Source organism: Paenibacillus sp. FSL F4-0097, from assembly GCF_038593125.1.
GTDB lineage: Bacteria > Bacillota > Bacilli > Paenibacillales > Paenibacillaceae > Paenibacillus_AQ > Paenibacillus_AQ odorifer.
Genome location: NZ_CP151965.1, coordinates 230,687 through 288,357 on the forward strand (window position 1 = coordinate 230,687; position 57,671 = coordinate 288,357).

Below are 57,671 nucleotides of genomic sequence, written 5' to 3' on the forward strand. Positions count from 1 at the left end.
CAAACAATTCTCTTTCCCAGGTGGAGTTGCTTCCCATGCTGCCCCTGAAACACCTGGATCGATCCACGAAGGTGGCGAATTAGGTTATTCTCTATCCCACGGTGTAGGTGCAATTCTGGATAATCCAGATTTAATCTCCGCTGTTGTTATTGGCGATGGAGAGGCTGAAACTGGCCCATTAGCGGCTTCATGGTTCTCCAACCGGTTCATCAATCCAGTTACTGATGGTGCAGTTCTGCCGATCTTGCACTTAAATGGTTTCAAAATCAGTAACCCGACGATTCTGTCTCGTCAATCCAAAGAAGAAATTACTGCATACTTTAAAGGTATGGGTTGGGAACCGTTCTTCGTTGAAGGCGAAAATCCTGATCTAATGCATCCAGAAATGGCTAAGGTGCTTGATACCATCGTAGAAAGAATTGAAGCGATTCAAAAGAATGCACGTGACAACAATGACCTTACGCGTCCGGTTTGGCCAATGTTGGTCTTCCGTTCTCCTAAGGGCTGGACGGGTCCAAAGCAATGGGATGGTGTTCCGAATGAGAACTCGTTCCGTGCCCATCAGGTGCCGATTCCAGTGGATCAAAAGAATATGAAACATGCTCCAGCGTTATTGGAGTGGATGAACAGCTATAGACCAGAAGAATTATTTGATGACAATGGTCGTCTGAACGCTGAACTTGCTGAGATTCTGCCAACTGGCGACAGACGTATGGGAATGAACCCAGTTACTAATGCTGGCAACCAGATTAAAGATCTAAACTTACCCAATTTCCGTAAGTTCGCACTTGATAATTCCAAACCAGGTGAAGTAATAGCACAAGACATGGCCGTTCTGGGTAAATACATGAAAGATGTTATCTCTCTGAACGAAGAGAACCGCAATTTCAGAATTTTCGGACCGGATGAAACAATGTCCAACCGTCTGGGACCTGTCTTTGAAGTGACGAAACGTCAATGGTTGGATCAAGTGATTGAGCCGAATGATGAATTCCTAGCTTCTTATGGCCGTGTTATCGATTCCCAATTGTCTGAACATCAGGCAGAAGGTTTGCTTGAAGGTTACGTATTGACAGGTCGCCATGGTTTCTTTGCAAGCTATGAAGCTTTCTTGCGTGTCGTGGATTCGATGATTACTCAGCATTTCAAATGGCTGCGTAAAGCAACAGATCAAAGCTGGCGTGCGGATATTCCATCATTGAATGTGGTAGCAACTTCAACTGTATTCCAACAAGACCACAATGGTTACACTCACCAAGATCCAGGTTTGCTAGGTCACTTGGCTGATAAAAAACCAGAATTTATCCGTGAGTATTTGCCGGCTGATGCGAACTCCTTGCTGGCTGTCTTTGACACCGTCTTAAATGACCGTCAAAAAATTAACTTGATCGTTTCTTCCAAACATCCTCGTCCACAATGGTTCAGTGCGGATGAAGCACAAGAGCTGGTGGATAAAGGACTGAAGATTATTGACTGGGCAAGCACCGATCAAGGTGGAGAGCCTGATGTTGTCTTTGCTTCTGCAGGTACAGAACCAACTATCGAAAGCTTGGCTGCAATCTCTATCCTGCATGAAAAACTGCCGAACCTTAAGATTAGATATATCAACGTGGTAGACTTGTTGAAACTGAGAAGTCAAAAATTAGATACGCGTGGCTTATCTGACGAAGAGTTTGATCAATTTTTCACAAAAGATAAACCAGTTATCTTCGCTTTCCACGGATATGAAGGTCTGATTAAAGACTTGTTCTTTGATCGCCATAACCATAACCTGCACGTACACGGATACCGCGAGAATGGCGATATCACAACACCATTCGATATGCGCGTATTGAATCAAATGGACCGCTTTGACTTGGCGAAGGAAGCTGTTCTGAGCTTGCCTAATGCTAACGACTATAAAGCGATCGCAGATGAAATGGATGCTATCGTTAAGAAACATCACCAATTCATTCGTGAAGAGGGTATTGATTTGCCAGAAGTAGAGAACTGGGTATGGAAAGCTTTGAAATAAGCGTATAGCCAGTACCATAGGAAGTAATACAAAAAGACACCTTTAGAGGTGTCTTTTTATTTGTGTGCGCCCAGCATGGGCGCTATCTATAGGGTTGAAGTCCCGAATGGCGAAGGCAGTAGTAGCCATTAGCTTAAGGCAAGGGTGTCCACCGCGAGGTGGAATCTGAAGGAAGCCAGCGGCAAATCTCCGGTCTGAGGAATACGAACTTCATACAAGGCTAACGTAGGCTGGATGAGGTTGCACAACAAACCAAAGTCCATACTGCCAAAGGCGTACGAGAGTAAATGAAGCAGATAGATGGAGGGGAAGATAGCGTTCTTACCTGGGGAGATCTGTGTGATAGGCGAGTATACTTCGTAACCCTACTTGTGAGAGTAGGCTGAGTGCACAGAAGTCAGCAGACGCCATAGTACGCAAGCTGTTGCAACAGCTGCGGAAGGGCTGAACATGGAATAGGATTTATACATCCAGGCGTTCAAGATGAGCGATGAATGCAGAAAAAAAAATCCGAAAGGACCTGACTGAAGAAGGAAACGGTGAATCCCGTGGGGGACTTCAGCAGGGCGGAGTTCATCTTTGGCACAAATGGAAGGTATAAATCACGTAAAGAGAGGTTAAAAAAAAAATGTTGGAGCAACTGCTATCACGGGAAAATCTTCTGCAAGCCTTAAAGCGTGTTGAAGCGAATAAAGGAAGTCATGGCGTAGATGGGATGTCCGTAAAATCCTTACGAGAACACATCGTACAAAACTGGCAGACCTTGCGGCATGCCATAGAAGAAGGAACCTATGAACCGAGCCCCGTGCGCCGAGTCGAAATCCCGAAACCCGGTGGCGGAGGTGTTAGGTTACTAGGAATACCTACCGTGACAGATCGAATGATCCAACAAGCAATCGCGCAGGTGTTAACTCCATTGTTTGATCCAGAGTTTTCCGACCATAGCTATGGATTCCGTCCGAAAAGACGAGGGCATGATGCGGTGAGGAAAGCTCGAACCTTTATGAAAGAAGGCTATCGATTCGTAGTCGACCTAGACTTGGAGAAATTCTTTGATCGCGTCAACCATGACCGACTGATGATGAAGATTTCGGAGAAAGTGGAGGACAAGAAAGTTCTCCTGCTTATCCGCAAATATCTTCAGTCAGGTGTGATGGAGAACGGGTTAGTAACCCCGACAACGGAAGGTGCCCCGCAAGGCGGTCCACTGAGTCCGTTATTATCTAACATTGTCCTAGATGAGCTCGACAAAGAACTCGAGAAACGTGGGCACCGCTTCGTTCGTTATGCGGATGATTGCAATATTTACGTGAAAACGCTAAGAGCAGGAGAGAGAGTCAAGACAACGGTCACCCGATTCATCGAGACGAGGCTAAAGCTGAAGGTGAACCAAGTAAAGAGCGCGGTAGACCGTCCCTGGAAACGAAAGTTTCTAGGATTTAGTTTTAGTGTGGACAAAGAACCAAAGGTGAGAATTGCGAAGCAATCCTTACAGAGAGTCAAGGTTCGAATACAGGAGATATCCTCTCGAAAGAGATCGATGAAGATGGAAGAGCGAATCAAGGAACTAAACCACTACCTCATGGGATGGTGCGGTTATTTCTCGCTGGCGGATACCCCAAGTACCTTTCGAGATATGGATAAATGGATACGAAGAAGGCTACGAATGTGCCTCTGGAAGCAGTGGAAGACCCCTAGAACCAAAGTCAAAAGACTTATATCCTTAGGGGTACCTAAGGATAAAGCCTATGAGTGGGGAAATACCCGAAAAGGGTATTGGCGAATTGCAGGGAGTCCAATTCTACAACATGTATTGAATAACCAATATTGGGAAGCCAATGGATTAAAGAGTGTATTGGACAGATACAACTCCTTACGGAATATTTCATGAACCGCCGTATATCGAACGGTACGTACGGTGGTGTGAGAGGTCGGGGGCTAGCCGCCCCCTCCTACTCGATTCAAGTAACCATACAAAACAATTATAATCATTTTTTCATCTTTACCACTGTAAATATATGTGAGTAAATAGGTGGGTAAAGAAAGGGGAGAAATGTATGACATCTATTGATAAACTTCCCAAGTCTATAGAAATACAGCTTACAGAACAACCTTTATTTCACTCTGTATCTGATTTAATGAAAGATGGGCAATTCGGTGAGCAGTGGCTTGTATTGACTGAGAAGGAGGTTTCCGTTTGGGGGACGGACGGGAAACTGGTCTCAAAGCTTCTAGTCTCGAATATTACCGATGCCCGGGTAGTAGGCGGGGTAGGCGGCGGTTCGTTGCTTGTGGATACCCAAGCGGGGCCTATTATACTTATACGTTATACAGCATCACTTACCTCTATATTTGGTTTTGCTGCTAAATTAATTGGCGCTGTAGCTAAAGGCGAGGAACGGCCAACCGCTTCTGAAAAAGAGTTTCCAAGAAATTGTCCAAAATGCCGCAATCCGCTGCCGGAAGATTCACAAGCTTGTCCGGTGTGCAAGAGTAACGGCAAGGTTCTATTTCGGATGTTGAGTTACGCTAAGCCTTATAAGATCCAAATGATCGCTGCGGCGATTATGTTGATTTTTACTACATTGGTAGAGCTTGTTCCACCATTTTTGACGAAGATGATCGTTGATAATGTGTTGACAGAAAAGGATATGGGCTCGACGCTTCTATGGATTGTGATCGGGCTAGCAGCCACGTCCTTAGTAATAACTTTAATGCAGACTGTACGTGGACTTATAGGGGTATGGATTGGTTCCAAAATCATGGGTGATCTTCGTCATGATGTGTATCATTCCTTGATGAAATTATCTTTATCTTTTTTCGACCGAAGACAATCTTCGCAATTTATTGGACGGGTGAATAATGATTCAGAGGCGATGCGGCAATTTATGACTGACGGTGTAATCTGGGTCTCGGGTGAATCGCTGCGGGTAATCGCTATTTTCACTATTATGTTCAGTATGGATTGGAAGCTAACGCTGCTTGCTATGCTGCCTATGCCGCTTATGGTGGTGCTGTCGACCGTGTTATGGCCGATGATTGGCAGACGTTGGTACCAGCAGTGGAGATCTATTTTTAGATTAAACGCTTTGGTTGGCGATTCTTTGCAGGGGATTCGTGTAGTCAAAGCATTCGGCCAGGAAACAACAGAGATGTCACGTTATACGGTCGCCAATAAGGAGTTGGTGCGGCATAATATTCGGATCGAAGGCTTATGGCAGGGGATGTTTCCTGCTTTTGCGTTGGTTGCTGGTGTGGGTACGTTATTAATTTGGTTTTATGGCGGAAAAACGGTGCTGGAGGGTCAATTATCCATCGGTACGCTAATTGCTTTGGTGACCTACCTTGGGATGCTTCTCGGACCTTTGCAGTGGGTGAGCCAAATGATCAACTGGGCCAGCCATGCGATTTCAGCAGCAGATCGGGTCTTTGAGATTATGGATACTCCGTCAGATGTGCCTGATACAGTAAATCCAGCAGCCATCGGCCGCGTAAATGGTGAGGTTGAGTTTAAGCGGGTTACTTATGGATACGAAAAACATCATCCTGTGCTCAAGAACGTGGATTTAAAAGTGGGTGCGGGCGAGATGATTGGTCTGGTCGGACATTCAGGTGCCGGTAAGTCGACGTTCATTAATATGATCTGTCGCTTCTATGACACAGATGAGGGAACCATTACCATCGATGATGTGGACATCCGAAATATCAGCCAGTCAGATCTGCGTAGTCAGATCGGTGTAGTGCTGCAGGAGACGTTTCTATTCGACGGAACGATTGCTGAGAATATTGCCTATTCTAAACCGGACGCTACGGAATTAGAAATCATGCGCGCTGCAAAAATCGCCAACGCCCATGATTTTATCGTTCAATTGCCGGATGGCTATGATACAAGAGTTGGGGAACGTGGACATAAATTGTCTGGTGGAGAGAAGCAGCGAGTGTCTATTGCCCGAGCAATAATTCACGATCCACGAATTCTAATCCTAGATGAAGCAACAGCTTCTGTAGATACAGTGACCGAGCGGCAAATTCAAGAAGCGATCTCGCGACTGGTAAAAGGCAGAACGACATTCGCGATTGCCCATCGATTATCCACGCTAAGAAATGCGAACCGGCTTGTAGTGCTTGAACGCGGTAAGATCATTGAAGTGGGTACACATGAGGAATTGCTTGCAGCAGAAGGTGCTTACTTCAAGCTAGTTGAGGCACAGAAGGAAATGTCGCAGATTAAGGGGGTTGAGATGCATGAGTGATCCGAATCTTGTTAACGGGGAATTGAATCCTAAAGATCCCTATGAGATTAACATTCTTGAACCGGGTGCAATCTCTTTTAGCCGCAGTCAAGGTGGCGTGTTTCAAGGAGTAGTGGAGGGTCAGGTCTATGAGGAATTAATTCTTTTTCGTATATTTCCATTCCAATATACCACGGAGTATATTTCAGTTCGTAACTCCAAGAGTGAGGAGATCGGAGTCATTCGTGACATTGATCAGCTCGATGAAGAAAGTCGCGTGGAAGTGGACACAGAGCTCCGGCTGCGGTATTTTCTTCCGGTTGTAACCCGCATTGATTCTATTAAGCAAAAAGCGGATATGTGGATTTGGGAGCTGCAAACGAATCTGGGCCAGACCCGGATCGTTATGCGGAACCTGCACGAGCATATGCAATATCCAAGTCATAAGCGAATCATTCTTACAGATATCAATGGGAAAAGATGCGAAATCCGTGATTATCTAGCCCTGGATGTTCAGAGCCGGAGCAAGCTGAAGGATGTTTTATAGTCTAGTTGTGAAAAAGCTCCGCAGCCATTTGTTGATGGTCTGCGGAGCCTCTTTTTTTTATCCGTAGATTCTACGAAGGAAAAATTGATGGCGTTCTCTCATTGGTATGGTAATATATCACAACCGGATCTTTTGCATATGGGAGGTATGTGAGTGAAGCGTAAATGGATCAATTCGCCGTACACCTTTGCTTTAGGGATGTTTGCGATGATGGTTCCAAGTCAGGCATTTAGTTCATTTTACAGTTACTTTTATGTAGAAAAATTAGGATTGGGCATTGGACTAGCTACATTAGCCAGAACAATCTTTCTGATCTGGGATGCGGTAAACAATCCGTTATTTGGTTATTGGTCAGATCGCACAGAGACTCGTTTAGGTCGACGCAGACCATGGGTATTTGGCTCAATTCCGTTATTTATGCTGGCATTTGTACTGGTTTTCTCCCCTCCCGGCGGATTATCTGAGAATGGATTGTTCACTTGGTTTTTAGTCACACTTATTTTCTATGAGGCAGTCGCTACTGTGTTGTGGGTGAACTATGGAGCGTTACTCCCGGAGCTCTTCCGAGGAGACCGTATTCGGGCAAAAGCTTCCGCGATTCAGCAAGGCTATCAGGTCGTTGCTTTGTTAATCGGTACTGCCTTAACGCCAATTATTTTTGCAGCTATTAATTTCTCTAATATGGCTATAGTGTATGCCTGTCTCTTTGGAGTATTTATGTTTTTATGTATGATGAATGTCCAAGAAAAGAAGGAGCCCACAGAGCAGGAACCCTTGAAGTTGATTCCAGCTTTTCGGGAGACCATTCGGAATAAAAAGTTTTGGGTGTTTAATATTTCGAACTCTTTTGCTCAAACGGTGAATGGACTTGTAAGCTCGATGATTCCTTTTTATGCAAAATATGTACTTCATATCTCAGAGGCTCAGGTATCGATTTTACTCGCAGCTGTGTTTGTTTCGGTCATTCCATTAGTATTCGTGTGGTACTGGATGATTCGTAAGATGGACGGGGTCAAGGCGTGGCGGTTATCACTGATTTTATATGCGTTATCGGTAATTCCGTTATGGTTTGGTTATGATCTCTTAAGTGGTGTGGCTGCTGGCGTAGTTGTCGGTTTCGGATTAGCCGGATTTCTAGTGACCCCAGCAATAGTAGGTGGCAAGATTATTGATGAGGATGCGGAAAAAACAGGTCTGAGAAGAGAAGGAATCTACACGGCTGTAAGCGGATTCATTACTCGTTCAAGCGGGTTAATCTCTGCGTTAGCTTTTTTCATTGTAGGTATGATCTTTGGCTATCAAGGCGGTGATGACCCAGGGTCCAATCCTGAAGCGACATTTAGGTATTTAATAAGTGTGGTGCCATTATGTCTGTTGGCCATAGCTGTTGTCATATCCTTCACAATGAAATTTACATTTATGGACTCTTTGAGAGGTGAGGCTGACTATGAACAAAAAATTAATCATCAATTGTGATGATTTTGGACAAAGTCCCCCCATGAATCAGGCGATTAAACATCTGCTGGAAGAGGAAAAAGTATCCTCCGCAACGATTATGGCGGTGGCCCCTGGGTTTGAGGAGGCATCTGCATGGTGTAGTCGCAGGCAACAACGAAATGTGGGACTTCACTTGACGATGACTAGTGAATTTGAGGCTTTGCGCTGGGCGAGCCTGACGGGAGAGACTTCTCTTCACGACGAGAGCGGACATCAATATAGGACGGTAAAAGAGTTCGAACAGGGAGCGCAGACAAAAGCCGTACTAAAGGAGATAGATGCGCAGTACGAGCGAGTAAAACAGTCGGGAATAGTGATTAGCCATGTAGACAACCACATGGGTAGTTTATACGGAATGGAAACAGGACGCAGCTTGCTACCGCAGACGTTGTGGAAAATTTCGCGCTGGGGATTGCCCTCACGATTCTTCAGATACATCCATGCTGAGGATCCGCTTTTGGCATCGCTGAAAAATATTAAACGACCAGTTGCCCTTGGAGCAGGGCTGGCGGATACGTTTGGGGTGCCGATTCCCGACTATTTGCTATCGCATCCTTTTGGTGTAGAGGAAGGCGAGACGTATGAAAGTTTTAAAAGATCTATTATTGCTAAGCTGTATTCGTTGCCGGATGGCGTTAGTGAGACCTATATTCATCCCGGGATAGACGATCCATGGATGCAAGCAAATATTCCGCACTGGAGTAAGCGCGTTTGGGAGTATAAGTTACCCTTTGATGATGATTTTACCTATGCCCTCTGTGATGCTAAGGTTGAAATGACGAATTATCGTTATGTACAGGAGCAACTAAAGCGTCCACGGTTAAGATCTGCAGGCAGATTGTTAAAGAAACTGATAAGCTCATGAGCAAAAATAAAAGACACCTTGAGGGGTGTCTTTTGATTATCCCATTAATCCTTTTAGCCCATTAAGGAAGGGGGAAATAGATTTAATCATATTGTAGCCCATCTTCATAACCGGCATAGTTTTTTGTACCATTCCAATAAAGTTGCCGATTCCTCCGAACCCCCCGAATCCGCCAAATCCACCGCCTCCGGAACTGGCAGCCCCTGCTCCTGCGGAGCCTAGAGCGCCTCCACCCATTCCGAAAAGTGAGCCGAATAAGGGCATTAATCCTGATACGTTTGCTTTCCGAGAGCGGGAAGAAGAGTGTTTTTTTGATTTTTTGTGTTTATTTTTACGCGGTTTGGAAAGGGTCAGTCCATTCTTATCGAGGCCGGTTATCCATCCTACATACGTACGTCCATCATGTAGCGTAATGCATACGGGTCTACCTTTCAGCTGTTCAGCACGTTTGCGAATCTTCGTTGTATTTGCCATTTGCGGATCACCTCATTGGTCTATTTACTTCTATATTACTCAGATATTTTTGTGTTGCTTGTGCTGGTTCATCATAAAAAAATATTTGGGAGCAGTGATTCTTTATGTACTGCTGTCTCTGGGACTGCCTTATGGGGAATTTGCAATGGGAGGAAGGCATAGAATTATGCCTCCACAAATGAGAGTCGCGTGTGGAGTTTCAGTAGTGATACAGCTAATTGCCATCCTGTACTTATTGCAGGCAGGTAATGTGATCTCTATTGGATTACCTTTTGATAGAAGGGTATGTTATTTTTTTGCCGTCTATTTAATTCTTAATACTATAATGAACTTATTGTCGAGGAGCATGAAAGAAAAACTTGTGATGACACCCTTATCTCTAATAACTGCAATCTGTTTTGGGATTACTGCTATGAATGGGTAAAAAGTAGTGCCGGATATAGATTCGACTTTTCTAGACTTTATATAGGATTGTTTTTAGGACACATCTGGTGAAGATGTGTTCTTTTTGCATCTATTGACTCTTGACCTATAAAAACGGATTCATAAGTCTAGGTCTTTCTTCTTATGTTATTATATTTAACATAGTTTTATATTATTTTTACAATTATATGATAATTGGTTATGTTTGTGTGATATAATATCACAGAAATTATGTGAAAATGATAGGGAGGACTAATATTATTATGGGATGGAAGACACGATGGAATAAGCCGATTGCTTCTGTATTAGCAACTGCAGTGCTTTCTTTGCAGGTGTTTGGAGGTATTGGTTTGGGTGCAGCTTGGGGTACAGATAAAGCTGAAGCAGCATCCGCAGCCACAGCCAAACTCCGGCTGATGAGCACGACGGACGTGCACACCAATGTCTACGGCTGGGACTATTTTAAGAATGCGGCTTCTACAACTGTAGGACTTGATCGGACAGCTACGTTGGTTACTTATGCTAGGAGCGAATATCCTGATAATAATCTTCTGCTCGACAATGGGGACTTGATTCAAGGTACGCCATTGGGTACTTACATCGCGAATGAAAGTAATTTAGTAGAATCAGAGACTAAGCTACACCCTATGATTGCGGCTATGAATATTATGGAATATGATGTTGCGACTTTTGGTAATCATGAATTCAATTATGGGCTGGAATTCTTAAATCGGACTATTAAGGGCAGTGCTAATAACCCATTGAGTGGTGCGGACTTCCCCTATGTAAATGCCAATATATATATTGATGATAAAGATGGTAATCCAGATAATGACGTAAATGCTTTTGAACCTTATGTCATTCTTGATAAAAAAATAGTGGATAGCGATAACCAGCTCCGGGATATTAAAGTCGGTGTGCTTGGTCTTGTGACCCCGCAGATTATGGAATGGGACAAGGTTAATCTGGAAGGCAAAGTCATTGCTAAGGACATTGCTGAAACAGCAGCAAAATATGTTCCTATCATGAAGAGTGAGGGTGTCGATGTAATCGTAGCAATGGCACATACCGGCTTCGATGCAACCGCAGTTGCGGGTACTGGTGCAGAGAATGCTATCAATCTTTTAAGTAAGGTTGACGGTATTGATGCGATTACCTTCTCACACACTCACAAAGTGTTCCCAACAGTTGATGATAAATCCCTTGACGCTTCTTTCAAGGATCCCCTAACAGGGCAGGCGTATAATAACGCTCAATCTGTTGTTGATAATGTTTATGGCCACATTAATGGGACTCCAGCCGTGCAAGCGGGTTATGGTGGGGGTTACTTGGGTCTGATTGATCTCAAATTGGTGGAAGTAGGCGGCAAATGGGAAGTGGACAAAGATAAATCCATCGCCTCAACCCGCTCCATAGCCAATGCTATACCGGATGCTGCTGTTGATGCTGCTGTTGCAGCAGATCACCAAGCTACTATTGACTATACAGGTCAAGAGCTAGGTGTTACTACCGCTCCGATGAACAGCTATTTTGCAATGGTTCAGGACGACCCTACCGTGCAGATTGTTACCAATGCCCAGAAGTGGTATGTGGAGAAGTATATTGATACCAATCTTCCACAGTATAAAAATCTTCCAATTCTCAGCGTAGGTGCTCCTTTCAAGGCTGGACGTAACGGTCCTTCAGAGTACACGAGTATTGAGAAAGGTCCACTGACTATTCGTAGTGCAAGTGACTTGTATTTGTATGACAACACGCTGAAAGCCATTAAAGTTAAAGGCTCTGTTGTTAAGGAATGGGTTGAAATGAGTGCGGGTGCGTTTAATACTATCAAAGTAGACAGCACAGCTCCACAAAGTTTGCTGAATGGGGAGTTTGCTGTTTATAACTTCGATGTTATTGATGGCATTAAGTACACAATCGATGTAACCAAACCTGCAAAATATACTCCTACCGGTGTTATAAACGATGCTTCATCGAGTCGTGTGAAGCAAATTACGTATAAAGGAAAAACATTGGATCCTAACCAAGACTTCATTGTTGTGACTAACAACTACCGTGCGAGTGGCGGAGGGAATTTCCCAGGTGTGAAGGGTTCGGAGATTCTAGTCGATTCCCAGGATGAGAATCGCCAGATCCTTATGGACTACATCAAAGAAGTAGGTACAATAGATCCTTCTGCGGATGGCAACTGGTCTTTGGCTCCACTTTCGGATAACGTAAATCTCACGTTTACTTCGTCACCAGAAGCGGCGAAAGTTATGCCGGCCAACATTAAGGACACTGGTGAAAAAGATGTTAAGGGATTTAGTATTTATAAATTGGCTCTACCAGCTAAGGACGTAGAAGTTCACCTTCTTGGAATTAATGATTTCCACGGTCAACTGGATACGGTGTCTGTCGTCAACAATAAGAATGTGGGGACAGCTGCTATTCTTGCGACTTATCTGAAAGAAACACAGGCTAAATACGATAATTCTCTACTCTTCCATAACGGAGATTCCGTAGGTGCATCTGCTCCAGTATCTTCGCTTGAGCGCGATGAGCCGACGATTGAGTGGATGAACTTGATGAGATTTGATGTGGGCTCCCTAGGAAACCATGAATTTGACCAAGGTGTCGATGCATTGATGACACAGCTTTATGGCGGCGTGGACCCTAAGGACAGCAATGTTACCCACAAGGGTACCAATTTTGATTATGTTAATGCGAATGCGGTAGATGCCAAAACTGGCGAGCCGATTATTAAACCTTATGTAATCAAAGAAGTAGGCGGTGTGAAGATTGGCTTTATTGGTCTTGTAACAAAATCCACACCAAGCAAGGTAGCGCCTTCCGGTACGGCCGGCGTGCATTTCCTCACGCCTGATGAGGAAGTGGCGGCTGTGGAGAAATACGCTAAGGAGCTTCAATCTAAAGGTGTTGAGACGATTATCGTGCTTGCACATGATCCTGCAACAACCAAAGATGGTGTGACTACAGGTGAAGCGGCTGATCTAGCCAATGCGCTTCCTGCGGAATCCCCTGTTGATGTTATCGTTGCTGGTGATAACCATGCACTTGCAAATGGAACAGTAAACGGCAAGCTGATTGTACAAGCTTATTCTTACGGTACAGCATTTGAGGATATCAAGTTGATCATTGATCCTAAAACAGGTGATGTGAAGGACAAGTCTGCTGTGGTAACTTCCACCTTCCATGAGGGTGTAACACCAGATCCGGAAAGTGTGGCACTGGTTAATGCTTACCTTGAGAAGCATCCTGAGCTTACCCAACCAGTAGGTACAACGGACGGAACTATCACTCGTACCGATGCTTACAATAATGAGGCTGCACTTGGGAATCTGATTGCTGACTCTATGCGTAATGCTGACTTCGGCGATGGTGCAAAAGCTGCCGATTTCGCCTTTATGAATCCAGGCGGTATCCGTGCGGACCTTCCAAAAGGTCCTGTAACCTTCGGCGATCTGGCTAAAATTCAGCCATTCGGCAACACGCTTGTGAAGCTGACACTAACTGGAGCGCAAATCAAAACATTGCTGCAACAGCAATGGAATGTAAAAGCTGATGGAACACCAGATATCAAAACGCTGCAAATTTCCGGACTGAAATATACAGCGAATATGTATCTGCCAGTAGCCGATCGTATTGCGAGCCTCACACTAACTGATGGAACACCAATTAATCCTACGCAGAAATATACAGCAGTAGTAAATAACTTTATGGCTGCGGGTGGAGATAACTACAAGGTTCTGACTCAAGCTAGTGATTCATTGGCTGGACCTATTGATTTGGACGTATTCTACGACTACATTGTAAAAACGTTTAATGGCAAAGAGATTAAAGCGGCCATTGAAGGACGTATTATTAATAAATTAAAGGCTGATTCGGGATCGGGCAATGGCAGTGGAGGCGGTTCTACCGGTGTAACTCCAACGCCTACTCCAACCGCGAAACCAACAGCAACACCAGCACCATCAACAGCACCAACGGTAACACCTGCACCAACTACTGCGCCAGCAGCAAACTTCAAGGATCTGGGTAAGGTAGCTTGGGCGCAAGAAGCTATTGAAGCATTGGCTGCTAAGGGCATTCTGAAAGGTCTGGATGCAAATACTTTTGCGCCAACCAAAACAGTGACTAGAGCAGAGTTCGTTACGATGCTGGTACGCGCACTGAATCTTACGGGTTCAGCAACAACCAGTTCGTTCAACGATGTTAAACAAGGAGTTTGGTACACGGATTCTATCGCCCTTGCGGTGAAGGCTGGACTTGTACAAGGCTCTGGAAATGGCAAATTTGAACCGGGTCGTGAAGTGACTCGTGAAGAAATGGCCATTATGGTTGCTAACGCACTGAAAGACAAACTACAGCCGATTGATAAAAATGCAGCATTGGGTAAGTTTGCAGACAAATCCAGTATTGCTCCTTATGCACAAGAGGCTATCGCACAGCTAACTCAATTGGGAATCGTCAACGGTGTTGATGGTGGGAAATTTGCACCTAAGGGTATAGCTAATCGCGCTCAAGCAGCGGTTATCATCTATCGCATGCTTGGACAAGTATCATAATTCTATTGTTCTAACTAAAAGTGTATCGATGATCCTCGTGAGGGCATCGATACACTTTTTTTAAATATAAGAAAGTATAAGTGGCACCAATACTCTTATAGTCTTCCCTTAAACGCTTACTGTCCTTACAAGGACGCCGATGGCGCTTTTACTTGTTAAATTTGTTGTTGCTCTTTCTGTGAAATCATGTTAACTTATATTCTGCACTGTATTTTTTAATATTTTGTGCGGTCGTGGCGGAATTGGCAGACGCGCACGGTTCAGGTCCGTGTGGGCTAACCCCCGTGGAGGTTCGAGTCCTCTCGACCGCATACCTAAGTGCATATAAACAGGCAATACTTTTGAATCGCTCTTCAACCTGAAGAGCCTTTTTCTATTTATACGCATAATTCAATTTGACAAACTCTATGTAAAAGAAGTGAAGCAAAGATGGAGCCTAATGTAGGTGTAAATACGAAGCAAAGTGTGCGGTTTCTGGAAAAGTATTTCTCTGGTGAATCGATAGATTATCGTCAGATGATTGCTTTATTCATCCCTATCCTAGTGGATCAGGCCTTTGTGGTGGGTCTTAATCTAGTGAATACAGCTATGATAAGCTCGTCTGGTGTGGCAGCTATCAGTGCGGTCAATATGATAGATTCTCTTAATATTTTTCTCATTAGTGTGTTTATTGCCGTCTCAACAGGTGGGACGGTTGTTGTTGCGCAGTATAAAGGGAGCGGCAATGACCTCATGGTGTCAAAAGCTACGGCAGGTGCTACGTCATCTGTTTCGCTGATGGCATTTGCTATTGGGATGTTCGGAATTCTTTTTCACAATCCGCTGTTAAATTTACTATTTGGAGCGGCCTCACCAGAGGTTATTGAGAACGCCCGAATATATTTGATTGGGAGCTGTATCTCTTATCTTGGTATAGCTGTTGTGGAGGCGGTATGTGGTGCTCTTCGTGGAATTGGTAGAACGAGGGCCTCGCTTGTGCTTTCGCTAATTATGAATTTAACTTATGTCTTATTGAATCTCGTCTTTATTAACCTGTTGCATATGGGTGTTCTGGGGATGACCATTTCTATAAATATAGCTAGATACCTGGGGGCGTTTTGCGCACTTTATTATCTATTCCGATTGGACAACGATCTGCATATCCGTATTCGCGATCTTGTAGTGGTTAAGCTGTCTATGCTGAAAAAAATAATGTTCATCGGGATGCCGTTTGCGGCGGAGCAGATGTTCTTTAATGGTGGTAAAATTCTGACTCAGATCTTTATCGTTAGTCTGGGTACGTATGCACTTGCGACTAATGCGATTGCCTCCTCCTTTGCAGGGATTATGCAAATCCCCGGGAATGCGTTGTCCTTAACGATTATTACAGTGGTGGGACAATGTATGGGAAGCAATAATGTTAAGGATGCTCGAAAATTTATTAAATCATTCCTTGTCACCTCTTCTCTTTCCCTGGTGGTAATGGGGTTGCTGATTATGCCTTTTTTCAATCCGTTAGTGTCGATGTTCCATCCTCCTGCTGAGATTGTGGGAGATATCTTCCTGATTGTGCTCATCAATACGATTGCGCAAATTCCGTTATGGTCCATAAGCTTTATTACACCTTCGGCGCTTAGAGCGGCAGGGGATTCCAAGTTTACCTCCATGGTTTCGATGCTTACGATGTGGCTGTTCCGTGTAGTGCTCGGATACATCTTAGGTATTGTTCTGAACTTTGGTATACTCGGCGTTTGGCTGGCGATGAACTGTGAGTGGGGGATCAGAGGTTTGATTTTCCTGCGGCGATTTATGGGCAAGAAATGGGTTCAGCATCGTGTTATATAATAGATATAAAAAATCAAAGGACACCCTGAGGGGTGTCTTTTTTGCATGCTCTGATGAGTGCCTCTGGAGAATGCAGCTTGAGTATTTCTTGGGTAGCGGGGTAATAATATGTAGGAATTGCGTCTTTATGCTTACTAAAACACACAACAAGGAGTCTTGCACAATGTCACATTTCGTTAGATCCGTTACTTCACCAAAGAAATTTATCTCCGGCCATAACTTACTTTCAGATCTGAATGAGTATATTAAGGCGTTTGGCGATCATGCCTATGTGATCTGTGATGAGTTCATTTTGGAACGTGCTAAAAAAGAGGCGGGAAGTTCCATCGAAGGTGCGGGCAATAAGGCTACTTTTGAAAAATTCAATTTTGAATGTACTCAGGAAGAGATTAATCGTAATCGGGAACTTGCCCGTAAAGCTGGGGCGAATATCATCGTGGGTATCGGCGGAGGTAAAACACTGGACACCGCCAAAGCTACTGCTTATTATGAGAAGCTGCCTGTAGTTATTTTTCCGACGATCGCATCTACTGATGCACCATGTACAGCGCTGGCTGTCATTTATAATAAAGATGGTTCATTTGATCAATACTTATTCCTCCCAAGTAATCCGGATGTAGTCTTGGCTGATACAGCGATTTTAGCTTCAGCGCCTTCCCGTTTTTTCGCAGCTGGAATTGGCGATGCACTGGCTACTTATTTTGAAGCCCGTGCTTGTTATGCCTCTAATGGTGACAATCTCGTACTCATGAAACCTTCTACAACGGGTCTAGGTATATCAAGACTTTGTTATGAAGCTCTACTTAAGAATGCGGTAAAAGCTAAACGTGCGGTCGATCAGAAACTCTATACACGCGCGGTGGAGGAAACCATTGAAGCGACAATTTATCTAAGTGGTGTGGGTGCTGAATCTGGTGGTCTGGCTGCCGCACATGCTATCCATAATGGGATGACAGCCGTTCCTTCACTACACAAAGCTCAGCATGGTGAAAAGGTTACGTTTGGTCTTTTAGCCCAGCTAGTACTGGAAAATGCCTCAAATGAGGAGCTGGAAACTGTCATTAAGCTTATCAAGGATGTAGATCTTCCGCTAACCCTCGCCGATCTGGGGTGTACGGAATTTATCGAATCCGAATGGCGCCAAGTTGCTGAAGCTGCTTGTGCAGAAGGAGACACAATGGGCAATATGCCGTTCCCGGTTACTCCGGAAGATGTGTACAATGCGATAGTGGTAGCGAACTCGCTGGCAGAGTCTTATAAATAACTAGCACAACTAATATGCAGTGATAATGAAGGCACCCTTGGGGGTGCCTTTTGTTTTTATATAGGGTAAGCTTTTGAAGTACTGTAGTGGTAAAATTTTGCATATAGCTATTGGCTTCGGCACTTAATCGCGGGATAGGGTGCCTACAGAAACGAGATTATTGCTAATCGCCCCGCGCTGTGCCAATTGTACTCTATGTAATAAGGAGGAAGGAAAGATGAGAAAAAACCAATTGGGTTATCTAATCCTTATTATCATAATTATTGGAGCGGTAATAATAGCGGTAATTCACGGAAATTCGGAGCGTCAGAACAAGCGGGCAGCAGGAAGTCCTGGGATGGATTATGTGCGCAAAGAGTACACGGAAAGTGCGTCGCTGAGAGTTGCAACGGTTTGCAAACCCTTATTTGGAGGGTCGGGTTATCAGGTAGTGCTGGAGGATTCACGTGGGCAATCGTATTATGTCATTATCGTTCTCGGAACTACACGTAATCTTGTCACTATGGACGATCTGACGAAAGAGGTGCGGGAAGGTACATCTGTATTTCCATGCCACCAATAAAAAAATGATAAATGAATTGGATTTCATCTATATGATCATTGGGAGGCACTCCTATGGGGTGTCTATTTTTGTTATATTAGATTGAATTTTGTTATTTATTTTCGAAATAACTAACATATATGCTAACGTAAAATATAAAATAATTATAACAAGAGGCAATATTTTGATTGTTTTATGCCAATGTAACCGCTATAATCTTGCATATACCGGAATATGTAACGAAATAAGAAGTTTTTGTTAGCGTTTGTTATCAATAACAAAGTTGGAGATGTGGAGGTGAATAGTTAGCGAGTAGGTCTGTAATTGTCTTCTATAAGGACAGATAGTTATTGGGTTCATAACAGCTGGTTGGCTATTCTTATTATCAAATCCATTTATTTTCGAAGGAGAATTAGGAATGAAAAAAGCGAAAAAGTGGCTGGGGAGTATACTTGCCTGTGCAATGATAATGTCTCCTATCCCTTCTGTAATTTCTGCAGCAGCAGCACCATCCACTGTTGGATTCGGTGATACACAGGGTCACTGGGCACAACAAAATATTGCGAAGTGGGTAGAAAATGGCGTTTTAAACGGGTATCAGGATGGTTCTTTTCATCCCAATGAAGGAATTACAAGAGCTGAGTTTGCTACGATCTTGAATAAGGTATTCGGTTTCTATATGAAGTCAGATCAATCTTTTTCCGATGTAAAAGCGGCCGATTGGTATGCAGATCAGCTTTCGTTGGCACGATATGCTGGGTATTATGAAGGATACTCAGAGAATAAAGCACAAGCTACTGATTATATAACGCGTCAGGATGCGGTGACGATGTTGGCTCGGATATTTACTCTTCAAGCTACTGAAAGCGCTTCATCATTGAGTGGATTTAATGATTCCTCTCAGATTCAAGCTTATGCTAAGGATGCAGTTGATGCGCTCTCAGGATTGATCACAGGGTATGAGGATGGAACCTTTAAGCCGCTTGGAAGGATCACCCGTGCCGAAGTTATAACGTTAATTAATAAAATAGTGAAGAGTTATTACTCGCAATCTGGGAGCTTTGAAGGAGGAATAGTTTCTGGAAATGTAGTCGTTAATCAGGATGGTGTTGTGTTAAAAAATGCAACGATAAACGGAAACCTGTATCTAACCGCTGGGATCGGTAACGGCGAAGTGACCCTTGAGGGCATTAAGGTTACGGGCACCACATTTATTGCAGGTGGCGGGGTAAACTCCATTCTTATTAAGAATAGCTCATTAGGCAAAGTAAATATAAATCGTAAAGAGGGTGAGGTTCGTGTCCTCACGAGTGGTACAACCCAAATCTCTCAGCTAACGGTAGATAGTCTAGCAAGGCTGGAGTTTGGAATTGGGACGATGATCACCACGGGAATTCTAAATAGAACTGTGGGACTGATCCTAGGTGAAGGCGCATCGATTGCAAATCTAAACGTTGCTGATAAAGCGACTGGAACCACCATTTCTGGTCAGGGCGACATTGCAAAAGCGGACGTTAAAGCAACAGGAGTAACGTTGAACGGTAAGCCCATTGCTCCTGGCACAATTGTCATTATCAAAGGCAGCAATCAAGGTCCTGTAGCAACGGCTACCCCAGCGCCTACCTCGGCATCAGGCTCATCAACAACGCCGGCAGGTCCGACTAATCCAACCACGGCACCTACAGCGACAGCAACACCAACAGCAACGGAAACACCGACACCAACGGCAACACCAACAGCAACAGCAACACCGACACCGACCGAACCGACGGGTCCTGTGGGACGTATCGAGAATTTAGCGGATGTTGATGCAAGTAGTGAGACTAAATCACTATTCGCCTACTTACAGGATATCCGCGGCAGTGAGATCTTGTTTGGACATCAGCATGCTACTACAGAAGGACTTTCTATTACTGAAAAGGACGGAACGCAGTCTGAGGTCGAGAATGCAGTAGGCGACCTTCCGGGGCTGTTCGGCTGGGATACACTTAGTCTTGAAGGTTTTGAGAAACCGGGAGATTTAGGCGCAACCAAGCTGGAGAATCGTGATAAATTAATCGGCGTGATGAAGTCTGCTTATGAAAAAGGCGGCGTGCTTACATTAAGCTCGCATATGCCGAACTTCGTCACAGGAAAGGACTTTTATGACACCAAAGGAAATGTGCTTACGCATATATTACCCGGCGGTGACAAGCATGCAGAATTTAATGCATTCCTGGATATGATTGCGGACTTTGCGAATAACTTAAAAGATGATGATGGTAAAGCTATTCCAGTCATTTTCCGTCCATTCCACGAGCAAAATGGTGGCTGGTTCTGGTGGGGTGCGCCTTACCGTACGAAGGAGCAGTATGCTGAAATCTATCGTTATACCGTTGAATACTTAAGGGACAAAAAAGATGTGCATAACTTCTTATATGCATTCTCACCGGGAAGTCCATTTAACGGCACAGATGCGACCTTCCTTGAGACGTATCCGGGAGATGACTATGTTGATATCCTGGGCTTCGATAATTATTATGACGGAACCACTGAGGGTTGGTTTGATTCAGTTGTGAAGGATGCTAAGCTGATTTCGAAGCTGGCGGATGATAAGGGAAAAATTGCAGCATTTACTGAGTTCGGTTATTCGGGTGTGAAGCCAACTGGAACGAAGTTCTTTACCAAGCTAATCGCTGCGCTGCAGTCTGATCCGGATGCTAAACGGATGGCGTACATGCAGACTTGGGCGAATTTCAATACAGATTCTATCTTTGTCCCTTATAGAAATGCTCCAAACGGACTAGGGGATCATGAACTGCTCCCTGATTTTGTGGACTATTATAATGATCCGTATACAAGCTTCAGCCATGAGGTGGCTGTTGCGGATGCTTATTCGAAACAGGTAACTACAGAAGCCGAGCAACCTTTTTTACACATTGCCTCACCAACGGCAAACCAAACAGTGCCCACGACAAAAGCATCGACCCTTCGTGTTCGTGTGTTAAATCAAGACGTGGATAAAGTAACCTACCTGATTGGGGATGACACAACAGAGTACAGCATGGCAGCTGACGCAGAAGGTTTCTATTACTTGGCAGATTGGACGCCAGGTGTAGCCTTCGACGAATCTGGCGTGATGCTTACTGTTAAGTCCTATGCAAAGGATGGTTCTGTACTTTCACAAACGATCCAAATCTTTGTAAGTGACGTGCAGGGCAATGGGGATCCATTGGTTGTAGATACTTTTGAGAATTACAAAGGGAATGATGAATTACTTCGTGCGGCATTAAGTCCTGCGGGCGATCTAAATACGATCTCACTTGATGCGGACCATAAAAATGATGGCAAGTATGGCCTGAGGTTCGATTATAATGTGGATGGTCAAGGTTATACAGGTCGTACCAAAAACATGAATAATGCCGACTGGTCGGACGCCAACAAATTGAAGCTCTGGATTGCACCTGATGGCAGTGACCACAAGCTTGTTATTCAGGTCAATGCAAGCGGCATCTCTTTTGAAGCTTATCCTTCACTGGCAGGTACGACACCTGGCATGGTGGAAATTCCATTCAGCCAGTTCGCTCCAGCGCCATGGGATACAGGAAATGCTGGTAAAGTAATCACTAAAGAGAACCTTAAGGACATTCGGGCAGTGTCTATCTACGTAAATAAAAAGGACACAGTAGCAAGTACGTCTGGTACGCTGTACTTTGACGATATTACAGCGTTTAATGATGGAACGGGTGGCGTCCCTAACGGGGGCGAAGGTCCTGGCAGCACGCCAGAACAGGCGAAGCTGTTGTATGGCTTCGAAAAAGATACTCAGGACTGGACAGTAGAGCAAAATAATGCCAGTGCAAGCGCGGCAGTGATCTCGACTGATGAGGCTGCTGAAGGAACTCATTCGTTAAGCTCCTTGTTCTCACTCGATTCAGGTGGAGCTTTTGAGCTCAGCAAAAATGGCAGTCTGGATCTGAGCGCGGTAGATAAATTAAGCGCACAAATTAAACTGTCGAACGGAACAGCGGATGCACGTTTGTATATTAAGACGGGATCAACCTGGGCTTGGGCTGACAGTGGAGCTGTGAAAGTAGATTCGAGTGGATTTACTACGGTTTCGCTCAACTTGGCAGGTATTGCTGATCTTAATAGTGTAAAAGCCATAGGTATCAAGCTCGAGGGATTCAGCGGTACGGGAACTTCTACGCTGTATCTGGATGATGTTCGGACCCTGAAGAATGGTACCGCACCTGAAGCTGTCGTCTATGGCTTCGAGGACAATACACTGCAAGGCTTCAGCATCAATGTGGATGAAAATAATAAATATAATACAGCACTGGCTCAGAATCTATCTGTGAGCAATGCTGTGTATGCTGAGGGAACTCATTCGATGCAAGCGGACTTAACATTAAATGGAGGGCAGTTCCAGCTGCGTCGTATGGTGGTTACCAATTTAGCGAATGCATCAACAATTACGCTTAAAATCAAGGTTGTACCTATTGATGCAAGCGATGTTAGCGGTGTAATGGCTCAGCTGTTCACCCAAAGTGGCTCAAGCTGGGGAACATGGACTGCTTCTACGGCTGCACCAGTAGATACCAATGGATTTACTACAATAACATTGGATATCAGCAAGGTAGCGGATCGTAATTTGACCCAAGCGATTGGCGTTCAAGTCATGACCACAGCAACCGATCCGGTGGGTAGTGCTACCGTATATGTGGACGAAATCACGATTAAATAGAAAGTAGTAAAGCCGGAAGCGAACATTTTACGATGTTCACTTCCGGCTTATTTATTTAGCATCAAATTTATTCATTTTAAGGTCTACGAGAATCTGCTTGAAATTAACGAAGCTTAATAGATCCGCCATCTACCATGATAGTCTGGCCCGTAATATAATCGGAATCTTCACTCGCTAGGAATACCGCAACACGCCCGATATCACTTTCCAGTTCACCCAATCTTCTCAAAGGAATTTTTGAAATCATGTTTTGGTAATACTCAGGGTTTGCTTCTGCCCATTCAATCATGCCAGGGGAATTAGCAATTGGAGCAATGATGTTTACGTTGATTCCAAATGGACCAAATTCATTAGCGGCTACCCGGGTAATTCCACGGATGGCTTCTTTTGCAGCAGCATATGTTCCTTGATTGGTGTCACCGTTGAGACCGGCGCCCGATGCAAAGTTAATAATTTTACCTTGAGTTTCTTTTAAATAGGGTAGTGCTGCTTGCATGAAATAGAAGGTTGGATAGAAGCCTGTATCAAAAGATAAATCGAAATCAGCCTGTGTAGTTTCTTCGATAGATTTCATTCTGGATGCGTGGGCATTGTTTACTAAAATATCTATTTTTCCGAATTTATCAGCTACTTGTTTAACAAGGTGAGCTATTTTATCGTGTTCCTTGAGGTTCGCTTGAATAAAGATAGATTCAGGTTGATATTCTTGTAATTCTTTAATTGTTTCTTTGCCGGTTTCTTCATTGAGGTCAATAATAGCTACCTTAGCGCCTTCTTTAACAAAAGCCAGGGCCATCCCTTTACCAATGCCGCCTGCTCCACCAGTAATAATAGCTACTTTTCCTGCAAGTCTGCTCATGTTGTGATCTCCTTTTTGTGAAAAAATGTAGTATCTAACTCTTATTCGAGGTAAGGTGTAATTGTTACTTCGACTATATATTACCCAAAATAGTAGCTATATTTACCATGAAGTAGAAACGGCATCATTTCCCAAGATGAATATAGAGGGGGATGATGAATGTTTCAGCAGCTGATGAGGCCTATTCCGGCTCTTATGTAGATGTTGAGCGATTGAATTAAGCGGCGCACCAAGTGATGAGCAATTGATGATTCATGTGTCGCACCAAGTGATGCTGCAAGTGATGCAATAAGTGAAATATTTATAGAGTAATTAGGGAATTTCTCCCTGAAATTCAGAGATTTCTGTTCATCAGACTTATAATTAGTTATGATGAACGAAAGGCAGCCCCTGTTTCGCACACCGTAGGTTAAAATGGAAGTTAAAAGGACAACCATTACAGAGCTACATGCGAAAGGAGCTGTTACTATGAAGAATACCATAAAATACGTCGGTTTGGATGTGTCTAAAGAAAAAATTGCGGTGGCGATTGCAGATGAGGGTCGGGAACCCGCACGATATTATGGAGCCATCCCCCATACCCCAGATGCAGTGGCTCGAATGATTCGGAAACTCAAAGGTTCAGGGATTACACTGGAGGTCTGCTATGAAGCCGGGCCTACGGGGTACGACTTATACCGCTGGTTGACGAAGATGGGAATTTCCTGTGTGGTAATTGCACCTTCGCGTATGCCACAGCGTCCCGGAGATGCCATAAAAACCGACCGACGGGATGCAGAAAAACTGGCTCAGTTACACCGGGCTGGAGAATTGACTGCGATCTATGTGCCAACGCCAGAACTCGAAGCTTTACGAGATCTCATTCGTGCACGAGAAGATGCTAGGCAAGACCTACATCGGGCTCGGCAACGGCTCATTCATTTTCTATTGCGCCACCAAATTCACAAGCCAGAGGGTATGAAAAAACGCTGGACCAAAAGGTACCGGGAATGGCTCTCTATGCTGAAGTTTAATAATGTAGCTCAAGAACGGGTATTTACCGAATCCCTGCAACAGCTCCGGGAAGTGGAGGAGCGAATCAAGCGACTTGAAGCCGCAATGCGAGAAGAAGCACAGATCTGCCCTTACGCACCTGTCATTCAAGCGTTGCAAGGCCTGAGGGGAATCGCCCTGCTGACAGCTATGACTTTAGTTGTCGAGATTGGAAATTTCGAACGTTTTCGTTCACCGGCTCAGCTCATGAGTTACCTGGGACTCGTGCCACGGGAATATTCCTCGGGAGCAAGTACCAAAAGAGGGAGTCTTACAAAAGTCGGAAATTCCGGAGTGCGGCGCGCACTGGTGGAGTCCGCATGGAGTTACCGTCACCGCCCTGCCGTCAAGGGAGATTTAGCAGTGCGTCTTGAGGGCCAGAGTATTCATGTCCATGAAACGTCGTGGAAAGCCCAAGAACGGTTACACAGCAAGTATTTAAAATTAGTCAGACGCGGGAAACACCGAAATTTAACCATGGCAGCAGTGGGTCGTGAGTTAATTGGATTTATCTGGTCGATTGCGGTAGAGGCAGAACGAAAAATGGCGTAGGTGAAACGAAAAAAAATAAAAACATACCCAAAAGATTTGAATCCTTGGGGCATGGAGACAAAGAGAAAGGTTCGAGGAGAATCCGTGAATTCCCTGTGCACAGGATCCCTGATCTAACGTGCGAAATTAGTTTACGGAAGCTCCTTCGACGTAGGCATAATATGTGGTAACCAACCCACGGATAGCAGATTGCCAGCCGACGACTCGCATTTTGTCTCTGTGCCCAAGGGATTGAAAACCCTCTAGTTTAAAGGGGAAAACAGGGGAATTGACTAATTCGTTCATAGCAGGGAAAACTTACCTGATTTTCGGCCGATTTAGTAACTAATTAAGAAATCCCCCTAATTATTAGGGAGGAATTCCCTGATTTCGTTCATTTAGAGCGAATACCGGCTATTTTCAGGGAGTTTTTCCCTAATTAGTTTAAACCCTACCGCAAGCCGTACGAAAATCACACCTAGCAAGTCGCCCACCGGCCACTGCCTACGCCCACCGGCCACTGCCTACGCCCACCGGCCACTGCCTACGCCCACCGGCCACTGCCTACGCCCACCGCCTACACCCACCGCCTACACCCACGCCTACGCCCACCGCCTACGCTCACCGCCGCTCACCGCCCCACCGCCTATCGCCCACCGCCCAACCGCCCAACCCAATATCATAGAACACTACGCGTGGTGTCATATGGCACAGTAAAATCCATTACTTTTCTTTTCAATTCCATTCCATAAAAAAGAAGCTGCCCCCAAGTAGAGTTCACTACTTTTGAGACAGCCTCTTACGAATAATTATAAGGGAAACCCCATCGAGATGACCGCACCGCCATTTCTTCGGTTGCCTGCGCTGATCTGACCTCCACAACGCTCGATGATTGCGCGGGAAATAGCCAGTCCAAGTCCGGATTCTCCGTCTTTTCCTTTTACGAACCGATGGAAGAGATAGGGAAGCAGATCGTCAGAAATTCCAGGGCCATCGTCACTAACGGATAACAGGGCCCGGCCCTCCTTGACCGAAACATGGATATAGATATGTTGGTTAGCGTAACGTGTTGCATTGGATACTACATTAAGAAGCGCCTGTAGCAGCTTATCCCTATCCGCGAGGATCGTAAGAGAATCTTGATGATCGTGGGAGATATGGAGGGTTAATTCTTTTTTCATTAATAGAGGGTTCATTCTTTCGATGGTTTCTGTCAGTAGATCTTTTAAACAAATTTCCGTAGGCTTGAATATATCTTCCTCGCTGTCCAGCTTCGCAAGTAAAGTCATTTCGGACACGAGCTTCTTCAAGCGGCTGCTTTCGCTCATGATAATGTCTAGCCCTTTTACTACATTCTCACCTTCAAAAACACCATCCTTAATCCCTTCAGCGTAGCCGGAAATGGACATTAAGGGGGTTTTTAATTCATGAGACGCATTCTGGAAAAATTGTTTCTGCACATGGTTGAAACGATTTAATTCATCTGCCATGTCATATACCGATTGAGCGACGGATCCAAGCTCTCCACCAGCTTTAATTAATTTAACATCTGAGAAGCGGCGTTCTTTGACTTTGCGGAGTTCTTGTTGCAGCCTCATTAGAGGTTGAATCAGCTTCTTGGTGATAAATAGGCCAAATAGGAACATAAATGCTCCCGCTGCACTGAAAACGATCAGCAGTCTTTTGAGCAAAGCTTGTTCAATAGCAGTGACTGCGCTCATAGGGGTTAGTAAAGTTAGCGTGCCTATAGGTGTAGCCTTCACTTCAGTAATATACCGTGTATCTGTTCCATTCCAAATGTTCTGGAGCTCAGTGGCTTGGCCTGTGACACTCTTGGCATCGTAGTTTATTGCAATTGAACTCATCTCTGATGATGTGGACAAGACTTTTCCTGTTTCATCGCTAAGAATGGCTTCGACGCCTGCAGTGCTTAGAGAAGGTATGGTCACGGGCAGAGCTTCCAGCTGAGTGCCAATCTCCCCGATGTATTTACTTTCTTCAGTCAATGTAGCTGACATCGCCGCACCAATGGTTCTTAAATCCTCTTTTTGTGTTCCGACAAAATGGTTGAGCAGTACAAAATGGATCACGACAGCAGTAATAGATAGTAGCAATACCAATGCAATACTAAAGGCTAAATTAATCTGATGTGCTAGTTTCATTCGTATGCTCACCCCCATCTGTTCTCATGCGGTATCCGTGTCCCCATACTGCCTCAATGGGCAAATGCTCCAGTTTTTTGCGCATCCGTTTAATTAGATGATCCACGGCGCGATCACTTCCAAAATAGTCGTCTCCCCACACATAGCTCAGCAGCTCATCTCTTGTAAATGCCCGGTTAGGGGCATCCGCGAATACTTTTAGCATGGTGAATTCCTTGCTGGTCAAGTCCACCTCTTCACCACACCAGAATACACGTCTTTCTTCCGGCAATAGTAGAAGCTGGTCAATTTCAAGACGGGTGGAAGTGGCCTGACTGTTCAATTTTTCGGCCTGATTACTCATTTTGTACCAGCGTTGAAGCTGACGTTTGATCCGGGCGACTAACTCACGAGGACTGAACGGCTTGACTAGATAATCGTCACTGCCAAGCTCCAATCCTAATATTTTATCCACTTCATTATCTCTTGCGGAGATCATAATGATCGGTACTTCGGCTTCGTTACGAATCCTTTTACAGAACTCATAACCATCCATGCCGGGGAGCATAACATCGAGTACCCACATATCCGGGGGGCTTGTCTGCCACAAGGTCCATGCTTCCTCAGCGCTGCCAAGGCCGATGGTGTGGTAATTTTCTTTTTGTAAATAAGCTTCAACAAGATTGCGTATATGTTCATCATCGTCGACTACGGCAATGAGGTATGGATTATTCATTTCAGGTTACCTCCAAATTATTCTCCTACAAGTATATCAATCCAGAGGTGGGTAGGGGCGGCTGCCATCGTTTTTCCACAAATTAACCAATGTTCTGCCACACCCCTTTTGTAAGCTTGGTCTTGTAAGATCATTCGAATCGACGAGGAGTGTTGTATTTATGAATCAACAGATGTTATTTAAAAAGTTAGCGCTGTCCGCCCTGCTAGTGTCCGCCGTTGCTGCACCGTCTGCAACGAACGCAGCAAGTGGAGCACAAGACGGAAACACGAAAACAACGGCCGCAGCCGTGGTTACTGCTGCCTCTAAAGGAACAATTGCCACTAAAGTAACCACTATTGATTGGGTAGATCCCCTGGAGTTGGCTAAGACCTACGCACCTAATACCCAAGAAGACTGGAAGAACACCTTGGATCAGTATTATAAGGTTGCTGGATTTAGTGTAACCGCACTTGCCGAGCTTGTGCCTGCGGAACTGGTGGAGGGAGTTCAATTATCAAAAGAAATACTATCCACCGAAGCTCTACCTGCGGGATATATTGAAGCTGGTCGTAACCTTGAAGTAGTACCTGTAGTCAATGATATGAAGGTAAATAGCAATATCACTACCTCAATTAAAGCAGTAGACGCGACTTCAATTGCTATTTCCATTCCAGATCTTAGCGACACGGATAAAGCTTTTTTCAAAGCCCAAGATGATCTGAATAGTGCCGCTAAATCCAAAGATGCGACTGTGATCAAGGAAGCTTTAGCTAATCTGTTGGACCAATATAAAGAGAAGATCAAGGAGCTTGAAACAGCCAAATAACGGCGATTAGCGAGGCTTGATACAGAATAGAGATACTGAAAAGGGTAAAGATAAAAGACACCTCGCGGGGTGTCTTTTTTGTATGCATATCAATCTTCACGCTTTGCCTTTGGCCCTTACTTGCTTCCGCCAGTTCACACCGATCACCCCGGCGATGATCATCACTGTACCAGTCCAATGGTACCATTCCAGTTGCTCATTCAGCAGAAGTACACCACCGAGAATAGAGACAACTGTTGAAAGACTGCCGAAAATGCTCACGCGTGAAGCTTCCATCCGTGATAAAGCATAGTTGGAGAGGAAGGAGGTCACGAGGGAGGAGAGTACGCCGAGATAGAGCATGGAGAATATGAATTTTGGCTCTTGAAAAGGTGTGAAATACTGATCCAATGTTCCTGCCGAACCATGCTTAATGATCGACAGTCCATTAAAAAATATAAATCCGAATAAAGTAATCATATAGGTAAGTTCTTTGGGACTCCAGGTACGTGTCAGCTTTCGAGCCGCAACATTATAACCGGCAAGGGATAAAGCTGAGATTAGGATGAGCAAGACGCCCCAAAGACTAGAAGAAGAGATACTCAAACCTGGAATGGCAAAGATAAGAATAATGCCTGCAACTGAGATTAATGTAGAGATCTTTTGGAGGCTGCTCGTGGTTTCCTTCAAGAACATCGCCGCCAAAAGGATGGTGAAGATGGGCATTGTCGCCTGAATAATACCCGCTACAGCGGAGGTTGTATACAGAAGCCCATACGCTTGAAGGGTGAAATACAACGCTGGATACATTAAAGCCAGTGGGATGATCACTGCGGCCTTGGATATTCCAAACTTCACCCGCCCCCACCCTGGAAAAGTAAATAAAGAAGCGGCAAGGAAAGATAACGTGAAGCGATGAGCTAGCGTATCAAAAGGATCCGAGACGGTTAGGGCCATTTTTACAAATATAAAGGAAAAACCGACAATAATAGCATTCAAGACAGCTGCTGCTATCGCTTTTTGAGTAGAAGATGTATTCATTAGTAAAGACCTCCAAAGTGTTGCGCGCATTTAGGTACCGGTCCTGTTCTGCTCTTTATTCTAAGGCTAGAGTAGCTGTGCTACAATGTAATTATTATTCATCTGTACCGGTACAGAATAAGCTTGGAGGAAGGTGAAAGGGATGTATAAGTATTCGGAGTTAATCAACGAGCTGGAATTGCAAATTGCCGAGGATACGTATCGTGAGGGAGATAAATTACCGTCTATCCGGGAGTTGTCCTTACGTTATGGATGTAGTAAAAGTACGGTTATTCGCGCGTTGCAGGATCTTCAGGACAAACATTTAATCTATGCCGCCTCAAAAAGTGGTTATTATGTCATGAAACGAAGCGGACAGCGAAAAGACGAAGGTGCACATTGGATCGATTTTACGGTGTCTGCACCCGACCCGGATATTTTTCCGTATCTGGATTTCCAACATTGTATTAATAAAGCGATTGATATGTACCGCAATGACTTGTTCATCTATGGAACGCCGCAGGGGCTTCCTTCTCTTATTCGTGAAATGCAGCGCCATCTGGCTTCTTATCAGGTATTTGCCAATCCGGATCAGATTTTTATTACCTCAGGTGTGCAGCAGGCGCTTGGCGTATTGACCCGAATTCCTTTTCCGAATGGCAGGCAGCGAGTGCTGATTGAGCAGCCGGGTTACCCGTTGTTTATGGAATATCTGAAGACGTATGGCATTGAGACAGAGGGGATAAAGCGTTCGGATGCTGGGGTGGACTTGAATGAATTAGAGCGGTTATTTAAGACAGGCCAGTTCAAGTTCTTTTATACCGTCCCGCGATTTCATAATCCGCTTGGCGTCTCCTATACCCGTCCCCAGAAGAAGGCGATTGCTCAGCTAGCAGCTAAATACGATGTATACATCGTTGAGGATGACTACATGGCGGACTTGGAGCAGGATGCAAAAGAGGATCCGATCTACGCTTATGACGATGCTTCCCATGTGATCTATTTGAAAAGCTTTTCCAAAATTATATTTCCGGGCCTGCGTGTCGGTGTCGCTGTACTGCCAGAGGTCCTGTGTGACTCTTTTAACCGATTCAAAAGACTGATGGATATAGATAGCTCTATGCTGTCTCAGGCTGCCCTGGAGTTGTATCTGAAAAGCGGAATGTTCGAGCGCCACCGAAAAAAGATGCGTTCCTGCTACGAAAAAAGATCCGCGCTGCTCCATGAATCGATTATGAGAGAGTTAGATACAGCGACAGCACAGCATTATTCCTACCATCCAACCGGTCAGCTTGGTGTGCATACGTATCTGAAGCTTAGTGACAGCGTAAAGACAGAACAGATGATCAAACGTCTGCAAAAAAAGTTCATTCGCATCGAAATGGCGGACAGCGGGTATCTGCCCTCTTTTAATAAAGAGAAGATTCTAAAGCTCAATGTATCCAGTGTAAAAGAGCCGGATATTCGCTCTGGCATTGAACAGGTAATGCAAGAAATACGCTGAGAGCGCAGCAATAAATGAGTGGATAATAATGGTCGAAATGCTGGGAGTCCATTGGAGTAGAAATAAAAAAGCGTTCCTCCAGTAACAGGGATCGTTTTTTGGCGTTGTGGGTCGTTGGCAAATCTGGCAGCAGTGAACTGATGGACAGCAGATCTCATTATCGGTACAACTCGCAGTAATCTCTGGTTCTTCTATAAATATCCGAACACATTTTCTGTGCAATCTTCGGCCGAGTCATGCGGACCCAGATGACGTTATTTGCTATTTTTTAGCCTTTGGAGCAGAGTTTCGGACCCCAGCGCCGCTATTCAAGTAGAAAGTGGTCATATTGAGTGGTGTTCACGCTAACAACGGCTATGGGGTCCGATAGCACTCTAAAAGTGGGAAAAAGCCGCTTTTAAGGTCAGCTGTGTCCGATATCGAATTGGCTAAGTGCAAATTACCAAGATGCTTTATCCATCTTTGCTTGGGTAGCGAGTATCAGCAACAAGCAAATTGAAAGCTGTCGTTCCTTTCGGTACAATCCATTCCAACATCGTATGATTCCATCAAAAAGGGTGATCACTTGCGTAAAGATACCAAAACCATCGGCGAGGTGGCTAAGCTGCTGGGCACAACTATTAAAACCGTTCGTTATTATGACGATATCGATCTATTGAAACCATCCAGCCACAGCGAAGGCGGACACCGTTTATATACTCCTGAAGATATTTCCCGCCTGCGGCTGATCACAACGTTACGTTATTTGGATTTCGGCATTGACGAGATTCGCCAAGTTATCGCTGGAGAAATCCAGCTCACTACAGCACTCAACTGGCAGATTGAAGCTTTGGAGACCCAGGTCAGTACGCTGACCAATATGATTTCGATTCTGCGCCAAGCCCAAGAGCATGTCTCAACAGGTGATTCCATGGATTACATGAATGAGCTGGTGGACTCTTTGTCCATGAATGCTGATAAGCGAACCCGGTTCATCTCCAGTAAAATAGAAGAAATACAGCCGCTCGGTCAATTGCCGTCCGAATGGCGGGATACCTTTTTATATTTGTTCAATAAATATATTATGAATGAAGTCAAAGTGACAGCCGGACAAACCGTAGCTTGGAACGAACTGCAAGCACTTATGAACGATACACAGTACATGGAGGAGCTTGTCCGATTTGAGCTGCCTTTTTTCAATATGGTTAGACATCCCCGCGTTCCCGCTGCGGTTTGGATTCGAACGCTGGAGAATATCCGAATTCGGGTGGAAGCAGCCTTGCAACAAAAACTATCAGCAGACAGCGCTGTTGTACAGGCAATTGTTGAAGATTTTGTGATGATGTATGCAGGTCCAGAGCAGTTCCGCGATAAAGCCGCCTTTTTCCGCCAATATGCTCATTTGATGCAAACTGCTCCTACCGAACGGATAGAACGCTTTAATAAACTATGCTTGCTCCTCAATCCCAAATGGGATGTTATTGTGAGAGGCAACGCCTTGCTGATGGAAGGGCTAGAATGGAAGCTTGCGCAGGAGAATTCTCATTCCGCACCTTGTTGAAGTGTATACTTCGGATGGTCTCCCAGGTTGTTATTCAAATATTGCAAGGGCTGTCCTTTTAAATAATGGTCAAAAAAATCCAGCGTATACTCATTAATCAGCTCATGTGTTCCGCGCACATCTACATCTTCCATCCATTCAAACAAGGGGGTAAGCAGATATAGATCTGAGAAGCTCATGTGCTTGCTGTGTTTGAAGGTCAGCCAATAGTTCCCGCCTGCAGTTACTGGCTCATACCGGGCGAATAGCTCATTATAGTAGGCTGTAATCTCTTTCCTATCCGTCCGTAGTGCGGCGATTTCAGCATCGCTGGTTTGGTCTACTCCTTTTAAGGTGTCATCGGCACTCATGAGCAGAAAAGGTTTCTTCAAGCCGTCTGCAGGAATCCGCTTTTCACCGTAAAGCACCCCATCCATATCAATGCCTGCTTGAATTCTTTGATCCTCTATCAGCATCTGCACCGTTGTGGCTCCCCCAAAGGAATGACCGAACATGCCCATATGTTCAAGATCAATCCGGCCTGTAAACAGACCACTAGGATCGTCCGCAGATAAGGCCTCCATTTGATCCAGCACATACTTAGCATCTTCTACCCAGACTTCATTACGCCGATCCATAAAAGAATACTTCATTTGCTCATAGCCTGTTTTTCCTTCTGAATCAAACTTCACCACAGACTTGTCTGGAAATACCGAAGCTACGCTGCTATAAGCATGTTCAATCCCTACGACAATATAGCCGTGGCTTACCAATTGCTCGACTTGAAAGGTGTTCTGATTCTTGTAGCCCATAAATCCATGCGAGAAAAGAAGCACCGGATATTTAGTTTCCGTATCTGCCAAACCGGCATTCGCAATAGCGTGGGTGTTGGCCAGTTTTAATCCTGAGAATAAAAACTCCGGCAATTGTAAAAATTCATGCAGCCCTTCTATATACGGAGTAGGATCAGATAAATATGGCGCCGGGCTCCCTGTAGCCTCTGAACTTGCTGGATACCAGATTTGCACCATTAATTCGCGGGAGTCACCAGATGTTTCCGTGAACTTTTCTTCCCGTGCAGAATCGGTCCAATGGTAGGTGACGGTTCCTATCTTGTAAGGACCTGTGGGCTCCGCAAAAGAAAATACAGGGAACAGGAGGGGCAGAGCAATGGAAACGGTAGCATAAACCGCCCCAACTCCAGTCAGCACTAGTGTTTTCCAACGCCGTTGCGGTTTTCTTGCTGCCTTTGCTGCGGATCGGAAGAAAAGTCTTGTTCCGCCCACGATTGCCCACAGTGTGATCAGATACACTGGAATCATCGGCCACCGCAACCCTTCCACGAATGCATGGATAAGCAGTAAAGCAGTAGAAATCCCGCCGCCGATCAGCCACCCGCGCTGTGTTTTGGGCCGTCCTAAGGTTAGCCAACCCAACAACAATACATTAAATAAGACAAGTGTGATTTCAAGTAATCTCATAATCTATAATCCTCCTTGGTTTTCTTTTCTGGCTGCTGTACTGAATCCAAGTATAAAACCTCCTGTTAGGGGAGAATCAATGCTCGCTGTGACTTCACTATATTTAGAGGATTATTTAAGATTTATAACAAGAAAAAAAAGAGACCGGGTTCGGTCTCTTTTAGTTATTTCTCGATAGGAGGTATGAATTAATTCGCAAAAAAGTTCGGCAGGAACTCTTTATTAGCTTCCAGCATTTCGTCCAGCATCCGAATCGCTACGTCCACGGACGGAACAAGCGGGTGATGTGCGAGCGCCTGAAGGGCAAGGGCGCGGTCTCCGGTTACAGCGGCGTCAATCGCCAGCTGTTCATAGGTTTTGACAGCATGAATGAGTCCTTTAGCCATGGTTGGAATTTTGGTCAGTGGCAGAGGTAACGGGCCGTTTTTGGTGACCACGCAGTTCACCTCAATGCTGGCGTCATCTGGCAGGAAGTCCAATATGCCACGGTTAGCGACATTTAGGGTCTGAATGTCGTTTGATCCGTTATGAAGCGATCTCATGAGATTAACAGCTGCTTCTGAGTAAAAAGCACCGCCGCGCTGTTCCAGCTGCTTCGGCTTCTCGCTTAGCTCTAGATTGCCATAAAGCTCGAAGAGCTCTTCTTCTACACGTTTAACGACTTCAGCACGGTTAATGCCTTGTTTATGGGATTCTATCTGCTCTTCGAGCATGGCATCGGTCATATAGAAATATTTTAAATAGTATGAGGGCAGTGCATGAAGGGATTGCAGGAATTCCGGGTTCCATTCTCTTGCTGGTACGTTCTTAGCGCTGTAGCTGGTTGTATCTGCAAGCATATCGTCCAGCTTGTCTTCACCTTCAACATCGATACGAGTAATCCAGTGCAAGTGGTTGAGGCCCACAAATTCGGCATATACACGGTCTGCTGCTACATTATATTTGGCAGAGACTTGCTTGATCAGACCGATAGGTGCGTTGCACAGGCCAATACTTTTTACCTTAGAATATTTCAGAACGGCTTCGGTGACCATCCCAGCAGGGTTAGTGAAATTGAGCAGCCATGCGTTGGGAGCCAGTTCCTCGATATCACGGCATACATCCAGAATAACAGGGATGGTGCGCAGTGCTTTCATCATTCCCCCAGGACCTGTTGTTTCTTGGCCAATAACGCCATATTTGAGCGGAATCGACTCATCACGAGCACGGGCATCAAGCATGCCGACACGCATCTGAGTGCTGACGAAGTCGGCGCCTTCGATCGCTTTACGGCGGTCTGTTGTCAGATGAACCTCAATCGGAAGGCCGGATTTCTCCACCATACGTTTTGCCAAGTTACCTACAATATTCAGCTTGCGAAGACCAGGCTCAATATCTACAAGCCATAATTCGCGCACGGGAAGTTCTTTATAGTGAAGAATGAATCCCTCTACTAATTCTGGGGTATACGAAGAACCTCCACCGATAACTGCAATCTTTAATCCTTGGTTAGCTGCCAAGATTAATCACTCCTGTCTTGTAGTTTGTTTGATCGATTCATAATCCTGAAATTTCCGCATTTTCTCATATACTTCACTACTAATGGTCAACCCATCTTGATCCATAGCTGACCATACTGCACCGACTACAGGCTCTGTGGCAAGGGTAACCACGGTTGCCTGAGGGGCTGCAGCGTGTACAGCTTTCTCGATAGGCTGGCGAATCCAACCGCGATCCCCTCGGGTTAGCAGACTTCCTGCCAGCACCACATCGAAGGTCTCCTGCTCCATGCCTAGCTTGTGAATGATAGCTGCCGCAGACTTACCTAGTTCAACCCCTTGCCGATGTAAAATCTCCAATGCTACGGCATCTCCTTCAGCTGCTGCTTCAAAGAGCAGGCGGGCAACATTTACAGGTACTTTTTTCCAATGATCGAGGAAATCGTGAAACATATGCCCAACTTCCTCATAACCTAGCATTTTTAGCAGTAAGCCTGTTAATAGGGTGGGCTGTTCCCGGCCGTCCCAAGCTCGGATAACGGAACGAAACACCTCAATATTGAGTGCGCCACCCCCGCCAAAATCACCGTACATATAGTCAAAGCCGCCGCATTGATAATGCTCTCCCTGCAGGTTTCTGCCTGCTGAATTGGTGCCGGTGCCGCAGATGAGCGCGACACCATAAGGGCGATTCGTTCCGGCGCGTAGACCGATCATAGTGTCACAGTTAATGGTGTATTTGGTGAATCCTATCTGGCGTATCATCGGATGGAGAATAGCATAGTCGGCCTCGCGATCAGCACCGGCAAGTCCGAGATAGGTATGCTGGATGTCTTCCAACCGGAGTCCGGCTTCAGCCAGCGCCCCGAATGTGGCCTCTTGAATACTGTTGGCGGCCTCAAGGGCGCCTGTCTGGTGGTTGCCGTTACCACTCTTGCCTTTGCCAAGAACATTGCCATGTTCATCGCTTAGCAGAGCATAGGTTTTCGTGCCTCCCCCATCGATCCCCAAGTAGTAAGTCAATGGTCGTCACTCCTAGTGTATAAATTTAATCTACTCAGCTCCGGTAGATTCACGTACGATAAGTTCAGGATCAATCCGCATCCCGGCCCCACGTTTCATCTTTCCAGAGATGCGTTTGAGCAGCATATCCGCGGCTGCCAGCCCGATTTTGTCCGCAGGCTGACGTATTGTTGTCAGATGTGGATGAAGCTGTGAAGCAATATAATGATCGTCATAGCCGACCACTGCCACCTCTTCGGGTACCTGAATGCCCGCTTCCATCAGGGCATTGATGACTCCAAGCGCGATATTGTCATCCCCGGCGAAGACGGCGGTGGGCAGCTTTCCTTCCTTCAGCCAACGTTTGCAGGTATCGTATCCCATCCCAATATCGAAATCACCAGGCACGATCTCAAAGGGGGCCAGCCCTTGTTCCTGAAGCGCCTGTAGAAATCCACTGCGCCGCTCCCGCGTACTCCGGAACATTTCCTGACCGCAGAGATGAGCGATTGAAGTGTGTCCCAGCTCCAGTAGATGACGCGTAGCTGCGTATCCCCCCTTGAAGTTGTCGATCGTGATGGAGTAGGTATCATTTTCGGGCTTCTGATTATCTATCAGCACATAAGGGATACCCCGCCGTTTTAACTCCACAATATAATTGTCCTCTTCCATCGGAGAGAGCAAAATTAAACCGTCTACACGATCCTCCTGAATTAAATAATGGCTATCATCCGATTCGATGCCTGTTGAGATGGATATGGCTAAAAAATAACCATGCATCGCTAATATTTCATTCAGCTCTTTGACCACTGCGTCAAAAAAGGAATCTTGCAGGGTAGTGACAATAATGCCGATAATTCCCGTCTTACCGCTTGCCAGACTGCGTGCCGCAGCATTAGGGCGGTAATCCAGCTCTTTAATTGCCTCCAGCACCTTTTGGCGATTATTCTCGCGTACCGATTCGGCCCCATTTAACACCCGGGATACGGTTACAACGGATAATCCGGATTTTTTGGCTACATCAAAAATACTAACTTTCATCTTTAATTCTCCTCACGGCAGATTTTCCGATCCTGTTTTCTACTTTCAGTATACAGGGTTGGCAGACTGTCCGCTAAACGTATGATTTCACGCAGGTATACCGTCCCTAAAGGGGGCGGTATACCTGCCAAACAGTTATCGCTGAATGATCTCTGTAACCTTCTTCTGAATCGTCGCCATCACCTCTTCAACCGTCTTATGTCCAGTTTCTACTGGCTGCAATTCATTAATGAACATGTCATTAATTTGCGAGTAGTTGGTGATTAAGTGGTTATAGGATTCGAAGCCGTAGTTAACAGCACCCTCGTAGACATTTTTGATATCCTGTGGATCGATACCTTCAAAATGTTTATAGTAAGCTTCTGCAGCTTCGGTGTTGACTGGTGGGTTACCGCCACTAAGCTCAATGGATTTCTCTTGCACTTCGCTTGTGATCAGGTATTTGATCCATTCAAAAGCTTCCTTCGGATGTTTGGAGTCCTTCAAGATCAGCAGCGGATCGACATAAAGGGTGCTGCGTACCTTTTCGTTTCCTCCCCATGGTACAGCGGCTACGCCAATTTTGAAGGGGAAGTCATTTGCACCTGCAAGGTTCCATGAGCCTCCGATAGACATGCCGATTTTACCAGCAACAAAGGGATCGCCGTTCTGTCCAGCTACACTTTTGCTCCATTCGGAAGAAGGAGAGACTTTATCCTTAAAGACAAGATCAAAAAGCTTGTTGTAGGCAGCGATCACTTCAGGGGAGTCAAAATAAGTCTCGGAAGGCACGCCGCCATTAGTCCATGTATCTTCTGAGTAAGGCTCCGCTCCAAAATATAACGGCCGCATATCGCGTTCGGACCAAGTGAAGTCTACGCCATATTGAGTTTTGGCGATATCATCGGATACAAGCGTCATTTGTTTAGCTTCGTCGACCATTTTTTCAAACGTCCAGCTCTTATCTTCATAATCGCTTGTTGGATAAGTCAGTTTGGCAGCATCAAACATGTCTTTGTTATAGAGCATTAAGGTGACATACATATTGACCGGGATGCCGTAAGTGTGATCTTTAACCTTGTAGATACCCATTAGATTCTCTGGGATACTATAATCCTCTGCCTTGAAACCATCCTCTTTCATAAGGTCGGTCATATCGAACAACATACCCTTATTGTAGTATTCTGCGAAACCTCCATACCCCCAGTGACTTGTCACGTCGGGCGATTTGCCGCCGGCAATTAGCGTTTGCAGCTTGCTGTCGAACTGCTCATAAGGCGCTTTTTCCACTTTCACTTTAATATTCGGATGCAGCTTCTCGAAATCAGGGATTAATTTTTCGACAAATGTGCGGTCTTCTGAATCTATTGTGTAATGGGTAATTGTTACCGTTTCTGCTTTGCCTCCAGAATTAGTAGAGTCACCGTTTCCTCCAGATAGGGCGTTACCCGCCGATTTGCCGCCGCTACAGCCTGATAAGGCTAGAACAACGAGCATGGTAGCTGCAAGTAAAAGCGCAATACTTTTCCTGTTCTTGTTCATTAGCTAAACCCTCCATGATTTCAAGTATATTTGGCCGCCGGATGGCGGATTATTACTTAATCCCTGTAAGTACAATCCCTTCGACGAACTGTTTCTGGGCTACAGCAAACAGCGTAACGATTGGGACCATAGCTAGAACCGAAGCAACCATTAGCAGATGCCAAGGTGGAATGCGGAACCTCGATGAGGTAAGAGAAGCCATCCCGACGGGTAGCGTGAACTTATCTGATGAGCTTAAGTAAAGCACTGGCGTAAGCAGATCATTCCAGTTGTAGATAAAAGCAAAGATAGCTACGGTTGCAAGTGCAGGTTTGGAGAGTGGGATTGCTATGGTAGCCCACATCCGTATTTCACCACAGCCATCAATGCGTCCGGCATCAAACAGCTCTTCAGGCAATGTGGAGAAGAATTGGCGCAGCAGAAAAATATTATAGGCTGAGCCGAAGAAAGCAGGCACGATCAGGGGTAAAAAGGTATCTATCCAGTTCATTTGCGAAAAGAGTACAAATTGCGGAATCATAATGGCCGGATAGGGTAACATCATGGTGCTCAGCAGCAGGATGAACCACACCTGATTACCTGTACCTCTGAATCTGGCGAATCCATAGGCAACCAGCGCCGAAGAAATCAAGGTTCCCACAACACTAAAGCCGGCGATAATCAGACTGTTTTTATAAAGAGTACCGAACTGCAGGGTATCAAATATTTCTGTGTAATTGCTCCACTGCCAGCTCTCCGGAAGAAAGGTGGGTGGGAACTTCAGCATCTCGCGTTTGGACTTAAGTGAAGTGGAGACCATGAAGAACAAAGGAAGCAGCATCAGAAATGTTGTAACTACTAGAGTAATAAAGCTGAAAATCTTAACAGGCTCCGCTTTCCGGCGGCGTTTTGTTCCTTTAGTCCGGGGGCTTAGCGCTCTGACTGTACTCATTTGCGTCCGCCTCCTTCATAGTGAACATAACGGTTAGACAATTTCATAATTAGTGCGGTGCAGAGCATAACTACGATAAGGAGCACCCATGCCAAGGCTGAGGAATAACCGGCACGATATTCTTTGAAAGCGCTGGTGTAGAGATTATAGACATAGAACCAGGTAGAGTAATTCGGCCCCCCTTGAGTCATGACAAAAGCTTGGGTAAAGACTTGGAAGGAATCAATCAGTCCCATAATCAGTTGGAAGAGCAGCACGGGAGAGATCATCGGTAAGGTAATGTTCAGGAAGATTCTGAAGCGCCCGGCACCGTCAAGGTTAGCGGCTTCGATCAAGCTAGCCGGTACGCCTTGCAGACCTGCGAGGAATAAAATCATTCCTGAGCCTGCTGTCCAGAAAGTCATGATGATCAAGGCATATAGTGCAGTGTCTGGGTTCATCAGCCAAGCCGGTCCATGAATGCCGAACCAGGAAAGGATGTAATTGAAGAGCCCGATCTGCGGGTTAAAGATCCAGTACCACAGCAGGGACATGGCCACGCCGGATACCATGCTTGGAAAATACATTGCTGTTCTGAAAAAGCCGCGCAAAGGAATGGTCTGGTGGAGCAATAGCGCAAAGCCAAGACCGAGTGCAAGCTGGATAGGTACACCGATGAAGGTATATCTCAGCGTGACAACCACTGATTTCCAGAACAGGTCATTGTGAAACATCTCTGTGTAGTTAGCGAGCCCGATAAATTTAGGTGGGTGTATGATGTCATAATCAGTAAAGCTGAAGTAAAGCGATGATAAGATAGGATAAAGGGCGAATACTAGGAAGCCGATAATCCAAGGAGAAATGAACAGATACATGTAGAACGTCTGCCGCCTGTTCTCGCGATTGATCATGACACACCAACCTCTCGTTTTAAAAGTATAAGCGCTTTAACTTTTAATCAAACTAACACTATTAATTAGCAATAATACTAGGCGCCTAGACATTAAAGTTTAACCGCTTTAACTTTTTGATTCGCTTTAATAAGCTTATCATAGAGGATGATCACTAAATAATCAACACTTATTTTATCTATAAAAGCGCTATCAGTCATTAAACGTAACATATATTCTGCGATTTTTGTGAAAAACGGACCTAAAACAAGATTCAAGGGATGAATGTGTTAACTATTATAACGTAATGTTATTATTTTTTATTGATATTTCTCATGCTATGATTAGGTTTGGTCATATTTTGTTAGAAATGAGGAAACTGAATGACGACTAGACCTTACTTAAAAATGATCCAGCATTCTGTTACAGCCTCAGGGATTAGCTTTGAGGAAATTACACCAAATTTCGTATATAGAGCGACAGATGGAGTGAAATCATTTGTGATGGTAGACGCTGAGATCGGACTAAACAACAGTGCTTCTACGATTATTGCCATGAGTAAATCTCTAACTTATGATGTTTTGCATAAGGCGAATATCCCAGCCGTAGAACATATTTATTTGCCGCATCCTGACTCCAAATTTAGCAATTTGAATCCTTATCCATTGGCTGAGCGTTATTTCCAAGCGTGCAATGGGGAGGTAGTTATGAAGCAGGATAACGGGGCGCAGGGAAAGCATGTGTACAAAATCAATGAGATAGCCGATCTGCACGAAAAGCTCGATTTATTATTTTCTTTACAGCTTAATGGGGCAATAGGTCCTTATTATGAAGCGGAGATTGAGTATAGAATTGTAACCTTTAATCATCAGGCGCGTGTATTCCTTGGCAAAAAAAGAGTTCGTTCGTGGAAGCATAATTTGATTAACGGGGCTGTTACGATTGAGGTGAAAGATCAGGCCAAACAAGAGGCGCTGGCGGAGCTTGCCTCCCGGACCTCTAAAGCGCTGGGCCTTGATTTCTGCTCAGTAGATATCTTAGAGACAAATCAAGGCTTGATGGTGATTGAGGTTAACCATAAGGTGATGTTAGATGAATATTGCAAGCAAAATCCAAGTGAAGTACCTGGCCTCTCAGACCTTTACAGGGAAGTTATTCTTCAGCGTATGAATCAGTTATAAGCCGATATTCAGCAGCGATTGCCCGAATAATCTTTTGGCATTTCCGATTAGAGTTTGCGTACCCACGATTACAATAATCTCCGAAGGTGATTGTTCTTTAAGATACGTAAGAGCATCCTCTAAACAAGGGAATTCGGAACTTTTTTTGAGAAAACTTTTGGCGATTAGCAGGGCATCCGTAGGGAAAATTAGATGGCTTATATCGGGTTTGGTTACGATTAGTTGATCCGAGACTGTGCTCATGACTTCGATGACCCCTGTGTAATCTTTATCCTTAGGGACACCGATGATGGATGTGACGGTACGGCTGCGCTCAGGATTCACTAATTGAATAAGTTCAGCCAGATAGCTTGCAGAATCTCTATGAATAGCTCCGTCAATAATCGTCAGCGGGTCATGATAGATAACTTCACAACGCCCCGGCCATTGTAATTGTTCAAAACAGTGGTGTACGATCTCCTGATCCAAGGGTCCCCCTGTAATCTCTTCACAAAGTGACACTGCGCTAGCAGCATTGACCGCTTGAAACTGTCCCAATAGCGGGAGGGTCAAGGATGGATAAATGGCTTGCTTCGTCCGGACATCAAAAGTAGTCCCGATAGAAGTGGTTGTGATAGATTCAGCTAAAAACTGTTCTTCATAATATTGCACAGGGTTGGAGGAGAGGTTGTCCTTCATGATCGCAAGAACTCCCGATTTCTGTTTGCTAACATAGACATTTGTTGTGTTGTTTTTGACAATCCCCAGCTTGTGCAGTGTAATGCTGCTCAGATCAGGTCCCAAATGGGCTACATGCTCTTCCATAATTGGGGTAATGACAGCCCAGTCATTGCTCAGGACATTGGTGTCATCAAACCTTCCCCCTCTACCGCATTCAATCACATTGATATCTGTACCCTTCTCCTTAAAGTACAAAGCCGCAATAGCCAAAGCAACCCCAACCGGACCTTGATATTCGTCAGCAGCAAGCTGCTCCTCAATCTGGTGGAAGCCCCCGCGAATTACATTACCTAATCGTACAAAATCTTCGGTGGCTATTGCCTGCCCATTGACCCGGATTCTTTCGTTGAAATCCACCAGGTGAGGGGAGGTGAATAACCCCACTTTATATCCCAAGTGACTTAACAGAGAGGAGATAAATCTAGAGGTGGAGCCTTTACCTTTACTGCCTGTGACCAGTATGTATTTTTGATTACGATCCGGACTTCCAACTGCATCCAGTAATACTCTGGTTAACTCCGGTTTTCTAACTTCTTCATCCAAAGTTTGTGTAATGTTGTTAATGGCTCTTAGATAAGAGCTGTAGATCATATCTTCAACTTGGGATTGTGAAGTGAATTCCACGGAAATCCCTCCATTTAATTAATTTTGGCGCGTTCCTCAGATAGTGTTGTGTAGATGATAATCGGAAGTAACACAAGAGAAATGATGACGGTCAGAGCGATGCTCCAGTTCAAATCTTTATATAGCTGTACTATGGTGAACAACAAAGCGATAACAGGTAAGACCAATTTGTTTAAGTGCTTTAGGAATAAGGAGTACATACTTCTTTTTACGGTAACTGATGTGCCGATGCTTGGAATTTCTAACTCGTTACGCGATAAGGCGGTGATTCCGATAAATAAGTGGCTGTCGATAAATTTAAGCTGCTCATTATCCGCATGAAGCTTGACCGACTGGGCAATATGCTCCGTATCGATGTCTAAGATGGGGATGGTGATTTGTTTTGAATTATAGGAGATCACGATCTGATCTGTTTCTTCCATGCCTAGCAGTTTTCTAACATTCGGATGAATTCTGCATAAATTCTGGTGCTCATCAAAAGGGTAAGGATGGCCCACTCTGAGGGTGAGCTCTCTTTTGCCAATAAAAAAGTTCCCTAATGCACTTAAGGGCCGTCGGATCAGTTGATTGATAAGTTTATGTATACCTGGCTTGGGTTGGGAACGCGTCCTAGCGCGAGTAATGATTAATGGGTCATGCCCCTCGGAATGGGTTTCAAGCAATAACATGATGTATCTGTTGAAGTAAAGGGTATTTGGTTTGGCTGTGCTATCTTCTCGTAAAGTTAGGTTTACCCGGAAGCCGTTTGTGGGATTGATTAGTTCCACTTGATTCGTATATTTACGGACGAGTGCTGGACAGGCTTTTACATAGGGTTTGGCAATCTCGTCCACTTTAGGAATTCCCCGAAGAACTGTGTCGTATTCTGGCTTCGTTATAGTTAATCCTGTAGTGAGGCAGTCCCCGAGCTTGTCCTTTGCCCGCTTGGATAATTGGATTGTACCTCTTGGCACCTCATCTGCCGATAAAATTAAACAGCTGACTTTCACACCATTCTCTGCTGTAAGATCAACGAAGATATGCTGGACTAAACCTAATTCCTTTAACTCTTCAGAGTTCATTGTGATTTCTTCACGAGGTTGAAGGCTTTGTTTGTCTAGAATAGTAAAGGTTTGCTCGATAATAATGTCAGACACCGCCCAATAGTTTAATGATTTGTTCAAGGGAATGAATGGTTTTTTGGAATAAATCAAACGCATTCGGGTTACGATAATTTCGATTAATTTCAATTTGAATACTTTGAACTAACAATTCCTTAGCACAATATGAAGTAATCGTTCCAGGATGGGAAGCGGAAAATGTATGATTTTGTCGAACTTTGGTAATACCATTATTGTTAAAGATGCCTATGACGTCATTTAAATTATTCTCTCGTATAGAGGTTCCGTACAGTGTCCCTAGGTCAATATCAAACTCCCGAAGTTTGGAAGCCCCGTGCAGATCGATCACAAACTGAATGCGATGTTCTTTGACAAGCGCTCGTAGCGCAGCCTTATATTCTCCACCTAAGATGTAATTTGGGTCTTCTTTGGAGAAGCTATTCGAATAAATACAGTAGCAATTTGTGAGCTTTTGTAACAAGAGGGCAAGGGAGCCTGTATACATGTCAGCTGGTTTTACAGCATGTTCTCGAAAATGGTTAATGGCATGTGGAGCTGAGACAAGTACAGGAAGGGAGCCTTCTACAATCGAGTAGGAGGGATCTACCCCGATATCGCCAAAATAATTATTATTGGAGAATTGTAGCTCATACTGTTCGATCAGAGATAAAATATGCAATCACCTATTCATAGTTATTTAATGGGTCGTTAACCATTAGTATGTCCTAAGCATTCACCATTCATGAATAAGGATGAATCTATTATAACGCTTGCAAGGTTTGCCGTGGGCAGTTTTTCCATAAAATGATTCTAAAAGATTAGCTATTGAAAAGTTCAAAATGGTGTGCTAATATTTCAATTGAAAACGTTACCGATAAGGATACCGATAAGGATACCAAAAAGTAGGCTGGGGATTACTTAAGCAAATGAAAACGCTGACATAATTTTCACTGAGAGCATCGGAACGTCTTCATGCGAAGTAATCTAATAAAAAGTACGAGGGGGAAGAAGAATGAAGAATATCAAAAAATATTTAGGGCTCATGTTAGTAATGTCTATGGTTGTTGTCTTAGCGGCAGGATGTGGGAATAAAGAAAATAATTCTGCATCCAATGATGGAAACGCTGCATCTGGTAAAAAAGGGTCAGTTTATTTCTTGAACTTCAAACCTGAGATTGCAGAAATATATGAAAAGATCGCTAAGGATTACGAAGCAGAAACAGGAGTTAAGGTAAAAGTCGTAACGGCTGCTGCGGGTACTTACGAAACTAAATTGAAATCCGAAATCTCCAAGTCTGAAGCGCCAACTATTTTCCAAATTAACGGACCTGTTGGTTTTCAATCCTGGAAAGATTACACCTTGGATTTGAAAGATACTAAGCTTTACAGCTATCTGTCCGACAAAAGCTTGGCTGTAACTGAAGGTGAAGGCGTGTATGGTATCCCTTACGTAGTTGAAGGATACGGCATCATCTACAACGACGCAATTATGAAGAAATACTTCGCTTTGGCTGATAAAGCGGTATCGATCTCCACCACAACTGAGATCAATAACTTCGATACTTTGAAGGCAGTAGTAGAAGATATGACGGCTAAAAAAGACCAACTGGGCATTAAAGGTGTATTCGCCTCCACTTCCCTCGCTGCTGGCGAGCAATGGAGATGGCAGACTCACCTTGCAAACTTGCCGCTGTACTATGAATTCAAAGACAATACTGAGTTTGACAACACCGTTCTTGCGGGTCTAGCTTCTAAAGAAGTTGAATTCAAATACAACGATAAATTTAAAAATATTTTCGATCTGTACATCAAGAACTCTGTAACTAAAGAATCCTTGCTGGGTAGTAAATCCGTAGCTGACTCCATGGCTGAATTTGCACTAGGTAACGCAGCAATGGTTCAAAACGGTAACTGGGCTTGGTCACAAATCAACGATGTTGACGGTAACGTAGTTAAAGCTGAAGAAATCAAATTCTTGCCTGTTTACACCGGTATGGAAGGCGAAGAAAAACAAGGTCTGGCTGTAGGTACAGAAAACTATTTCGCAATCAACAGCAAAGTATCTGCTGAGAACCAACAAGCTTCTATCGCTTTCTTGGAATGGTTGTTCTCCAGTGAAAAAGGTAAAGCTTATGTAACTAACGATCTAGGTTTCATCGCTCCATTCAATACCTTTGAAGACAGCGAAAAACCAGCAGATCCACTTGCTAAAGAAGTATCTGCTTGGATGGAAAAAGATCTTACTTCTGTAGCTTGGACATTCGCAGCATTCCCAAGTGAAGAATTCAAAAACGTCTTTGGTGATGCCCTCTTGCAATACGCTCAAGGAAACAAAACTTGGGATGAAGTTGTAACCATCTTCAAGGACACTTGGAAGGCTGAAAAAGCAAAATAATAAATGCATGGAAAGATGCTTGAATAACTCTCAGTTGTCATACAGATAAAAGCTTAGTGCCACTGGGCTCCCTCGGGATTCAGTGGCACTAAGCAACAATTTGAGTGGATCTTGCTACGTTTCATCATTTTCCATACTGAGATAGGAGAAGACTCCATGGAAAAATCGATAAAAAAATATTTTGCTCTTTTTGCATTACCGACCATAATAGCCTTTGGAATTGCATTTGTGATCCCTTTTCTTTTGGGTATATATTTGTCTTTTACAGAGTTTACTACAGTCAATGATGCAACATGGATAGGGTTTGGCAATTACGCTAAAGCTTTTTCGAATCAAGAGTTTCTAAATGCATTAGGTTTTACCGTTAAATTCACAGTTTTATCTGTTCTTACTATTAATGTGTTCGCCTTCATCTTGGCGATGTTGTTAACTAGAAAGCTAAAAGGTACCAACGTATTTAGAACGATCTTCTTTATGCCTAACTTGATAGGCGGTATCGTATTAGGATACATCTGGCAGTTGATTTTTAATGGGATTTTGTACAAATTTGGTGTCACTTTGACCTCTGATGCAACGTACGGATTTTGGGGACTAATCGTTCTTATGAATTGGCAATTGATAGGGTACATGATGATTATCTATGTTGCAGGTATTCAGAATGTTCCTAAAGATATAGTAGAAGCCGCAAGAATTGATGGAGCTTCACGTTCTAAGATTTTGCGTAATGTGACTATTCCACTCGTAATGCCGTCCATTACTATTTGTTTATTCTTAACCTTATCCAATTCATTTAAATTGTTTGACCAGAACTTAGCATTAACCGCTGGTGCTCCGTCTAAGCAGACCTCCATGTTAGCACTGGACATCTACAATACATTCTACGGAAAATCAGGATGGGAAGGTGTCGGTCAAGCGAAAGCCGTCGTATTCTTTGCTTTAGTAGCCTTAATCGCCTTAATACAACTTGTCATTACTAGAAGAAAGGAGGTTGAGAACTAATGCAAAAGACTAGAGCAAAAGATTATTCCATATTCACCATTTTGTTGGTCTTGGCCATTGCGTTCTTATCTCCTATTTTTATTGTTCTGATGAACTCCTTCAAGGGTAAGTTCTACATTAGTGATACGCCGTTCTTATTCCCTAATGAGACTACATTTGTTGGTTTAAAGAACTATACTAGTGGTGTAGCAAAGATTGATTTTTTCAGTGCCTTCGGAATGTCCTTGTTTATCACGGTATGCTCGGTGGCTGTGATCGTGTTATTTACTTCCATGACTGCATGGTACATTACCCGGGTGAAGTCCAAATTCACAGGTATGATGTATTATGCGTTTGTATTCTCGATGATCGTGCCTTTCCAAATGGTTATGTTCACAATGACTAAGACTGCAAACGTGCTGCATCTCGACAATCCGATTGGGATTATCTTAATCTATTTAGGGTTTGGATCAGGGCTGTCTGTGTTTATGTTTAGCGGATTTGTGAAGTCTATCCCGCTTGAAGTTGAAGAAGCGGTAATGATTGATGGCTGTAATCCACCTCAGGCCTTCTTTAAAGTGGTATTGCCCATCCTGAAACCTATTGCTGTAACTGTAGCTATCCTTAATGTAATGTGGGTATGGAACGACTTCCTATTGCCAGACCTGCTGATTGGTACAGAATATAAAACGATTCCTATTGCGATCCAGTACCTAAAAGGTGGATACGGATCGATTGACATGGGAGCTATGATGGCGATGCTGGTCTTAGCTATTGTGCCAATCATCATTTTCTACCTGACTTGTCAAAAGTACATCATCGAAGGTGTCGTTGCAGGTGCGGTTAAGGGTTAAGCTTGATCTACCTCGTTAAATAAATTAATATTCATGTAAGAAGCGAGTAGGGTGTTTTTCTTGATGGGTGACCATCAGGAATCCCCTGCTTTCTTATTTTGACTATGAAGTTGAATAAGGATTAAGGAGTTTGATAGATACTAACAAGTAAAGGATAGATAGAAATGGAGAGACTGACTATTATAGACATCGCCAAATTATGCGGTGTTGGCGTGACTACTGTATCAAGGGCTATTAACAATCATCCGGATATTAATGAAGAAACAAAAGCGATGGTTATGAGGGTTATCAAAGAAAATCATTATGTTCCGAACAACAGTGCAAGAAATTTAAAACGTTCTGATTCGAAAACGATTGCAGTATTGATTAAAGGGATATCCAATCCATTTTTTAGCCCGATGATCAAAGTGTTCGAAAAAGAGATTCAACGCAAGAAATACTCCTTCATCCTACAACGAGTTGATGAGAATCAAGATGAGATCGAAGTGGCGATTGAGCTGGAGAAAGAAAAACGGTTGAAGGGAATTGTCTTCTTAGGGGGGTTATTCTCACACTCTCAAGAGAAATTACAGCAATTAACGGTTCCATTTGTCCTTAGTACGATTGGGATGACGGAAGAGTTTGATTTGAGCGACTATTCCTCTGTATCTGTAGATGACTTTAATGAGAGTTATAAAATTGTCGACTATCTATGTAATCTAGGGCATGAGAAAATCGCGGTCATTACTGCACCAGAAGAAGATGTAAGTATCGGTAAGTTGAGATATGAAGGGTATAAAAAGGCTTTAGCTGATCATGGAATCGCTTATAATGAACGGCTAGTGCGGCGGATGAAAGAAGATATCGACAGTTACAGTATGGAAAATGGGTATGCGGTTACAAAAGAATTGCTAGAGTTAGGAGAAGAGTTCACCGCTATTTTCACCTTATCAGATAGTATGGCTATCGGCGCCTGTAAGGCGATATTTGAAGCGGGCAAGCGAGTCCCGGAAGATTACTCGGTTGCTGGTTATGACGGATTGGATATTTCCTTCTATTATAATCCTTCTATTACTACCATCAAACAGCCGGTAGTAGAGATTGCGGAAGCGACGATTAAGATTCTCTTTGATCTCATCAATAAGAAGGTTAATCATGCGCATCAGATTTTCCCGGCAGAATTAATAGTTAGAGAATCTACGAGGTCTTTATTGTAGTTTCAACAAGTGAGTATGTTTAAGTTTATTTACGAATCGGGGTGGGGAGATAGAACCGCAAGAGATTAAACCTAACGATATCAACAGCATCACACGGTTTCTCACCGCATTTGGTGATCCTACTCGGATTCGGATTGTTACGTTATTAGGGAATAAAGGTCGGCTGAATGTTGGGGAAATTGCAGGTGAATTCGAAATAAGCAGGCCAGCGATTTCACATCATCTCAAAATCCTACGGGATGCCCGCATTGTTGACCATAAAAAGAGAGGCCAGGAAGTTTATTACTGGCTGGCGCGTGAACGGCTAGCAACAAACTTTAGGGCGCTTGCTGATTTGGCAACGTCGTTTAATCATGGGGACTAAGCCATCTCAAGGGAATGGTTCAGTCCCATTTTAGGATAACCAGGCATTTACCATATCCGAGACGGGTTTATAGATAAATATCATCCATCCCAGTGGGTTAGAGAACGAAATATGTAACGCATTAATAAGACTGAAGAAAGTTCCCAGCAACAGAAGAAATGAGAAAATCCACATCTCCTTGATTAATTTTTTCCTCCACATCAGGGGAACTTCAATGGCTGCTATAATGGCTACAACTATGAGAATCACTACTATACCCAATATTCACAACCTCCCAAACCATCTAGTTTCGTGATATTAAGTCTTTGCTCAGTGCTCTTCTGAACATTACTGCGCTTAACAAAACCAAGTGTAGTAATAGGTTAACACTCGATACTCAAAGATTGCACCTACAGATATGCGCCTTGCGATGTTATACATGGTTTTGTTCACTCCAATTTATCACTTCATAGGTCAAGGTTTCAGGGGCTATTCCTCTGTGAGATCTCCCGGTTTTTCCGGTGGTGTGCTCTTTTCCCGAACGATATTTTTTTTATTGATTAGCTTAGGGCGGGTAAACATAGCCCAATGTGGCATTCGGAAAAAGGTGTCCTTTTGATCGGCGAGATTATAGGGAGCAAACGGGCTCAAATAAGGAACGCCAAAGGAACGTAAGCTGCACATGTGAAGAACTATCGCAATAACCCCGATGATGATACCGAACAAACCAAAAGATGCAGCAAGGAACATCATCGGGAAACGGAGCATTCTGATGGTCAGGGCAAGATCGAAGGATGGCAGCACAAAGCTGGAGATAGCAGTAATAGCGACGACAATAAGCATGGCAGCAGAAACAATGCCGGCATCAACTGCCGCAGTCCCAATCACCAGGGTGCCTACAATGGATACAGATTGGGCTATGGTTTGAGGCATTCGTACACTCGCTTCCCTTATAATCTCGAAGGCGAGCTCCATTAAGAGTGCTTCAATAAATGCTGGAAGCGGTACGCCCTCCCGTTGTGCAGCTAGACTGATCAGCAGGGTTGTGGGCAGCATCTCCTGATGAAAGGTAGTAATAGCTACATACAAAGATGGGGCTAGTAGTGAAATGAAAATACTGAAGTATCTAAGCATCCGTACTAAGGTGCTGACATCGGCACGTTGATAATAATCTTCCGCTGTCTGCATGAAGGAAACGAATAAGGTAGGCACCGTCATTACTATAGGAGTCCCATCTACTAATATGGCTACTTTTCCTTCCATAAGAGCAGCAGCTATAACGTCAGGACGTTCCGTATGATGGATGGTTGGAAATGGGGTATAGGTTTCATCCTCGATTAATTCTTCGATATAGCCACTTTCCAGGATACCGTCAATGTCGATCCGATCTAAACGTGAGTGTACTTCTTGCAGAATCTCATCACTAACAATGCCATTGATGTACATGAGGGCTACGTCTGTCTGTGTTACACGTCCAATTTGCTGTGTTTCTAACCAAAGATTGGGGTCTTTTATTTTCCGCCGGATTAATGCGGTATTCGTGCGTAAGCTTTCTGTGAAGGCTTCCTTTGGTCCACGAATCACCGTTTCAGTGGCACTTTCCGTTACGCCACGGTCTTTCCAGTCACGCATGCCTATGGTGAACCCTTTGGTATATCCATTGAGTAAGAGGATCACATCTCCGGATAATAGAGAGGTGAATAAAGAATTGAACTCCGTCGCATCTTTAATATCCCCTACAGTGAGCATGTGATCTTTTAATAATTGATAGTTGGCTGTTTGTGTATCAAGACTTGGATCTGGAAGTTCTAAAATTAGTGATTCCAGAATGAAATCCTGAATAGCTTTACTATCCGCCAATCCATCTGTATAGAAAATAGCTGCTTTAATCTGGTGTTTGGAACCAATAAAGAATTCTCTAATCACAAGATCTGTACTATTGCCGAGTCTTGTTTTTATATATTGAATATTATCTTGAAGTTTTTCTTTAATAAGTTCCTTAGGTAATTCTTTAGTGGGGTTGGGGTGCCCTAATGAAGGGTTCTTAAAAACTTTTGTTATTGTTCTGTTCAGAAATCCCATTGTTGTTATCCCTCTTCCGCTGGTGCTGTAAATATAGCTATTACCATAATGAGGTGGGATTATTCTGATCCATAGATGGGTTCATACACACCAAAAAAGCCGCAGAGAGATTCTCTGCAGCTAGCTAGAAGCGCTTAATTAAGACTTTAAGACGTCCAATCGTTATATAAATGCTTCTCCGTTAGGATGGACAACAACTGAATACCAACCTCATTATGGCCACCTTCAGGGATGATCAGGTCAGCGTATTTTTTGGATGGTTCGATAAACGCTTCATGCATGGGTTTAACTGTACTCAAATATTGATGATGGATCGACTGGATGCTCCGTCCACGTTCTTCAATATCTCTAAGGACCCGGCGGAGAATACGCACATCAGGATCGGCATCCACGAATACCTTGATGTCGAGCATTTCACGGAGATTCTCGTCAGAAAGGACGTGGAGTCCCTCAATGATTACAATATTGTTTGGCTTCAGTTCTACCGTCTCTGTAGTGGAGCGGGCATGGACTGTAAAGTCATACACGGGAGCGAATGCGGTCTGTTCTTCACGCAGAGATTTAAGATGCTCAATGAGCAGCTCGTTATCGAAAGCGAAAGGATGATCGTAATTAATGGATTCACGTTCAGCAAAGCTGAGATGTGAGTGATCCTTATAGTAGTTATCTTGAGATATGAAAGTTACCTTTCCCGTTCCAAGACGGTCAATGACGGAGCGGGCTACGGTTGTTTTTCCCGAGCCGGTGCCGCCGGCGATACCAATAATGAGCATGTGATTCAATAACCCTCCCTAAGATTGCCGTTGCAATTCCAATATTGTAGCACAGCGCTCATGTTTTTTCACCTTAGATCGGGTAAAATTAAGATGGGATTTTTGGAAATTCGTCTATATTAGGGACAAGGCAAATCCGGAAGGGGTTATTCAACGAATGAACGGAAAAAAATCAGTACAAGAGGCTTTTAATGAAACGGCCTATCGAATCGCAGGGAATGGGAATAGAGATGTGCAAGTGTTGAAGGAAGCCTTGGCAGCCGTAGAGAACAGTACGGCATCTGATATCTATGGAACGGGCGAAGTGATTGAAGATTTCCAGACGAAAATGGCGAATATCCTGGGCAAAGAAACCGCAGTTTTCTTTCCGAGCGGAACGATGGCGCAGCAAATCGCTTTAAGAATCTGGTGCGATGAAAAAGAGGTGAAAAAAGTAGCCTATCATCCCTTATGCCACTTGGAGATTCATGAGCAGGATGGCATGAAGGAATTACATCATATTGAGCCTATCTTGCTTGCGGATAAGGACCGATTAATCACTTTGGAGGATGTGGCGAATCTAAAGGACGATATCGCTTGTCTGTTGCTGGAATTACCCCAGCGCGAGATTGGTGGTCAGCTGCCAGAGTACACGGAGCTTGAAGCTATTTCTGCTCATTGCCGTGCACGCGGCATTAAATTGCATTTGGATGGGGCGAGATTATTTGAGATTCTTCCGTATTACGGGAAGTCAGCAGCTGAAATCTCTGCACTCTTTGATAGTGTGTATATATCCTTTTATAAAGGAATTGGAGGAATCGCCGGGGCAATTCTTGCAGGCAGCGAAGACTTTACGAAGCAATCAAAGATATGGAAACGGCGGCATGGTGGAGACTTAATCAGCTTATATCCGTACATCATTTCTTCTGATTATTATTTCCGGCAAAGAGAGGGCAGGATGCAGCAGTATTATGAAGGCGCGAAGAAGCTTGCTGCTTGGGTTAATCAATGTCACGACGTAACCACTCTGCCCGCTCAACCTGTCTCCAATATGTTTCACATGCATTTTCAAATGTCTAAGGAACAAATTGAACCGATCCTGTCAGCGGTGTATGAGGCGACAGGAATCGGTTTAAGCGCGGGTATAAGAGCTACCGGGGAACATACTTCTTATTGTGAGATCAGCATTGGAGACAAGTATGCCGACATCCCAAAAGAAAAGCTTAGAGAGTTTTTTCTGCTGCTCGATAAGCTAATGAGCGAATCATCTGCCGAGTAGCGTACGGAGTAAGGAGATTCGTAATAATTGTTTTTTAATAAGCTTCATGCGAAACTCATTTTTTAATTGATTGTAGATCAGCGGGCAATGGTTAAGCGCCCAATGGTACATGAATTTAAAGTCTGTAGCATCTTTTGCAGAATTTAATAAATAGTATGAGATCGTATCGTAAGCATTATGGTTGAACCATTCCGTCATTTCCTGTGCGTTATATCCATATTTCTGCACGGCCATATTCTTAATGAGTTTCTTTTCTTCCAGATTCTCAATTAAGAATCCTTGGCTCAGATTAAAGGTGATATTGTTCCCGTGTATTCTGTACACGCCGGCAATCACATCAATGAAGCCCGCATCACCTACCAGCAGGGAACGCAAATAGATGGAAGCATCGTTGACCATATTCATATCTAGGATATCCATAGCCATTAAGGCCTCTCGTTTAAAAACAGTAGTTAAAGTAGAGGCGGGTTTTGGATATCCTTTTTTCTCAAAATTCATGAAATAATCGCGTTTCTTAATAATGCTGCTAAGCTGCAGATTGGAGATTTTTAGTTGTTTGGCTTTGGAATACTCCAGGAACACATTCGCAGCTACAAATGAAATTTCGGGATGAAGGAGATGGAAGCGGACCGCTTTACTGAAATAATTCATGTCGATCAGATAATCATCATCATCGAGAAAAAGAACATATTCCCCATCACCATGTGCAGCGAAAGCTTTTCGGCGATTATTTCCAGGTCCGCTATTGGTAGCATTGCGCATGTAAATGACCCGTGGCTCCGCCCCAAAGTGTTGCTGCATTAACTCTTCCGTGCCATCTGTAGAACAATCATCAATCACTGTAATCTCTTTATTGGGATAGTCCTGCATTAAGATACCTTGGATCGCTTGGTATAGGAATGCTTTTCTATTATAGGTAGTGATAATGACACTGATCTTGGGGGAATCGGCTAAGGACTGGACCGTTGGATAGGAAATTTCCGTATCCGAAATGCGGCTTTCCATTTTAACCAACCCCTGAATTAAACCTGCGATATCGCTGGCAACAATGCTGAATTGTTCAGATAAATAGAATTTCAAGGTATCCTCTGAAGCCCTCCCCGTGAGATAAGCATGAATAACCTCAGATAAGGTTTCCAGATAAGGTTTGATTTGTACATTTTGTTCTTGATCTATGATCTGGCGGCATCTTTGCAATAGTTCTGTATCATCTATTTGGATGGTGGGTGAATGGTTTATTTCATCATTTAGGTCATTTAAAAAGACGTAACAGGCTTGCTGCAAAACCTCGCTATGATCCATTTCCAGTCCTCCTGTTGTGTTATTTGGATAAACCACTTACCTCAGGCTGAGCGTTAATTTTATTTTTGAGTTTATATCGATACTTTTTGAGATGTTCCCATGTATAGAGGAAGACTTCCCGTTCCATTAAAGAGCCGATTACGAAATATACAGGCAAGATCACAAATCCTAGAAGTACACCCCAGATCATAAGCCCCAGATAGGAATGGATCGGGATGTCGATGGCGGTGATGATTAGAATAATGCCTACAAAAACTACTGCATTCGTGAGCCATCTTCTAAAAGTGACCCAAGGACTGCGGTCCAGTAAATGTTTGCTGGCATAGATTACAATATCTATGGAGCGGTATAAGAGGGCAGCTATCGTTCCCATTAGTACACCGTAAATTCCCATGAAGATTACGAAGACAATAGAAGCCACCAGATTAATGGCGGATTCCAGAATGGAACGGTTTTGTGTTTTTTTGAAATGTCCAGCGATGGTAATCACATTATTGGAAGACGTTCTGGCATTGGTTAATAATTTGATGACTACGAACAGGACCGGCAGCCACATATCAATGTAATTCACGTCGTTTACCCCAGCCGTATACAATTTCATAAAGGGTAAAATCAAAATGTAAGCCACCGTTAGAATCGAGAAGATAAGCCCCATGAAATACACTTCGTACGCATCATAAAATTTAATAAATGCTTCTTTGCTCTCATGGTAGCTTTGCCCGAGGGCAGCCTTCACACTTCCGTTTATGGTCTGGACGATATTATCCACGATCGTAAAAATCATATTGTACATAACATAGATACTGACGATTTTTAGATTCGTAAAGATGGTTAATATGAGTACGTCCGTATTTCTAAACACCAAGTAGGAGATTTCATGGACTAATACGGAATTCTTTTGGCCAATAGCTTCATAGTCTGGTTTGAGATTCAGGTTGATCCACTTGTAATTCTTATTCATATAAATATAGAAAGCGATAATTTGAAGTAAGGTTAAGATAAAATAGGAAGCTTGAACGGCAATAATGTCCACACCTTGCAGTAATAACAGAATCCGGATCAGGCTGTTCATAATATTAGCCACAGTGACAATAGAAGTCTCTACATAGCTTTTTCCCTCCGCAGCGAGCAGGACCTTGAATTTTCCCTGAAAATAATAATTGATCGCTCCGCCCATCCCTGTAAGCAAAATAATGACCATAATCGATAATTTATCGATCTCAGAAGAGATCACTAGCGGGTACACGATGGCGAGTAGCAGTACGGCGAAGAAATAGTAAATGCCTGTTTTTTTATAATAGCTGGAGGTGGCAGCCAGAATAGAGTTAATATTGTTTTTATTATTCGAAGCTACCGGCTTATAAAGCGCTTGGATCGAGGCCGCTCCAACACCTGCTTCCAGCAGCGCCAAATAACTAATAATCTGCACAATCGA

42 protein-coding genes and 1 tRNA gene (2 of these 43 running past the window's edge) are annotated in these 57,671 nt (G+C 44.1%); 22 read left to right on the top strand and 21 right to left on the bottom strand.

What is annotated here, in order from left to right:
- Nucleotides 1-2,014, top strand: partial view of a phosphoketolase family protein gene (locus tag MHH86_RS01095; RefSeq protein ID WP_342479592.1) — the 3' portion only. 368 nt of this gene lie to the left of the window's left edge; the window shows 2,014 of its 2,382 coding nt (coding positions 369-2,382); its start codon lies off the left edge, out of view; the stop codon is at nucleotides 2,012-2,014.
- Between the two features lie 128 nt (nucleotides 2,015-2,142).
- On the opposite strand, the gene MHH86_RS01100 is transcribed toward MHH86_RS01095, so the two are convergent.
- Nucleotides 2,143-2,277, bottom strand: coding sequence for a hypothetical protein (locus tag MHH86_RS01100; RefSeq protein WP_256720279.1), 135 nt, complete (start codon nucleotides 2,275-2,277; stop codon nucleotides 2,143-2,145).
- Between the two features lie 365 nt (nucleotides 2,278-2,642).
- Here MHH86_RS01100 and ltrA point away from each other — a divergent pair, with 365 nt between their 5' ends.
- The 5 genes from ltrA (at nucleotide 2,643) to MHH86_RS01125 (ending at nucleotide 9,155) form a co-directional block, all read left to right on the top strand.
- A complete protein-coding gene (gene ltrA / locus MHH86_RS01105) occupies nucleotides 2,643-3,905 on the top strand; it encodes a group II intron reverse transcriptase/maturase (RefSeq protein WP_076317345.1) in 1,263 nt (420 codons plus the stop codon).
- A 166-nt stretch (nucleotides 3,906-4,071) separates the two neighbouring features.
- Entirely contained in the window at nucleotides 4,072-6,267 is a 2,196-nt protein-coding gene (locus MHH86_RS01110; RefSeq protein WP_036687198.1) for an ABC transporter ATP-binding protein, read from the top strand.
- Nucleotides 6,260-6,793 (top strand): DUF1854 domain-containing protein, encoded by a 534-nt coding sequence (locus tag MHH86_RS01115; protein WP_051491493.1) that lies wholly within the window; start codon nucleotides 6,260-6,262, stop codon nucleotides 6,791-6,793. Before MHH86_RS01110 ends, MHH86_RS01115 begins: the two co-directional genes overlap by 8 nt.
- Nucleotides 6,794-6,946: 153 nt before the next feature.
- Nucleotides 6,947-8,269, top strand: coding sequence for an MFS transporter (locus tag MHH86_RS01120; protein ID WP_076141434.1), 1,323 nt, complete (start codon nucleotides 6,947-6,949; stop codon nucleotides 8,267-8,269).
- Nucleotides 8,241-9,155 (top strand): polysaccharide deacetylase family protein, encoded by a 915-nt coding sequence (locus MHH86_RS01125; protein ID WP_340887700.1) that lies wholly within the window; start codon nucleotides 8,241-8,243, stop codon nucleotides 9,153-9,155. Before MHH86_RS01120 ends, MHH86_RS01125 begins: the two co-directional genes overlap by 29 nt.
- A 36-nt stretch (nucleotides 9,156-9,191) precedes the next feature.
- Here MHH86_RS01125 and MHH86_RS01130 read toward each other — a convergent pair whose 3' ends face one another.
- Complete coding sequence (locus MHH86_RS01130) at nucleotides 9,192-9,629, bottom strand: hypothetical protein (protein ID WP_038568163.1); 438 nt, start codon at nucleotides 9,627-9,629, stop codon at nucleotides 9,192-9,194.
- A gap of 686 nt (nucleotides 9,630-10,315) precedes the next feature.
- On the opposite strand from MHH86_RS01130, the gene MHH86_RS01135 reads away from it, so the two are divergent.
- The 6 genes from MHH86_RS01135 to MHH86_RS01160 all read left to right on the top strand — a co-directional run bounded on the left by MHH86_RS01135 (nucleotide 10,316) and on the right by MHH86_RS01160 (nucleotide 22,978).
- Entirely contained in the window at nucleotides 10,316-14,623 is a 4,308-nt protein-coding gene (locus MHH86_RS01135) for a bifunctional 2',3'-cyclic-nucleotide 2'-phosphodiesterase/3'-nucleotidase (RefSeq protein WP_342479593.1), read from the top strand.
- A gap of 227 nt (nucleotides 14,624-14,850) precedes the next feature.
- Nucleotides 14,851-14,934 (top strand) — tRNA-Leu (locus MHH86_RS01140).
- 118 nt (nucleotides 14,935-15,052) lie between these two features.
- Entirely contained in the window at nucleotides 15,053-16,447 is a 1,395-nt protein-coding gene (locus MHH86_RS01145; protein WP_326046961.1) for an MATE family efflux transporter, read from the top strand.
- 163 nt (nucleotides 16,448-16,610) lie between these two features.
- Nucleotides 16,611-17,711: a glycerol dehydrogenase gene (locus MHH86_RS01150; RefSeq protein ID WP_076147678.1), complete on the top strand. Its 1,101-nt coding sequence runs from the start codon at nucleotides 16,611-16,613 to the stop codon at nucleotides 17,709-17,711.
- A 217-nt stretch (nucleotides 17,712-17,928) separates the two neighbouring features.
- Nucleotides 17,929-18,273, top strand: a complete 345-nt coding sequence (locus MHH86_RS01155; protein ID WP_076147676.1) for a hypothetical protein — start codon at nucleotides 17,929-17,931, stop codon at nucleotides 18,271-18,273.
- Nucleotides 18,274-18,670: 397 nt separating this feature from the next.
- Nucleotides 18,671-22,978: a glycosyl hydrolase gene (locus tag MHH86_RS01160; protein WP_342479594.1), complete on the top strand. Its 4,308-nt coding sequence runs from the start codon at nucleotides 18,671-18,673 to the stop codon at nucleotides 22,976-22,978.
- 103 nt (nucleotides 22,979-23,081) lie between these two features.
- Here MHH86_RS01160 and MHH86_RS01165 read toward each other — a convergent pair whose 3' ends face one another.
- Nucleotides 23,082-23,837, bottom strand: a complete 756-nt coding sequence (locus MHH86_RS01165; RefSeq protein ID WP_038568170.1) for an SDR family oxidoreductase — start codon at nucleotides 23,835-23,837, stop codon at nucleotides 23,082-23,084.
- Between the two features lie 468 nt (nucleotides 23,838-24,305).
- On the opposite strand from MHH86_RS01165, the gene MHH86_RS01170 reads away from it, so the two are divergent.
- Nucleotides 24,306-25,421 carry an IS110 family transposase gene (locus MHH86_RS01170; protein ID WP_036683961.1) on the top strand — a complete coding sequence of 372 codons (1,116 nt, stop codon included), beginning with the start codon at nucleotides 24,306-24,308 and terminating at the stop codon, nucleotides 25,419-25,421.
- A gap of 788 nt (nucleotides 25,422-26,209) precedes the next feature.
- On the opposite strand, the gene MHH86_RS01175 is transcribed toward MHH86_RS01170, so the two are convergent.
- Nucleotides 26,210-27,562 (bottom strand): HAMP domain-containing sensor histidine kinase, encoded by a 1,353-nt coding sequence (locus tag MHH86_RS01175; protein ID WP_036687209.1) that lies wholly within the window; start codon nucleotides 27,560-27,562, stop codon nucleotides 26,210-26,212.
- Nucleotides 27,540-28,277 (bottom strand): response regulator transcription factor, encoded by a 738-nt coding sequence (locus MHH86_RS01180; protein ID WP_036687211.1) that lies wholly within the window; start codon nucleotides 28,275-28,277, stop codon nucleotides 27,540-27,542. The genes MHH86_RS01175 and MHH86_RS01180 overlap by 23 nt, the downstream gene beginning before the upstream one ends.
- Nucleotides 28,278-28,437: 160 nt before the next feature.
- Between MHH86_RS01180 and MHH86_RS01185 the strand changes: the two genes are divergently transcribed.
- Nucleotides 28,438-29,085: a hypothetical protein gene (locus tag MHH86_RS01185; RefSeq protein ID WP_340887734.1), complete on the top strand. Its 648-nt coding sequence runs from the start codon at nucleotides 28,438-28,440 to the stop codon at nucleotides 29,083-29,085.
- 96 nt (nucleotides 29,086-29,181) lie between these two features.
- Here the strand turns inward: MHH86_RS01185 and MHH86_RS01190 are convergent, their stop codons facing one another.
- Nucleotides 29,182-30,105 (bottom strand): DMT family transporter, encoded by a 924-nt coding sequence (locus MHH86_RS01190; protein ID WP_340887736.1) that lies wholly within the window; start codon nucleotides 30,103-30,105, stop codon nucleotides 29,182-29,184.
- Between the two features lie 142 nt (nucleotides 30,106-30,247).
- On the opposite strand from MHH86_RS01190, the gene MHH86_RS01195 reads away from it, so the two are divergent.
- On the top strand, nucleotides 30,248-31,588 hold the full coding sequence (locus MHH86_RS01195; protein WP_036687216.1) for a PLP-dependent aminotransferase family protein: 1,341 nt from the start codon (nucleotides 30,248-30,250) through the stop codon (nucleotides 31,586-31,588).
- Nucleotides 31,589-32,153: 565 nt separating this feature from the next.
- Nucleotides 32,154-33,128, top strand: a complete 975-nt coding sequence (locus MHH86_RS01200) for a MerR family transcriptional regulator (protein WP_235219547.1) — start codon at nucleotides 32,154-32,156, stop codon at nucleotides 33,126-33,128.
- Here MHH86_RS01200 and MHH86_RS01205 read toward each other — a convergent pair.
- The 7 genes from MHH86_RS01205 to MHH86_RS01235 form a co-directional block, all read right to left on the bottom strand.
- Entirely contained in the window at nucleotides 33,110-34,588 is a 1,479-nt protein-coding gene (locus tag MHH86_RS01205) for an acetylhydrolase (RefSeq protein WP_038568186.1), read from the bottom strand. The two genes, MHH86_RS01200 and MHH86_RS01205, sit on opposite strands and share 19 nt — an antisense overlap.
- Before the next feature lie 188 nt (nucleotides 34,589-34,776).
- A complete protein-coding gene (locus tag MHH86_RS01210) occupies nucleotides 34,777-36,087 on the bottom strand; it encodes a 6-phospho-beta-glucosidase (protein ID WP_036687220.1) in 1,311 nt (436 codons plus the stop codon).
- 6 nt (nucleotides 36,088-36,093) lie between these two features.
- Nucleotides 36,094-37,089 carry a BadF/BadG/BcrA/BcrD ATPase family protein gene (locus MHH86_RS01215; protein WP_036687222.1) on the bottom strand — a complete coding sequence of 332 codons (996 nt, stop codon included), beginning with the start codon at nucleotides 37,087-37,089 and terminating at the stop codon, nucleotides 36,094-36,096.
- A 30-nt stretch (nucleotides 37,090-37,119) separates the two neighbouring features.
- Nucleotides 37,120-38,109: a LacI family DNA-binding transcriptional regulator gene (locus tag MHH86_RS01220; RefSeq protein ID WP_036687224.1), complete on the bottom strand. Its 990-nt coding sequence runs from the start codon at nucleotides 38,107-38,109 to the stop codon at nucleotides 37,120-37,122.
- A 135-nt stretch (nucleotides 38,110-38,244) separates the two neighbouring features.
- Complete coding sequence (locus MHH86_RS01225; protein ID WP_038568191.1) at nucleotides 38,245-39,630, bottom strand: sugar ABC transporter substrate-binding protein; 1,386 nt, start codon at nucleotides 39,628-39,630, stop codon at nucleotides 38,245-38,247.
- Nucleotides 39,631-39,682: 52 nt separating this feature from the next.
- The gene (locus tag MHH86_RS01230; RefSeq protein ID WP_038568194.1) at nucleotides 39,683-40,561 is read right to left on the bottom strand and encodes a carbohydrate ABC transporter permease; all 879 of its coding nucleotides are present in this window, start codon (nucleotides 40,559-40,561) and stop codon (nucleotides 39,683-39,685) included.
- Nucleotides 40,558-41,451 carry a sugar ABC transporter permease gene (locus MHH86_RS01235; RefSeq protein WP_036687229.1) on the bottom strand — a complete coding sequence of 298 codons (894 nt, stop codon included), beginning with the start codon at nucleotides 41,449-41,451 and terminating at the stop codon, nucleotides 40,558-40,560. Before MHH86_RS01235 ends, MHH86_RS01230 begins: the two co-directional genes overlap by 4 nt.
- A 362-nt stretch (nucleotides 41,452-41,813) precedes the next feature.
- On the opposite strand from MHH86_RS01235, the gene MHH86_RS01240 reads away from it, so the two are divergent.
- Nucleotides 41,814-42,611, top strand: coding sequence for a hypothetical protein (locus MHH86_RS01240; RefSeq protein ID WP_342479595.1), 798 nt, complete (start codon nucleotides 41,814-41,816; stop codon nucleotides 42,609-42,611).
- On the opposite strand, the gene MHH86_RS01245 is transcribed toward MHH86_RS01240, so the two are convergent.
- From MHH86_RS01245 to MHH86_RS01255, 3 genes are read right to left on the bottom strand one after another with little or no spacing between them, the layout of a single operon-like run.
- Nucleotides 42,606-43,955 (bottom strand): Mur ligase family protein, encoded by a 1,350-nt coding sequence (locus MHH86_RS01245; protein WP_076101127.1) that lies wholly within the window; start codon nucleotides 43,953-43,955, stop codon nucleotides 42,606-42,608. The genes MHH86_RS01240 and MHH86_RS01245 overlap by 6 nt on opposite strands.
- A 14-nt stretch (nucleotides 43,956-43,969) precedes the next feature.
- Entirely contained in the window at nucleotides 43,970-45,118 is a 1,149-nt protein-coding gene (locus MHH86_RS01250; protein ID WP_143760525.1) for a hypothetical protein, read from the bottom strand.
- Nucleotides 45,084-45,734, bottom strand: coding sequence for an N-formylglutamate amidohydrolase (locus tag MHH86_RS01255; RefSeq protein ID WP_076101130.1), 651 nt, complete (start codon nucleotides 45,732-45,734; stop codon nucleotides 45,084-45,086). The genes MHH86_RS01250 and MHH86_RS01255 overlap by 35 nt, the downstream gene beginning before the upstream one ends.
- A gap of 333 nt (nucleotides 45,735-46,067) precedes the next feature.
- On the opposite strand from MHH86_RS01255, the gene MHH86_RS01260 reads away from it, so the two are divergent.
- From MHH86_RS01260 to MHH86_RS01275, 4 genes are all read left to right on the top strand, one after another.
- Nucleotides 46,068-47,450: an ABC transporter substrate-binding protein gene (locus MHH86_RS01260; protein ID WP_339824179.1), complete on the top strand. Its 1,383-nt coding sequence runs from the start codon at nucleotides 46,068-46,070 to the stop codon at nucleotides 47,448-47,450.
- Between the two features lie 156 nt (nucleotides 47,451-47,606).
- Nucleotides 47,607-48,449 carry a sugar ABC transporter permease gene (locus MHH86_RS01265; RefSeq protein ID WP_036687240.1) on the top strand — a complete coding sequence of 281 codons (843 nt, stop codon included), beginning with the start codon at nucleotides 47,607-47,609 and terminating at the stop codon, nucleotides 48,447-48,449.
- Nucleotides 48,449-49,282, top strand: a complete 834-nt coding sequence (locus MHH86_RS01270; protein ID WP_036687243.1) for a carbohydrate ABC transporter permease — start codon at nucleotides 48,449-48,451, stop codon at nucleotides 49,280-49,282. Before MHH86_RS01265 ends, MHH86_RS01270 begins: the two co-directional genes overlap by 1 nt.
- 164 nt (nucleotides 49,283-49,446) lie before the next feature.
- Nucleotides 49,447-50,478 (top strand): LacI family DNA-binding transcriptional regulator, encoded by a 1,032-nt coding sequence (locus MHH86_RS01275; RefSeq protein ID WP_036687244.1) that lies wholly within the window; start codon nucleotides 49,447-49,449, stop codon nucleotides 50,476-50,478.
- Between the two features lie 394 nt (nucleotides 50,479-50,872).
- Here the strand turns inward: MHH86_RS01275 and MHH86_RS01280 are convergent, their stop codons facing one another.
- The 3 genes from MHH86_RS01280 to udk all read right to left on the bottom strand — a co-directional run bounded on the left by MHH86_RS01280 (nucleotide 50,873) and on the right by udk (nucleotide 53,676).
- Entirely contained in the window at nucleotides 50,873-51,103 is a 231-nt protein-coding gene (locus MHH86_RS01280; protein WP_235219548.1) for a hypothetical protein, read from the bottom strand.
- A 207-nt stretch (nucleotides 51,104-51,310) separates the two neighbouring features.
- Nucleotides 51,311-52,903, bottom strand: coding sequence for a spore germination protein (locus MHH86_RS01285; protein WP_339824177.1), 1,593 nt, complete (start codon nucleotides 52,901-52,903; stop codon nucleotides 51,311-51,313).
- Between the two features lie 146 nt (nucleotides 52,904-53,049).
- A complete protein-coding gene (gene udk, locus MHH86_RS01290) occupies nucleotides 53,050-53,676 on the bottom strand; it encodes a uridine kinase (protein WP_036687251.1) in 627 nt (208 codons plus the stop codon).
- Between the two features lie 157 nt (nucleotides 53,677-53,833).
- On the opposite strand from udk, the gene MHH86_RS01295 reads away from it, so the two are divergent.
- On the top strand, nucleotides 53,834-54,934 hold the full coding sequence (locus MHH86_RS01295; RefSeq protein WP_339824175.1) for a beta-eliminating lyase-related protein: 1,101 nt from the start codon (nucleotides 53,834-53,836) through the stop codon (nucleotides 54,932-54,934).
- Here the strand turns inward: MHH86_RS01295 and MHH86_RS01300 are convergent.
- Together MHH86_RS01300 and MHH86_RS01305 are read right to left on the bottom strand one after the other, a co-directional pair.
- The gene (locus MHH86_RS01300; RefSeq protein WP_339824173.1) at nucleotides 54,920-56,236 is read right to left on the bottom strand and encodes a glycosyltransferase family A protein; all 1,317 of its coding nucleotides are present in this window, start codon (nucleotides 56,234-56,236) and stop codon (nucleotides 54,920-54,922) included. The two genes, MHH86_RS01295 and MHH86_RS01300, sit on opposite strands and share 15 nt — an antisense overlap.
- A gap of 19 nt (nucleotides 56,237-56,255) precedes the next feature.
- Nucleotides 56,256-57,671: the 3' portion of a sugar isomerase gene (locus tag MHH86_RS01305; RefSeq protein ID WP_036687254.1), read on the bottom strand. The gene runs 132 nt beyond the window's last position; 1,416 of the gene's 1,548 nt are visible here — the last part of the coding sequence; the start codon falls outside the window, past its right edge — the gene reads right to left on this strand; it ends in the stop codon at nucleotides 56,256-56,258.

Coding starts and splice junctions, on each gene's coding strand:
- MHH86_RS01100 (WP_256720279.1), bottom strand. CDS start 2,277: ATGGACTTTGGTTTGTTGTGCAACCTCATCCAGCCTACGTTAGCCTTG.
- ltrA (WP_076317345.1), top strand. CDS start 2,643: ATGTTGGAGCAACTGCTATCACGGGAAAATCTTCTGCAAGCCTTAAAG.
- MHH86_RS01110 (WP_036687198.1), top strand. CDS start 4,072: ATGACATCTATTGATAAACTTCCCAAGTCTATAGAAATACAGCTTACA.
- MHH86_RS01115 (WP_051491493.1), top strand. CDS start 6,260: ATGAGTGATCCGAATCTTGTTAACGGGGAATTGAATCCTAAAGATCCC.
- MHH86_RS01125 (WP_340887700.1), top strand. CDS start 8,241: ATGAACAAAAAATTAATCATCAATTGTGATGATTTTGGACAAAGTCCC.
- MHH86_RS01130 (WP_038568163.1), bottom strand. CDS start 9,629: ATGGCAAATACAACGAAGATTCGCAAACGTGCTGAACAGCTGAAAGGT.
- MHH86_RS01135 (WP_342479593.1), top strand. CDS start 10,316: ATGGGATGGAAGACACGATGGAATAAGCCGATTGCTTCTGTATTAGCA.
- MHH86_RS01145 (WP_326046961.1), top strand. CDS start 15,053: ATGGAGCCTAATGTAGGTGTAAATACGAAGCAAAGTGTGCGGTTTCTG.
- MHH86_RS01150 (WP_076147678.1), top strand. CDS start 16,611: ATGTCACATTTCGTTAGATCCGTTACTTCACCAAAGAAATTTATCTCC.
- MHH86_RS01155 (WP_076147676.1), top strand. CDS start 17,929: ATGAGAAAAAACCAATTGGGTTATCTAATCCTTATTATCATAATTATT.
- MHH86_RS01160 (WP_342479594.1), top strand. CDS start 18,671: ATGAAAAAAGCGAAAAAGTGGCTGGGGAGTATACTTGCCTGTGCAATG.
- MHH86_RS01165 (WP_038568170.1), bottom strand. CDS start 23,837: ATGAGCAGACTTGCAGGAAAAGTAGCTATTATTACTGGTGGAGCAGGC.
- MHH86_RS01170 (WP_036683961.1), top strand. CDS start 24,306: ATGAAGAATACCATAAAATACGTCGGTTTGGATGTGTCTAAAGAAAAA.
- MHH86_RS01175 (WP_036687209.1), bottom strand. CDS start 27,562: ATGAAACTAGCACATCAGATTAATTTAGCCTTTAGTATTGCATTGGTA.
- MHH86_RS01180 (WP_036687211.1), bottom strand. CDS start 28,277: ATGAATAATCCATACCTCATTGCCGTAGTCGACGATGATGAACATATA.
- MHH86_RS01185 (WP_340887734.1), top strand. CDS start 28,438: ATGAATCAACAGATGTTATTTAAAAAGTTAGCGCTGTCCGCCCTGCTA.
- MHH86_RS01190 (WP_340887736.1), bottom strand. CDS start 30,105: ATGAATACATCTTCTACTCAAAAAGCGATAGCAGCAGCTGTCTTGAAT.
- MHH86_RS01195 (WP_036687216.1), top strand. CDS start 30,248: ATGTATAAGTATTCGGAGTTAATCAACGAGCTGGAATTGCAAATTGCC.
- MHH86_RS01205 (WP_038568186.1), bottom strand. CDS start 34,588: ATGAGATTACTTGAAATCACACTTGTCTTATTTAATGTATTGTTGTTG.
- MHH86_RS01220 (WP_036687224.1), bottom strand. CDS start 38,109: ATGAAAGTTAGTATTTTTGATGTAGCCAAAAAATCCGGATTATCCGTT.
- MHH86_RS01225 (WP_038568191.1), bottom strand. CDS start 39,630: ATGAACAAGAACAGGAAAAGTATTGCGCTTTTACTTGCAGCTACCATG.
- MHH86_RS01230 (WP_038568194.1), bottom strand. CDS start 40,561: ATGAGTACAGTCAGAGCGCTAAGCCCCCGGACTAAAGGAACAAAACGC.
- MHH86_RS01235 (WP_036687229.1), bottom strand. CDS start 41,451: ATGATCAATCGCGAGAACAGGCGGCAGACGTTCTACATGTATCTGTTC.
- MHH86_RS01240 (WP_342479595.1), top strand. CDS start 41,814: ATGACGACTAGACCTTACTTAAAAATGATCCAGCATTCTGTTACAGCC.
- MHH86_RS01260 (WP_339824179.1), top strand. CDS start 46,068: ATGAAGAATATCAAAAAATATTTAGGGCTCATGTTAGTAATGTCTATG.
- MHH86_RS01265 (WP_036687240.1), top strand. CDS start 47,607: ATGGAAAAATCGATAAAAAAATATTTTGCTCTTTTTGCATTACCGACC.
- MHH86_RS01270 (WP_036687243.1), top strand. CDS start 48,449: ATGCAAAAGACTAGAGCAAAAGATTATTCCATATTCACCATTTTGTTG.
- MHH86_RS01275 (WP_036687244.1), top strand. CDS start 49,447: ATGGAGAGACTGACTATTATAGACATCGCCAAATTATGCGGTGTTGGC.
- MHH86_RS01285 (WP_339824177.1), bottom strand. CDS start 52,903: ATGGGATTTCTGAACAGAACAATAACAAAAGTTTTTAAGAACCCTTCA.
- udk (WP_036687251.1), bottom strand. CDS start 53,676: ATGCTCATTATTGGTATCGCCGGCGGCACCGGCTCGGGAAAAACAACC.
- MHH86_RS01295 (WP_339824175.1), top strand. CDS start 53,834: ATGAACGGAAAAAAATCAGTACAAGAGGCTTTTAATGAAACGGCCTAT.
- MHH86_RS01300 (WP_339824173.1), bottom strand. CDS start 56,236: ATGGATCATAGCGAGGTTTTGCAGCAAGCCTGTTACGTCTTTTTAAAT.